The organism is Paeniglutamicibacter terrestris (assembly GCF_012271785.1).
Classification (GTDB): Bacteria; Actinomycetota; Actinomycetes; order Actinomycetales; family Micrococcaceae; genus Paeniglutamicibacter; species Paeniglutamicibacter terrestris.
In genome coordinates, this window is the sequence record NZ_JAAWVT010000007.1 from 56,564 (window position 1) to 114,234 (window position 57,671).

The 57,671-nt window shown below is 58.0% G+C and carries 49 protein-coding genes and 2 pseudogenes (1 of these 51 cut by a window edge); 23 read left to right on the top strand and 28 right to left on the bottom strand.

Annotation, left to right across the window (positions count from 1 at the left end; all coding sequences use genetic code 11):
- From HED64_RS13995 to HED64_RS14015, 5 genes are all read left to right on the top strand, one after another.
- A protein-coding gene (locus tag HED64_RS13995; RefSeq protein ID WP_007273061.1) for a rhodanese-like domain-containing protein crosses the window boundary here: on the top strand, positions 1-324 show its 3' portion. The gene continues 276 nt to the left of window position 1, outside the view; 324 of the gene's 600 nt are visible here — the last part of the coding sequence; the start codon falls outside the window, past its left edge; it ends in the stop codon at positions 322-324.
- A 114-nt stretch (positions 325-438) separates the two neighbouring features.
- Positions 439-735, top strand: a complete 297-nt coding sequence (locus tag HED64_RS14000; RefSeq protein WP_007273060.1) for a rhodanese-like domain-containing protein — start codon at positions 439-441, stop codon at positions 733-735.
- Positions 736-803: 68 nt separating this feature from the next.
- Positions 804-1,757: a sulfite exporter TauE/SafE family protein gene (locus HED64_RS14005; protein WP_168152647.1), complete on the top strand. Its 954-nt coding sequence runs from the start codon at positions 804-806 to the stop codon at positions 1,755-1,757.
- Positions 1,754-3,079 (top strand): MFS transporter, encoded by a 1,326-nt coding sequence (locus HED64_RS14010; protein ID WP_149619625.1) that lies wholly within the window; start codon positions 1,754-1,756, stop codon positions 3,077-3,079. The genes HED64_RS14005 and HED64_RS14010 overlap by 4 nt, the downstream gene beginning before the upstream one ends.
- 88 nt (positions 3,080-3,167) lie before the next feature.
- Complete coding sequence (locus HED64_RS14015) at positions 3,168-3,587, top strand: DUF302 domain-containing protein (protein ID WP_149619626.1); 420 nt, start codon at positions 3,168-3,170, stop codon at positions 3,585-3,587.
- A gap of 86 nt (positions 3,588-3,673) precedes the next feature.
- Here the strand turns inward: HED64_RS14015 and HED64_RS14020 are convergent, their stop codons facing one another.
- From HED64_RS14020 to HED64_RS14030, 3 genes are all read right to left on the bottom strand, one after another.
- Positions 3,674-3,871: a hypothetical protein gene (locus tag HED64_RS14020; protein ID WP_149619627.1), complete on the bottom strand. Its 198-nt coding sequence runs from the start codon at positions 3,869-3,871 to the stop codon at positions 3,674-3,676.
- A gap of 297 nt (positions 3,872-4,168) precedes the next feature.
- Positions 4,169-5,632 carry a multicopper oxidase family protein gene (locus tag HED64_RS14025; RefSeq protein WP_149619628.1) on the bottom strand — a complete coding sequence of 488 codons (1,464 nt, stop codon included), beginning with the start codon at positions 5,630-5,632 and terminating at the stop codon, positions 4,169-4,171.
- Positions 5,632-5,859: an SHOCT domain-containing protein gene (locus HED64_RS14030; protein ID WP_149619686.1), complete on the bottom strand. Its 228-nt coding sequence runs from the start codon at positions 5,857-5,859 to the stop codon at positions 5,632-5,634. The genes HED64_RS14025 and HED64_RS14030 overlap by 1 nt, the downstream gene beginning before the upstream one ends.
- A gap of 1,292 nt (positions 5,860-7,151) precedes the next feature.
- Between HED64_RS14030 and HED64_RS14035 the strand changes: the two genes are divergently transcribed.
- The gene (locus tag HED64_RS14035; RefSeq protein ID WP_149619629.1) at positions 7,152-7,775 is read left to right on the top strand and encodes a recombinase family protein; all 624 of its coding nucleotides are present in this window, start codon (positions 7,152-7,154) and stop codon (positions 7,773-7,775) included.
- An 83-nt stretch (positions 7,776-7,858) separates the two neighbouring features.
- Here the strand turns inward: HED64_RS14035 and HED64_RS14040 are convergent, their stop codons facing one another.
- Positions 7,859-8,164, bottom strand: coding sequence for a hypothetical protein (locus HED64_RS14040; protein ID WP_245326009.1), 306 nt, complete (start codon positions 8,162-8,164; stop codon positions 7,859-7,861).
- Positions 8,165-8,193: 29 nt separating this feature from the next.
- Positions 8,194-9,618, bottom strand: a complete 1,425-nt coding sequence (gene merA / locus HED64_RS14045; RefSeq protein ID WP_168152648.1) for a mercury(II) reductase — start codon at positions 9,616-9,618, stop codon at positions 8,194-8,196.
- A gap of 107 nt (positions 9,619-9,725) precedes the next feature.
- Between merA and HED64_RS14050 the strand changes: the two genes are divergently transcribed.
- Entirely contained in the window at positions 9,726-10,115 is a 390-nt protein-coding gene (locus tag HED64_RS14050) for a heavy metal-responsive transcriptional regulator (RefSeq protein WP_096224027.1), read from the top strand.
- Between the two features lie 341 nt (positions 10,116-10,456).
- Here the strand turns inward: HED64_RS14050 and HED64_RS14055 are convergent, their stop codons facing one another.
- From HED64_RS14055 to HED64_RS14100, 9 genes and pseudogenes are all read right to left on the bottom strand, one after another.
- Positions 10,457-10,876, bottom strand: coding sequence for a hypothetical protein (locus HED64_RS14055; protein WP_168152649.1), 420 nt, complete (start codon positions 10,874-10,876; stop codon positions 10,457-10,459).
- 937 nt (positions 10,877-11,813) lie between these two features.
- Positions 11,814-12,623, bottom strand: coding sequence for a ParA family protein (locus HED64_RS14065; protein WP_168152651.1), 810 nt, complete (start codon positions 12,621-12,623; stop codon positions 11,814-11,816).
- A 1,624-nt stretch (positions 12,624-14,247) separates the two neighbouring features.
- Positions 14,248-15,522, bottom strand: coding sequence for a helix-turn-helix domain-containing protein (locus tag HED64_RS14070; RefSeq protein ID WP_342590731.1), 1,275 nt, complete (start codon positions 15,520-15,522; stop codon positions 14,248-14,250).
- A 764-nt stretch (positions 15,523-16,286) separates the two neighbouring features.
- Positions 16,287-16,514: a hypothetical protein gene (locus tag HED64_RS14075; protein ID WP_168152652.1), complete on the bottom strand. Its 228-nt coding sequence runs from the start codon at positions 16,512-16,514 to the stop codon at positions 16,287-16,289.
- Positions 16,515-17,956: 1,442 nt separating this feature from the next.
- Positions 17,957-18,159, bottom strand: a pseudogene (locus HED64_RS19920) (recombinase family protein); the annotation flags it as partial.
- Positions 18,160-18,376: 217 nt separating this feature from the next.
- Complete coding sequence (locus HED64_RS14085) at positions 18,377-20,812, bottom strand: ATP-binding protein (RefSeq protein WP_168152653.1); 2,436 nt, start codon at positions 20,810-20,812, stop codon at positions 18,377-18,379.
- On the bottom strand, positions 20,809-21,021 hold the full coding sequence (locus HED64_RS14090; RefSeq protein WP_168152654.1) for a hypothetical protein: 213 nt from the start codon (positions 21,019-21,021) through the stop codon (positions 20,809-20,811). Before HED64_RS14090 ends, HED64_RS14085 begins: the two co-directional genes overlap by 4 nt.
- 349 nt (positions 21,022-21,370) lie before the next feature.
- Complete coding sequence (locus tag HED64_RS14095) at positions 21,371-22,102, bottom strand: GIY-YIG nuclease family protein (RefSeq protein WP_168152655.1); 732 nt, start codon at positions 22,100-22,102, stop codon at positions 21,371-21,373.
- Between the two features lie 2,986 nt (positions 22,103-25,088).
- A pseudogene (locus HED64_RS14100) lies at positions 25,089-25,373 on the bottom strand (Tn3 family transposase); the annotation flags it as partial.
- A gap of 214 nt (positions 25,374-25,587) precedes the next feature.
- Here HED64_RS14100 and HED64_RS14105 point away from each other — a divergent pair.
- Both HED64_RS14105 and HED64_RS14110 read left to right on the top strand, forming a co-directional pair.
- On the top strand, positions 25,588-26,007 hold the full coding sequence (locus HED64_RS14105; RefSeq protein ID WP_168152656.1) for a hypothetical protein: 420 nt from the start codon (positions 25,588-25,590) through the stop codon (positions 26,005-26,007).
- A gap of 55 nt (positions 26,008-26,062) precedes the next feature.
- Positions 26,063-27,169, top strand: coding sequence for a hypothetical protein (locus HED64_RS14110; RefSeq protein WP_168152657.1), 1,107 nt, complete (start codon positions 26,063-26,065; stop codon positions 27,167-27,169).
- Between the two features lie 1,057 nt (positions 27,170-28,226).
- Here the strand turns inward: HED64_RS14110 and HED64_RS14115 are convergent.
- Positions 28,227-29,114, bottom strand: a complete 888-nt coding sequence (locus HED64_RS14115; protein WP_342590732.1) for a DNA/RNA non-specific endonuclease — start codon at positions 29,112-29,114, stop codon at positions 28,227-28,229.
- A 300-nt stretch (positions 29,115-29,414) separates the two neighbouring features.
- On the opposite strand from HED64_RS14115, the gene HED64_RS14120 reads away from it, so the two are divergent.
- Both HED64_RS14120 and HED64_RS14125 read left to right on the top strand, forming a co-directional pair.
- Complete coding sequence (locus tag HED64_RS14120) at positions 29,415-30,110, top strand: hypothetical protein (protein WP_168152658.1); 696 nt, start codon at positions 29,415-29,417, stop codon at positions 30,108-30,110.
- A 5-nt stretch (positions 30,111-30,115) separates the two neighbouring features.
- Positions 30,116-30,856, top strand: coding sequence for a hypothetical protein (locus HED64_RS14125; RefSeq protein WP_168152659.1), 741 nt, complete (start codon positions 30,116-30,118; stop codon positions 30,854-30,856).
- On the opposite strand, the gene HED64_RS14130 is transcribed toward HED64_RS14125, so the two are convergent.
- From HED64_RS14130 to HED64_RS14140, 3 genes are all read right to left on the bottom strand, one after another.
- Entirely contained in the window at positions 30,821-31,402 is a 582-nt protein-coding gene (locus tag HED64_RS14130) for a phosphatase PAP2 family protein (protein ID WP_168152660.1), read from the bottom strand. The genes HED64_RS14125 and HED64_RS14130 overlap by 36 nt on opposite strands.
- A gap of 121 nt (positions 31,403-31,523) precedes the next feature.
- Entirely contained in the window at positions 31,524-31,880 is a 357-nt protein-coding gene (locus HED64_RS14135; RefSeq protein WP_168152661.1) for a hypothetical protein, read from the bottom strand.
- Positions 31,881-32,086: 206 nt separating this feature from the next.
- Complete coding sequence (locus HED64_RS14140; RefSeq protein ID WP_168152662.1) at positions 32,087-33,172, bottom strand: transglycosylase SLT domain-containing protein; 1,086 nt, start codon at positions 33,170-33,172, stop codon at positions 32,087-32,089.
- A gap of 314 nt (positions 33,173-33,486) precedes the next feature.
- Here HED64_RS14140 and HED64_RS14145 point away from each other — a divergent pair, with 314 nt between their 5' ends.
- The 8 genes from HED64_RS14145 (at position 33,487) to HED64_RS14180 (ending at position 43,085) form a co-directional block, all read left to right on the top strand.
- On the top strand, positions 33,487-34,470 hold the full coding sequence (locus HED64_RS14145) for a MinD/ParA family ATP-binding protein (RefSeq protein WP_342590733.1): 984 nt from the start codon (positions 33,487-33,489) through the stop codon (positions 34,468-34,470).
- Complete coding sequence (locus HED64_RS14150; RefSeq protein ID WP_168152663.1) at positions 34,470-34,808, top strand: hypothetical protein; 339 nt, start codon at positions 34,470-34,472, stop codon at positions 34,806-34,808. Before HED64_RS14145 ends, HED64_RS14150 begins: the two co-directional genes overlap by 1 nt.
- Before the next feature lie 2 nt (positions 34,809-34,810).
- A complete protein-coding gene (locus HED64_RS14155) occupies positions 34,811-35,536 on the top strand; it encodes a hypothetical protein (RefSeq protein ID WP_168152664.1) in 726 nt (241 codons plus the stop codon).
- Complete coding sequence (locus HED64_RS14160) at positions 35,523-37,604, top strand: hypothetical protein (RefSeq protein WP_168152665.1); 2,082 nt, start codon at positions 35,523-35,525, stop codon at positions 37,602-37,604. The genes HED64_RS14155 and HED64_RS14160 overlap by 14 nt, the downstream gene beginning before the upstream one ends.
- A gap of 2 nt (positions 37,605-37,606) precedes the next feature.
- Positions 37,607-39,133, top strand: a complete 1,527-nt coding sequence (locus HED64_RS14165) for a hypothetical protein (protein WP_168152666.1) — start codon at positions 37,607-37,609, stop codon at positions 39,131-39,133.
- Positions 39,134-39,387: 254 nt separating this feature from the next.
- The gene (locus HED64_RS14170) at positions 39,388-40,731 is read left to right on the top strand and encodes an ATP/GTP-binding protein (protein WP_245326010.1); all 1,344 of its coding nucleotides are present in this window, start codon (positions 39,388-39,390) and stop codon (positions 40,729-40,731) included.
- Positions 40,718-42,508 carry a type IV secretory system conjugative DNA transfer family protein gene (locus tag HED64_RS14175; RefSeq protein WP_168152668.1) on the top strand — a complete coding sequence of 597 codons (1,791 nt, stop codon included), beginning with the start codon at positions 40,718-40,720 and terminating at the stop codon, positions 42,506-42,508. The genes HED64_RS14170 and HED64_RS14175 overlap by 14 nt, the downstream gene beginning before the upstream one ends.
- A complete protein-coding gene (locus HED64_RS14180) occupies positions 42,438-43,085 on the top strand; it encodes a hypothetical protein (RefSeq protein ID WP_168152669.1) in 648 nt (215 codons plus the stop codon). Before HED64_RS14175 ends, HED64_RS14180 begins: the two co-directional genes overlap by 71 nt.
- Before the next feature lie 517 nt (positions 43,086-43,602).
- On the opposite strand, the gene HED64_RS14185 is transcribed toward HED64_RS14180, so the two are convergent.
- The 8 genes from HED64_RS14185 to HED64_RS14220 form a co-directional block, all read right to left on the bottom strand.
- Positions 43,603-44,433: a hypothetical protein gene (locus HED64_RS14185; protein ID WP_168152670.1), complete on the bottom strand. Its 831-nt coding sequence runs from the start codon at positions 44,431-44,433 to the stop codon at positions 43,603-43,605.
- 2 nt (positions 44,434-44,435) lie between these two features.
- A complete protein-coding gene (locus HED64_RS14190; RefSeq protein WP_168152671.1) occupies positions 44,436-45,137 on the bottom strand; it encodes an ABC transporter ATP-binding protein in 702 nt (233 codons plus the stop codon).
- Between the two features lie 4 nt (positions 45,138-45,141).
- A complete protein-coding gene (locus tag HED64_RS14195; RefSeq protein ID WP_168152672.1) occupies positions 45,142-47,352 on the bottom strand; it encodes a peptidase domain-containing ABC transporter in 2,211 nt (736 codons plus the stop codon).
- Positions 47,353-47,731: 379 nt separating this feature from the next.
- On the bottom strand, positions 47,732-50,983 hold the full coding sequence (locus HED64_RS14200) for a type 2 lanthipeptide synthetase LanM family protein (protein ID WP_168152673.1): 3,252 nt from the start codon (positions 50,981-50,983) through the stop codon (positions 47,732-47,734).
- 112 nt (positions 50,984-51,095) lie between these two features.
- Positions 51,096-51,299 carry a hypothetical protein gene (locus tag HED64_RS14205; RefSeq protein ID WP_168152608.1) on the bottom strand — a complete coding sequence of 68 codons (204 nt, stop codon included), beginning with the start codon at positions 51,297-51,299 and terminating at the stop codon, positions 51,096-51,098.
- Between the two features lie 410 nt (positions 51,300-51,709).
- A complete protein-coding gene (locus HED64_RS14210) occupies positions 51,710-52,255 on the bottom strand; it encodes a hypothetical protein (RefSeq protein WP_168152674.1) in 546 nt (181 codons plus the stop codon).
- 2 nt (positions 52,256-52,257) lie between these two features.
- The gene (locus HED64_RS14215) at positions 52,258-52,527 is read right to left on the bottom strand and encodes a hypothetical protein (RefSeq protein WP_168152675.1); all 270 of its coding nucleotides are present in this window, start codon (positions 52,525-52,527) and stop codon (positions 52,258-52,260) included.
- A gap of 32 nt (positions 52,528-52,559) precedes the next feature.
- Positions 52,560-53,090, bottom strand: a complete 531-nt coding sequence (locus tag HED64_RS14220; protein ID WP_168152609.1) for a hypothetical protein — start codon at positions 53,088-53,090, stop codon at positions 52,560-52,562.
- Positions 53,091-53,397: 307 nt separating this feature from the next.
- On the opposite strand from HED64_RS14220, the gene HED64_RS14225 reads away from it, so the two are divergent.
- The 3 genes from HED64_RS14225 (at position 53,398) to HED64_RS14235 (ending at position 55,535) form a co-directional block, all read left to right on the top strand.
- Positions 53,398-53,571: a hypothetical protein gene (locus tag HED64_RS14225; protein WP_168152676.1), complete on the top strand. Its 174-nt coding sequence runs from the start codon at positions 53,398-53,400 to the stop codon at positions 53,569-53,571.
- 513 nt (positions 53,572-54,084) lie between these two features.
- Complete coding sequence (locus HED64_RS14230; RefSeq protein ID WP_168152677.1) at positions 54,085-54,963, top strand: arginase family protein; 879 nt, start codon at positions 54,085-54,087, stop codon at positions 54,961-54,963.
- Positions 54,964-54,965: 2 nt separating this feature from the next.
- Positions 54,966-55,535 (top strand): DUF459 domain-containing protein, encoded by a 570-nt coding sequence (locus HED64_RS14235; protein ID WP_168152678.1) that lies wholly within the window; start codon positions 54,966-54,968, stop codon positions 55,533-55,535.
- A gap of 365 nt (positions 55,536-55,900) precedes the next feature.
- Here the strand turns inward: HED64_RS14235 and HED64_RS19695 are convergent, their stop codons facing one another.
- Both HED64_RS19695 and HED64_RS14245 read right to left on the bottom strand, forming a co-directional pair.
- On the bottom strand, positions 55,901-56,260 hold the full coding sequence (locus HED64_RS19695) for a 4-fold beta flower protein (protein WP_210149734.1): 360 nt from the start codon (positions 56,258-56,260) through the stop codon (positions 55,901-55,903).
- A gap of 474 nt (positions 56,261-56,734) precedes the next feature.
- The gene (locus tag HED64_RS14245) at positions 56,735-57,154 is read right to left on the bottom strand and encodes a LexA family protein (RefSeq protein WP_168152679.1); all 420 of its coding nucleotides are present in this window, start codon (positions 57,152-57,154) and stop codon (positions 56,735-56,737) included.
- Positions 57,155-57,284: 130 nt separating this feature from the next.
- On the opposite strand from HED64_RS14245, the gene HED64_RS14250 reads away from it, so the two are divergent.
- Positions 57,285-57,491, top strand: coding sequence for a hypothetical protein (locus HED64_RS14250; protein WP_168152680.1), 207 nt, complete (start codon positions 57,285-57,287; stop codon positions 57,489-57,491).
- The last annotated feature ends 180 nt before the right edge of the window (positions 57,492-57,671 follow it).

The following is a 57,671-nucleotide window of genomic DNA, read 5'->3' on the forward strand; positions in this document are numbered from 1 at the left end:
GGCAACGCCCATGTCCTGTCCGGCGGGGTTCCCGCCTACCAGCAGGCCGGCGGCCAGACCGTCGAAGGGTCCAAGCGCTGGGCCCTGGAACGCCAGGTGCGCATGGTGGCCGGTTCCCTCGTGGTGGCCGGCCTGGCCGGGGGCAAGTTCCTCTCCCCGCAGTTGCGCACCGTCGCAGGGGCCATCGGTGCCGGCCTGACCTTCTCCGCGGCCACCAACACCTGCGCCATGGGCAAGGCCCTAGCCGTGATGCCCTGGAACAAGACCGGGAACGAGCCGACCCGTGAATCGGTCATGGCCCAGCTTCCGGCCAAGAAGTCCTAACCCCCGGTTGGCCCGCGGCCAATCGCTTTCCTCCGGTTTCCGGGCCCGGGGCGAGTGGATCCGGTGCCCGGGAACCACCACGTACCGTTTGAACACGCCCCCGAAGGAGCAATCATGCCAGAAATCACCATCACCGACACCGACGGCCGACGTGCTACGGACCAGATCCTCGATGTCCGTGAAGACTTCGAAGTCGCCGAGGGCATGATTCCCGGCGCCATCCACATCCCCATGGGCGAGTTGAACACGCGTCTGGGCGAACTCGACCGGTCCCGCCCGGTCATCGTCATCTGCCGCAGCGGCAACCGCAGTGCCCGCGTCGCCGACGCCCTCACCGGGGCTGGCTACACCGCAGACACCATGGCCGGCGGCATGATCGCCTGGCAACGCGCCGGGCTGCCCGTCAGCTAACAAGAACGCCCCGACCGCATCGCCCCCACACACCGACCCGCACCCCTGACCCGGCAAGGACTGCCTCCATGACCCTCACCCTCGCACTCACCCTCCTGCTCTCGGTGCTGATCGGGATCTCCCTCGGCCTGCTCGGCGGCGGCGGGTCCATCCTCACCGTCCCGATCCTCACCTACGTCGCAGGCATGAACCCCAAGGAAGCCATCGCCGCCTCGCTCTTCGTCGTTGGAGCGACCAGCGCGGTCAGCGCCGTGACCCACGCCCGCAAGAAACGCGTGCAATGGCGCACCGGCCTGGTCTTCGGCGCAGCCGGCATGGCAGGGGCCTTCGGCGGCGGGCTGCTGGGGGGCCACATCCCCGGAACCATCCTCATGATCGCCTTCGCCCTCATGATGGTCGCCACCTCCCTGGCCATGATCCGCGGCCGCAAGAACCACACCGGCGCCACCCACGACGCCGAGCTGCCCGTATTCAAGGTCATCATCGAGGGCCTGGTCGTGGGCCTGGTCACCGGGCTGGTGGGCGCCGGCGGTGGCTTCCTCGTCGTCCCGGCACTCGCCCTGCTTGGCGGCCTGTCGATGCCCGTCGCGGTCGGCACCTCGCTGGTGGTTATCGCCATGAAGTCCTTTGCCGGACTCGGCGGCTACCTCACCACGGTCTCCCTGGACTGGGTGCTGGTCGGCGGGGTCACGGCCGCAGCGATCCTCGGTTCCTTCCTCGGCGCACGCCTGGCCGGACGCATCCCCGAAGCGGCCCTGCGCAAGGGCTTTGGCTTCTTCGTCCTGGCCATGGGCGTCTTCGTCCTCGTCCAGGAACTACCCTCCCCGGCCAACCTCATCATGGGCCTCACGGCCACCGCAATCGCCACGGCCGCGGCCCTGTGCTGGTTTGCCATCCCCGCATGCCCCCTGCGACGCACGTCCCTGGGGTCCCCGCCACCACCACGGCAACCGAAGCCCACTAACCGCCGGCTCATCGCCGTCCGGCCCTTCAGCCCCGGCACACCAGGAGACCGAGCATGAAGCAGTCCACCAGGGCACTCCCCAGCTTGGGTTTGCGCGCCAACGCGGCGCAGTTCACCCTGCTCGTCGCGGTCAACGCGCTGGTCGGGGGCATGGTTGGACAGCAACAAACCGTCCTGCCACTGCTCGCCCACACTGAGTTCGGTTTGAATGGATACACGTTCCTGTTTGCCTACGTGGCGGCCTTCGGGATCGCCAAGGCGACCTCCAACTGGTTCGCCGGGACCCTCTCGGACCGCTACGGACGCAAACCCGTGCTGCTGGCCGGGTGGCTTTTCGCCATCCCGGTGCCGCTGATGCTCATCCTTGCGCCGGACTGGGGCTGGGTCGTCGCCGCGAACGTGCTGCTGGGCATCAACCAGGGCCTGACCTGGTCGACCACCGTCATCATGAAAATCGACCTGGTGGGCCCGGCACAGCGCGGCCTGGCCATGGGCCTGAACGAGGCCGCCGGCTACGGGGCCGTGGCCGCCACCTCCCTGCTGGCCGGATACCTCGCCGAGCAGTACGGGCTGCGTCCGGCACCCTTCCTCTTGGGAATCGCCTACACCGCCTTGGCACTGCTGCTGTCGGGCCTTTTCGTCCGGGAGACCCACCCACATGCCCTCCTGGATGCCGGAAACATGGCTGCCCGGGGCGCCTCCGCCCGGCATGGCCTGGACGCCAACCTAGCCAACGGCCAGGTCTTTGCCCTGACCAGCTTCCGCGAACCTGCCTTGTCCTCGGCGAGCCTGGCCGGCCTGGTGAACAACCTGAACTTCGGACTCTCCTGGGGCCTGTTCCCCCTCCTGTTCGCCACTTCGGATCTCAGCATGGGCCAGATCGGCCTGCTTTTCGCCCTGTATCCCGGGGTCTGGGGCATCGGCCAAATGGCGACCGGTGCTCTCTCGGACCGGATCGGGCGCAAACACCTCATCACCACCGGCATGCTGGTCCAGGCCACAGCCCTGGCGATCATCGCGCTCGGGGACGGCTTTGGTGCCTGGGCCTCGGGAACCGTATTGCTCGGCGCGGGAACCGCCATGGTCTACCCCACGCTACTGGCCTCCGTGGGCGACGTCGCCCATCCCTCTTGGAGGGGACGCGCGGTGGGCGTCTACCGGGTCTGGCGCGACCTCGGATATGCCGTCGGTGCCATCATTGGCGGGATCGTAGCCGACCTCATGGGGCTGCATGCGGCACTCTGGATGGCCGCAACCCTCAGCGCCGCGGCGGCCCTTGCCGTCGCGGTCCGCATGTATGAAACGCACCCGCCACACCCCCAGCCGGACCACGCGGTTGATACCGCCCCAATGCTTCCGCACGATCACACCAACACGTAGCATGAGCGAAGAACTGAGGACCCCTGCCATGACGGAGCATGCAACTCCCCACGGCACTCTTCCACACCACAACCCCAGGAGCACCGCAATGACCTACACCCACGCCATCACCGTCCCGCTGTCATGGCAAGACGCCGTCGAACGGACACGCGGCGCCTTGGCAGAACAGGGATTCGGTGTCCTGACGGAGATCGACGTGAAGGAGACCTTCACCCAAAAGCTGGGCCAGGAGGCCGGAGCCTCCGTGGGGGACTACATCATCCTTGGTGCCTGCAACCCGCAACTGGCCCAGCGCGGCATCACCGCAGAACCGCAGCTGGGCGCGCTGCTCCCATGCAATGTCGTGGTGCGTCGCGCTCCCGATGCCACGGAAACCACCATCGAGGCCATTGACCCGCAAACCATGGTGAAGCTCAGCCAGAGCGGTGCCACGCGCGAGGTCGCCGACGAAGCCGACGCCAGGCTCCAGGCGGCATTGAAGGAAATTTCCGGAAACGTAGGTATCTAGGTTCTCACCGAAGGTCCCTGGCGCGGTTCCCGCATCGCTATCTGGCGCCGGTTTCTGCGCGGAGCTAGGTGTCCTCGGACGGTCCCTCAGACCATGAACCAGCCGGCGCCGAAGAGCCAGACGGTGGTGAGGACATCACCGGCGTCGACCACTGATCGCAAGGCGAGTAAACGATGGGGAGCGTTGGCGCCCACGCGCCGTCCGGTTGGGCGGCTAAGCCCAAAACGGATCATCTCGAAAACCCACTTGTTTTTCGGACACCAGAACGGAACCAGCTCATTCATATTCTTCCGCACTACTCTTGCCGGCTTTACTGAGTCCGCACTGGATCACGGTTAAAGCGCCAGTTAGGATTCATGGACACGCACTGCCAAGCCTCCACCGTGTGGGCCATCGATGTTGGACCTGCCCACAAGTTTGGGCCACCTGTCTGCTCGGCCGCGAGGCTGTCAACGGTTCTTCATCAGATGGAAACACGACAACATGTTGTGTTTCCATCTGATGAAGCTGTTTTACCAGCCGCGCCAACTACCCACGGCGAGGGCGCGGCGCGTCGGTTGCGGAATCTGGAAGGTATCTGTTCATCGCGCTTCCATCAGTCCCATCATCCCGGCGTCCTCGTGATCCAGAATGTGACAGTGGTAAACGGTTTTTCCGGTGAAGTCATCGAAAGCGATCCGCACCCTGACGCTGCTGCGGGCCGGAACATTGACCACGTCCTGCCACCTGGGGGTGTCCACGGGAAGGCCTGCCTGTTCGATGATCTGCATGGGCCACACATGCAGATGCACCGGGTGGTCCATAAGACTGGTGTTCCTCAGCGTCCATTCCTCGACACTGCCAGCCGAAACAGTGGTATCGACCCTGGCCGGGTCAAAGGACTGGCCGTTGATGGTGAAATCCATCATTCCGGCACCCGGCCCCATGCCCATACCCATGGCGAAGACCAGTTCGCGCCGGGCCGCGACCGGCGCAGCCCGGAGGTCCCGCGGCACCTGCTGCTCGGGGACAGGAGCGAGGGCGGCGACGGGCGCACCGGCGACGGCGAAGGTCGCCAGGACCGCCCCGGACGGGCCAAACGGTGAGCGCGGAGGCCCGTTGCCGCCCATCATCGACCCCAGGCTTCCCCTATTCACGGGCAGGGCACGCAGCACGGCAGTGCCTGCCTGGGCGGTAACCAACAGATCGACCCTGTTCCCCGGGGCCAGCAGCACCTCCTCGACATCGGCTGGGACCCTGAAGCGGCCGGAATCCAGACCCAGAACCTGCAGCGACTGACCATCCAGGCGAAGCTTCAGGTACCGACCGGTACAGGCATTGATGATCCTCCACCGTTCACGCTCGCCCGGCCGGGCCGCCAGACGCGGGTTCAACTGCCCGTTGACGAGAACCAGGGCACCTTCCCGTCCCATCATCTTCTCCATCACCGACACGGCGGCGATTCTTCCGCCCGAAGTCAGGGAAATATCGGAGATCACCAAAACCCGTTCCCTGCTCGACGGTATGGCCCGGTCATCCTGGACGACAATGGCCCCATACAGTCCGCCGAAAATCTGGTCGGCGACCAGGCCATGGTGATGCGGGTGGTACCAGTACACTCCCGGCGGGTGGTCCGCCGGCAGCTGGTACTCATAGTCAAAAGACGTGCCGGGACCAACGGCAAGCAACGCATTGTCGCTGTTGCCCTGCGGGGAAACATGCAGCCCGTGCACGTGCAGATTGGTCGGGTCCCGCAGCCTGTTCTCCAATGTCACGGTCAGCCGGTCTCCGGCCCGGAGGAACAGGGTGGGACCGGGAAGGGACCCGTTGTAGGACAGGGCGGTGGCATCCTTGCCGGCGATCCTTACCTTTCCCGAGGCAGCTGAAAGGGTCAGTTGAAGCCGGCCACCGGCGCTGTGCAGGTTCTGCGGTTCCTCCAGCTCCTGCCCGCGGGCGGCCTGAAACTCGCTGCCCCTGCTCCACAGCAATCCTGCCGCACCCGTCGCTGCGGCCGTTGCCCCGAGACTTCCCAGGATCAGCGCGCCGCGACGGCTCAGAGGCTGCATCAGGTTCCGTCCCTGAGGGTCTTGAGGCGTTCGCGGTATTCTTCGGTGGTCATTTCACCCCTGGCATAGCGCTCATCCAGAATCCGGCGGGCGCTCCTGCCGTCGCTGGCCCCGCCTGAAAAAGACCGCACCGCAAGGATGCCCAGCAAGACGAGACCGATGACCAGAAGCACCCAGAAGAGCCACACCCAGCCCATCATCGAACCATATCCATATCCATCCATCATTTTCCTTCTCCTTTCCTGCGGCAACGGCCGGTATCGTGATTCAGCCGGTGTACCGGTTGACGGTTCTCGGTGGCACCCGGCTGGGAACCTTGTCCGAGCGGCAACGTGTGCTATGTTCCGCCGTGTGGAAAACCGGCTCGGAAAATTCAGCGGTCTCACCAGCCGCCCGCTGGTTGTCCGGTGAGACCAGGGATGGATCTGGCCGGGTCCTGGCGTCACCGATGAAGGCAGACTAGTGCGGCACACCGCGGCAATGGGGACCAGAGCTGCGCGGAGCCGGGTGCCGGCGTCGTTGGCGATGTCCTGCACTGCCGGGGTGCACGCACCGCAGATCAGGTAGTCTCCAACGGTTTTTGCGGCTTTGGTACCAAACTTCGCTGCAAACGTGGCGCGGACGTCAATTTCGGACAGGGCCCTGAACCACTGGGAAGCAATCGCCTCGCGTATTCGCCGGACGGCTTTATCCCATCCCACCGGGGCGGTGGCTGTGTGGGTGTGGGCCACTGTGATTCTCCTTAGGTTTGGCTTCTCACCGGTTGCCCGTAGGCAAATGTCTGAAAGTATCTTTGCCGGTCCTTCTTGTTCATCCTTACCGCTTCCGGGGCGATGATTCTGCCCTGCTTGCGCAGCTCCTCCGGCATCCCTGCGTCCGTGCGCTGGCAGCGAACCCGCCGGAATACCGCTTGAGCACAGATTGATCACGTGGCCCAGGCGCCCTGAGCCCTGGGAACTTCTGCAATCCACCGTAGACCCCCAGCGGTGTTAGAACCACCCTTTCAGGTCCTTCTCGCTGCCCCTCCGCTCAGCCGGAATCGCGTGTTCAACGATTCATCGAGGAGAGCGTCGAGCACTGGTTCAAGCCGTCGTGGAAGTAGTAGGGGGTTTGTGAGTTTGCCGAAAATTCAACACTAATCAGCGACATGTCCGGTCGAGAACGTTCGCGAAGCACCTCAAACCGGTTCTTAGTAAGCGCGGAAGACAGCAGTCGTATTGGGTGTGATTGTTTGTTCAGGATGGCGTCTTTTCAGGGATTAGTTGGCAGTTGACTGCACTCCAACCGCTACAGGTGTGACTGTTCGATTCGCCCATTTGTTGGGGAACTGGTCATCCGAGCGCTGACTGGCAAAAGAACGGCAAAGTTCATTCGGGGACCATACTGCTAAAACGTTCACGGTCCTCTGCGTCTCGAAAACCTAGAGTTTTTCGAGACAGGGGCACGGGTCCCCATCCTCAAATCGGCTGGCCCGAGATGACGTGGCACAAAATGTCTCGGAAAGTCGTCGCGCCGTAAAATGTCTCAATCGAGTGTCGCGAAGAGGTTTCTGAGTCAAAATGAGGGCGTGAGACATTTGGGATACACGCGGGTGAGCACTTCGAGCCAGGATGCGCAGCTTCAGCTCGACGCGCTGGTCAATGCCGGGGTGCAGAAGCGGGATGTTTTCGCCGATGTCACCTCCGGAAGCAGGACGGCGATCGAGCGGCCCGGGATGAAGAAGCTGCTGGAATACGCCGAGGCCGGGGACACCGTGGTGGTCTGGCGGGTCGACCGGCTGGGCCGGTCCCTGATCGATGTCCTGAACACCGTGAACCTGCTGCGCGAACGCGGCGTAAACGTCCGGTCCATTTCGGACGGGATCGACCCCGCGACGTCGACCGGGCGGATGATGCTGAACTTCTTGGCCTCCTTGGCCGAGTACGAGCGCGAGCTGATCATTGAACGCGTCAACGCCGGGATCGCCGCGGCCCGGGCCTCCGGCACCCGTTTCGGCCGGCCGCTCTCCGATCCGGCCGTGATCGCGGATAAGCTTGCGATCGCGAAGGACGCCCGCGCGAAGGGACGCACCGCCGAAGACGCGGCACGTTTGGTTGGGTGGAGTCGCGCGACGCTCTACCGCCACCTCGGCCAAAAGGCCTGATCCGTCGAAAGACAGTGATCACTGATGCCCCAGCGGAGTACAGGCGACTCTGGCACCAGGTGAACCGCAGTCCGGGGCCATGATCACACGCTTAGCGCCAACCGCTGTACCGCTGGTCCCCAAGGCCGGGTAAAGCGGTGCGGGGTGGGTCGCATCGTCAGGGCGAGGCCGATGACGCGGCCCTCGTCGTCGTACTCGGTGTCCGGGACGGCGGCCAGTCCCTGCCGGACCGTGTCTTCGCTCCGGCCGCTGGCGGTGGCCAGTTCGGCGATCGTTACGGGCTCGCCCTCGGCCAGGAGCCGCAGCAGCGGCACGAACAATTTCGGGTCGATTCCGGAGCGCGCGGGGGACAACAGGTAGGTGAGGGCCTGGTGGTCGATGGTGGTCATGGAATTCCTTTGCTTCAGATGGGTTGCACTCAGGCGCAGCAGGAGAGCTTGGCGACGTCGGTGGTGAAGGCCTTGCAGGCGATCCTGATGCCCTCGGCCATCGTCAGGTAGGGGCTCCAGGCGGCGGCGACCTGCGCGGTGGTCATTCCCGCTTCGAGGATGTAGACGCCGGCGGCGGCGATTTCCCCGGCGTCCTTGGCCACCGCGGAAATGCCCAGGATCCGTCCGGTGCCGAGCTCGGCGACAACCTTGATGAAGCCGCGGGTGTCGCGGTTGACCACGGCTCGCGGCACGTACTCCAGGGGCAGGACCCGGCACTCGCAACGGATCCCGGCAGCGACGGCTTCCTTTTCCGTCATGCCGACCGACCCGATGGCGGGACTGGTGAAGGTGACCCGCGGCAGGTGCCGGTAGTCGACCTCGGCCAGGGCGTCGGTGAACGCATTGTCCACGGCCATCGCGCCGTGGGCCGCGGCAACGTAAACGAACTCCCGATGTCCGGTCACGTCCCCGGCGGCCCAGATGCGCGGGTTGGACGTGGCCAGACGGGAATCGACCAGAATCTCGCCTGTGGCGCCGATCTTCACGCCGACGGCATCAAGGTCCAGCCCCTCGGTCACTGGGCGGCGGCCAAGTGCCACGAGGATGTGGGAAGCGCGGAACACTTCTTCGCCCCCGGCCACGCTTGCCGTCACCGAGATCCCGTCCGGGCCGGAGGCCACGGAGTCGGCCATGGCCCGCCGGACCACCCGGATGCCCTCGTCGGCAAACACCCCCGCAAGGGCCTTGGATGCCTCCGGTTCCTCCTGCGAGGCCAGCCGGGAACGGACCAGCATGGTCACCCGGGAGCCCAGCCGGGAGAAAAGCTGCGCCATTTCCAGGGCAACATAGCCCCCGCCCAGGACCAGCAATGATTCGGGAACCTCGTCCAGTTCCATCGCCGTGGTCGAGGTCAGGTACCCGGCCTCGGCCAGTCCGGGGACGGACGGCACCCAGGGTGCGGCGCCGGTGGCCACGAGGTAGTGCCCGGCCTCGATCGTTCTCACCGTACCGTCCGGGGAGGCGACCCGGAGCAGTGGTGCGTTCTGGGTCCCGGTGAACGATGCGTCCCCCGAGATCATCGTCCAGCCGTAGTCCGCGGCCAGATCGACGTACTTCTCCGACCGCATGCTTTCAACCAGCGCGGCTTTGCCCTGGATCAGGGCCGGCATGTCCACCGGGCCCGCCGAGGTCGCCACCCCGGGGAAGCGGGCCGAGTCCAACGCCACGTGGCGGGCCTCCGCGGCGGCCAGAAGCGCCTTTGAGGGCACGCATCCGGTGTTCACGCATGTCCCGCCCACGGTGCCGCGCTCCACCATCACGACCCGCTTGCCCAATCCGGTGGCTCGGATCGCGGCCGCAAACGCGCCGCCCCCGGAACCAATGATCGCCAAGTCGAACTGTTCGTTTGTCATTCCAGCTACCTCTTCCCTGTGGTGCAAAACTTCCTATGAACCATCATGAACCTTCCAGTACAATGGAAGGTCAAGTTGGGTGGCCACCGAAGGAGGAATCGGGGAACATGAGGATCGGACAGCTCGCGGAAGCAACTGGCACGACGACCAAGACCCTGCGGTTCTACGAGGAGTCGGGGCTACTCCCTCCCGCCGAGCGCCTGGCATCCGGCTATCGGGACTACGCCGAGGATGCCGTGGGGAAGGTCGCATTCATCCACCGCGGCCAGGCCGCCGGGCTCACCCTCGCCCAGATCCGCCAGATCCTGAAGATCCGCGAGCACGGCCAGACACCGTGCTCGCACGTCCAGGGCCTGCTCGGGCAGCGCCTCGGGGAACTCGATGCCCAGATCGCCGAACTCCTGGCCCTCCGGGAAACCATTTTCCAGCTCCACGAAAAGGCAAGCAAGCCGGAGCCGGATTCCTGCTCCTCCGACCAGGTCTGCCGCTACATCTGATCGATGTCCCATCCCGCTGATTGCGTGCCGCGCGGACGGGAATACCTGCCAGGCGGTAAGGGTGGGCGCCCATGGACCGCGCATCCCCACGAGGGCTTGGGCGGCTTCATGGTCGCCCGTTGGACTGGCACCGTGGCGGGCCGAAGCACCTTCCGAGGCTTGTGGCTACGACATTTAGCGTTGAAAACCACACGCTTCATCAGGCTTACGTCTGTTTGGGGTTTACCCTAACAAGTCATTTGAGGCCTAGCGCGCAATTTCACGTCGTTACTACCGAAACCCCACTTCGTCCCGCCCGTTGAGCAGTTCCTGGTATTCGTCGGGGTCCATGGCATCCACGGCTATGCGCTCTCCGGGCGACGGATCGGGGTCACTATGGTGTGGGGGCACCATGCGCCGAGGATCTCCCCTTCATCATCAATCCACACCACGTGCACCAGATGCGGGGTTCGGGCCGTGACATCGACAGGAAGGATCAGGATGCCGCTGGTCGTGGGAATTTCTGCAGTCGCCCTGTGGTGAGGCACCACCTCGGCAGGCTCATCCCCCGGATAGAAGCGCAGGATCTCATGGATCTGACCCAGGTGGGTGAAACGGTCGGAGTTTCCCTGCGCAGGGATATCCGATGCCCATATCGATCCGGCGCTGCCGTCTGCAGAGCTTGCGATGAAGGCCGCCTCCGCAGTCCGGGGCCGCCGCTCCCCTGGCGTTCCGACGCGGACCTGTGTGCCGTGGAATGGAAAAACAAGGTCGACGCTCATGTATGGACTCCCTTTTGGATATGAGTGTATCCACGGTGGACAACATATTGGGAGCATCATCCCATTACCGGGTGGTGCGTGCGGTGTGGCGCCGACAGACTGTGGAAAACACCGCTGGGAACGAACGCAACGGGAAGTCGGTGGTCGGGGCAGGCCACCAGCGCGGGGCCGCGGGAGTGAAATATTTGCGAGGCATGGCGGGGTGAACCGCAAGCCTTAAACGACTCATTCAGAAACTCTATGAGCCGCCCTCTGTGTCGTCTGATGGCTGCAGGTAGGCATATTTGCTGGGCACCGTAGAGCCGATCTCCCCCAGTCCTGGAACGGTGTGTCATAAAACCACACCGACCCAGTCGTTCATGACTATTTAATTGGATCCCTTGTCATGACGCCAAAGGCCCTAGAATCGTCGGCCCCAACGACACCTAATGTTTTCAAACGGCACCCCGAGGTTCGAACCTCAGCGGACGACCCTTCGGAATTTCGGCTTCCGTCCACTCGAACGCAGCCCCGTCATTGTGCTCGTCCTCCAGCCGGGTGCATTCTTCCAATACCACTGCGCGAAGGAAGTCATTGAGCGTCGCATACCGGGTGAGATGACGGGTCGACATGAATGCACTTCGGATACGGTCGTGTTCGTCGAGTGTAGGAGCGAAAGACATTTTGCGCCGTGGCACCGCACGTCTCTCCGCTGCCTCGGCTGGAGCTGGTTGCTGAGATGGTGCAGCGACAAAGGCGGGGTCGGGAATTTCCGTCATAGCCGCAGTGGGGCGCACTTGGACCGGTTGTACCAATGGTTCGTCGAGGGAAACAACCGGATCCGGGGCCGACATCTCCTCCACCACACTTCTTTCGGCGGCTTTGGCAAGTTTGGGACGTTTCAGTCTACTCAGCGCCTCCCCTGCACTGCCACCTCTGCCTGCGGCCGGGCTTGTAGTCATGCTGATGTACCTTTCCAAACTGCTGTGGCAACGCGACGTAGCGCATCCAACAGGAGATCGGCAGAACGGCCGTAGTCTGCCAACGGACGGGCTGCCGCCTGGGCCTTCGCAAAAATCTCTCGATCTGGCAACCCTGGATCGAGTACCAAATCTCCATAGTCGGTCCGCATCTTGCGTACCCAGTGTTCCTGGTCGGTGCGTCCCTTACGGAGCTTGTTAACGATGATGCCGGCTACATCCAGATTTTCATTCAAGTTTTCTTGCACCTCAGCGACAGTGGTGACAATCTCAGTCAAACCTTCCACTGAGGAAACTCTGGCTTCGCTGACAAACAGCGCGTGGGTGGCCGCCGTCAATGCGTTGACGGTCAGCAGCCCCAGAGATGGTGGGCAATCGATAAGAACCACGTCGTAGTCATCGGTAACACCCTTAAGTGCATTGTGTAAACGTCGTTCCCTGGCCATCATCGAATCTCGTTCACGGGATGCCAAATTGCGCTCTGAAGCAATCACTCGTAGTTCAGGAAAGTCACCCTGCCAGGCCTTCCCTGCCGGGATAATCGCATCGCCGGCTACGCCAGGCGTGATCTTATGATTCTGTTCTTCGTCTCCATAGAGAACGTCATTAAGCGTGAACTCGGGTTCATGAATGCCCAACGCAGATGTGGTGTTCTTTTGCGGATCTGCGTCGATGACTAAAACCCGCTTGCCATGGTCGCGGGAGTAAACCTCGGCTAGCCCAGTGACAAGCGTGGTTTTACCCACGCCGCCTTTTTGGTTGCATAACGCGATGATCCTCGGTGACATGAAGCTTTCTCCCGACCAGTTTTGGTGACAGGCTACCGAACCACCCAGAGGGCATAACTCTGTTAAAAGGGCCGGCAAACCACAGTTGTTACTGCACACGCTAGACGTGAAACATCTCCTCCCGCCACACGCCACGCCCTAACAATCAGAAAAAGTTACAGATTGATGAAAGGTACCTTTCATACCGTTGACACCTAAGCCGCACGTAAATAAAGGTACCTTTTACACCGAATGAGAAATTGCCCCCATTCAACCCCCAGGTACCAAGTCACCGTTCGGACTTATTGCATGAAAGGTACCTTTCCCACCGAACACGCATAAAGAATCTCGATCTCAACCTCGTCCAAGGGGGGAGACCGATCACCTAGTTGCCCATGAAGTTCAGGCTGCTCAATCATCGATAACTTCAAGGATGATGCCACTGGGCCCTCCTCAACAGGCTGCATTATCGACCACTAGACCTGACATATATCATGTACCATCGCTCACCAAAGGTACCTTTAGTGGAATAAGGTCCATTTTATCTAAAGGCAGCCCGTGGAACTTGCGTATCCTCGAATAAGGTACCTTTTGATCAAACGGGGTAGCTTCCTCTCGAGATATTTTAAAAGTCGCCAAGCAAGTACCAAAAAGCACAATTGGGCCATCAGGACTAAAGGTACCTTTAGCTCCAATACCAACTGCCTGGCCGCACGTTCGTGCGGCCGTCCTGCCCTTGGCTTGCTACTCATCGCCCGAACTCTCCCCTGACCCTGGACGCGGAGAGTTCGGATGATTCCCGCTGGCGGAATGTCCGCTCCATCAACGATTACCAAATCCTGATTTCTGATCAAGGCTGCACAAGTACGTTCGCAGTTTTGGACGCGATTTCGCGGCCAGAGGTTCCGACGATATTTGAGGTTCTTTAGTAGCAAAAGGTACCTTTGTTGCCGCGTGTGGCAGTTAGATTCTTCGTGTGACAGGGCTGGGGCGAGAACATCATTTGAGTAATAACCTGAGAACTGAGCCAGAAAAGCTCAGTTGGACTAAAAGGTACCTTTACCACCAAGCATTCAAACGGTGAGTGGGAAGGGCGATGGCTGAAGGGGCGTCAGAGTGATGGTTGCACTTGCCGAATGCCGATAGCTAAAGGTGGCAAAGGTACCTTTAGCCAATTCTAGTTAACCAAACTAGCATCGCTAAACGTGCTAAGCCGGGATGTAGCTGAAGCACGAAGAAGCAACTGTGCTAATAGTGCTAAAGGTACCTTTAATTCCACATCGTGCCGTTTGGAATTGATGGTTCCTCGTGAACCGTCACCAATCGATTGCAGTCACACCGTAAGATCCAGCGACAACCTCAAACAGATCAGTCGTCTTCCGGACACGGGGGAGCCGTCAGATTAAAGAAGCCCTGAGACCAGTAGTACTTCTGGTGCCAAACAAACTCGCAGAAATAGCGTCGTCTTCCAACCCTCGCGAATAGCCCTTTGGTGGTTGCTTGTTCCTGGCATGCCAGGAACAAGCAACCACCAAAGGGCTTCCGAGTCAATGACTAGGGTGGGGGAGTGGCAGCCTGCCGGCCGCTGGGTGGCCACGCTCTTCTTTCCGGGGTCTACTCGGTGAGACCAATCCCCGCGGGGGCGTCAGCTGGCAGCACGCAAGGCCAAATCGGATAGTGTCCAGTCATCTGGGGGCCCGCAGAACTGTTCCCACGGGTAGTCGTCGTCAGGAGCGGGGAACGAGGAGAAAAGAGTAAGCCGTTGGGCCAGCCATTCTCTCCACAAAACGCGTTGCTGTTTGTATCGCAGTACCTGCTCGATCACCATTTCCAAAACTCCAAGTACCTCAGCAACGGCATTGAGGCTTGTTTCCTTCCTGATCGTCCACCCAGTCGCCGTTCGTTCGGCCAAAGACCACGCTGCGAGCACTTCGAGCGCATCGTGGACGGCACTTCGGCTCAGACCGGTCTCACGTACGACATCGCTAACGGAAGCAGTATTTGCGTTGGATTCCAATGCCTCATAGACAAACGCTGCAGCAGCACCAAGCTCCCTAAATGCCGGCCTTAGCGAGTGGAGTTTTCCAGCTGGCCAGGAGCGCTTGGTGGCAGACTCCTGGAGGTGAGCTGGGATGACGAGTTCGTACTGGTCACCGTGGACGCCACGAGCTTCCCCAACATGACGAATCAACGGATCGCTCTCAGACCTCAAAGCGCGCAGGTGGGCAGCTACAGTGGTCGGTTCGATTCCGGAGGAGACTGCCAATGAACGTACACCGAATTCAATGACTCGGCTTCCTGTCATGTGCGCTGCGGCACCTAGAGCCCGAAGAACCAACCGACGCCCGAGGCCGCTCCTGCTTGATTGATAACGTTTTTCCGACAGTGCCAGTGCGCTGCGCCAGGAACGAAGAAACTGATGTTCTTGAGAAGAACCAAGTTCGAAACCATTACCCCACCCCCCCTGTGAAGATGGCCCGCTTGTGTTGGTTTTACGGACAGGAGCCTCCGCCGTATTGTTGGCCACAAATTTGGAGGCCTTGAGCCAATCGCGTCGCAAACTTGCTGCTCGTTGCCCGGGGGAGTATCGCGAATAGAACTGGGCCAGGCCTGGCCAGGAACCTTGCTGGGTTCGACGCTGGACATCGGTGAGCTGCATCCCCGCGGCAACAGCTGCTACGAGCACCGCCTGCCGGGCCTCTGATGGGCTCTCATAGCGTGAGGTGTCATAGGTTCCGTGCGTCGCGATCGTCATGATGCGGCGGGAAATAGTTTCAGGCGGGACACTGGGGTCGACTGTGACTGTTTTCTCGGTCGTAGCTCGCTGCGCTGCGACTGCTGCAAGGTCAACCGTCAAAGTTTCGATCAGCTTTGAAACGGTCGCTTGGGTGTTCCGTTTCGTAACCACATCCAAGGCCATGGACAGACTCATGGCCAGCTGCTGCCGGCCTCCCGACTTATGTGTGGCGCCAGGGGTGCGGATGCAGCCGTGGCGAAGGTTCTGATGGGGGGTGGGGTCCAGGGAACTGTAGCGGCTGGCGAGGGCCTCAACAATATCCCGCGCCTGGAGGAACGGCATCGGTTCGGACAGCGGAACGTAGATATGGCGACCTCCGTTGGGGGAGTGGTCTTCGACCCAACGTGCACCATGTTCGTAGAGCCAGATGGTCGTTTCTCTGACATCGGCAGCAACCCGGGCTTCCCCTCCGGAAGCCGACGAGTCGAAGTCCAAGCACAGCGTCCGGCACAGTCCGTCGCGTCCGTAGATAAGTACAGCTGCCGGCTGAGTGGGGCGCTGTCCCGTGAGATCTCTCTCATATCGTTGGGGGTAGTTCTTGCCGCCGTCACGCGAGATCCGAACACGCGGTTGCCCGGCAATCTGGGGTGCGAGTGCCGACCACAAGGTCTCGTCCTCAGGGTCCCAGGCTGCGACTCGCCCGGAAGGATTTGGGGACAATGGTGGCAGCACCCCATGGCGCTGTTGTACGATGGCCGTATTCCTTCCTAAGGATGGCAGGCAAAAGCCCGCTATCGGGATTGTTGAAAGCTGGCAGGCTTTCAACAATGGATAACAACACTTCTAAGTGTTGATAAAACTGAATCGGTTCTTCGTCTAAAGGCCGGCAAGCACTCAGACGGGGAACACATACTTCCAAGGGCCCGCTTCAGGCGGGCCCTTTATGTTTACGCGGATAAGCTCAGACGTTCGGTTCCTTTCCGTCCGGCACCGGTGTGCACCGGGCTGTCGACAGCAGAGACTATGAGGTTCTCCACGAACTCGCTGATGGAGAGGTTGTCCCGTTTGGCAGCCTCTTTCAACTTTTCCTGGTGCGCGACCGGGACACGAGTACCCACAAAGAAGCGCTCGCCCTTACTCCGACGACCGCCTCCGCGGTTTCCTGATGCAGCCATGTCTGAATTCCTTCGCTCTCCTGCTTTGGCCATGGTGGTTGGCTTGTAACTGTTTCCAGCTACCAATGAAATTACCACCTTGTAGTTCTGGATTTAGGGATGCTGATTTCCCGCGCGGGTCCGGTGTTGTGAGAATCTAGGGGCCATTGGCCACCATCTGGGTGAAAGGTACCTTTCACCCAGCATTTTCTGTCCTTGTTCGAAGCCGTTTGAGACGTTTCTTGAGCTCTTTCGCCCAAAATCGGGTTCGTTTAAATGGAGTTAAAGGTTTGAAAGGTACCTTTAGATCCGTTGGTTCACTACATGTACGTTCGTGAAATCTCTTAAAAGTATTCTTGTGAGCATGGGCGTGTCGACTGGGAGTCGGCTAACTGGGCGCAGCCGGTGAGCGAATGACAACCGCAAGAGTACGAGAAAGCAACGGTAAACGTTGACCCTGCTTTTTTACGGGACCGAAGCAACGCCTTTGCCATGTCGGCTTTGACGCCAGGGGATCCCATGCCAATGGGGCGGTCGTGAACACTGTTCATAATCTTACCGACGAGATGAAAATGTATGGAGTGTGTGGCTCGGGGGTTCAAAGGTAGATTATTCGATACTGTCGGGCACCTTCTCGGCGGTCAGCATCTTTGATCATTTCTCCCTGCTTGCTCGGGTGGCTGTGAGTCTTGACAAGAGCGTTCCTCAACGGGAGGGTTGATCCCGCCTACCGTGGGGGAGTGGAAGCATGCTCCCGTCGACAATCATCAGCCCATCACTCCAAGTACCTAGGGCGCTGGGACTTGGCAAATGCGCCCGGGGCTTCGCAGAATCTGCCGAGCTAACGACCAACGAAGTGCGGGTCAGTACCCGTTGGCCTAGAGATCCTCGCACTCGGGGCAGATTAGGGGTGAAAACGTCGAATATCCGACGTTTGCGCGATTTTTCGCCCGAAGAGTGCAGGCGTTGATTTGCAGGCGTTGATCAGCACTCTGTCCGGTTGGTAGCCCTGCGCCCGATCTGCGCAGGCATCGTGTATCGCAAAGCCCGGAGGTCATTACATTGGCACGTACACGGCAAGCGTTACAAAATGGGCCGCGGGAATACGCGGGCCACGAAACCGGAGGAGGAGTGTCGCGCGAACGATCGAATACGAACGCTTACAGACGCAGAAGACGGCGAATAAAGAGACGTCCACAATCGTTTATTTTTTGCTTGTCGATTCCCGGGACCAGATAGAAGCTTGCGGTTAATTGTGTGGATTCGTGCCCCAAGGGCTCTTTCCCGACTGCCTATGGGGCTCGGCATCGAAGAGCCTTTGTGGCTGGAGCATCGGTGCTGGTTGGTGTCTGTGTTGTGCGCATGCCATGCCATGCCATGCCATGGAGGACTTGGCCATGGCATGCGCGGAAATACCAAGGCAAAAGACCGTTCCCGATACACGGCGATTGGATGACTGTCCTGACAGTGGTTATCACGAGAGTATCGCCCTCCTGTAAGGCTTCCAGTGCCTTGTCGGACCCGGGACGACTGGCCCTAGAACCACTAACTCCCCGGTCCATGTACAGATCATCGCGTCGGCCCCAGCGCCTAGCAAGTCGGTGATTTGCCGGTCAGCATCCTGAGCACGTGTTGATACGCGCTCGTACCCGATCAGCTTGCCCATTTGCCGTCTCCAAAGTGTCCGGCAACAGTGGTTGCCTACCGCAAATCCACCTTCTACTTATGGGACATAGTGGCAAGACAGTTTGGTCCCTGAAGTATCAAGGATCCGAAAGTGTCTCGACCTGGTGTCTTGTAGCCCACGGGTTTCGAGACTGTACGACGGGTTACTCAGGGGGGTCATCGTCTGGAACTGCCCCTGCGTAATTCCGCACTGTTAGTCAAGGCTTATGAAGCAGATTTACCGACACGGACGTACAGGCACAACGAAGAGAGTCCTTGTCGCCTGCAATTTTCACTAAGCCCTCACACTCGCTACACGAAAACTCCTTGATCAAGCTCCTCCAAGAAGCCGCTACCAGAGAAAATTCAGCCGGGGTCTGGTTCTCCCATTCGTTGAAGTGAACGACAGCATTGATCGCCCATTCCTCCTGCCTTGCTTCCTGGGCTGCTGTTTGAATACGGCTATCCCAAGCGTCTAGTTCAGCAACAACGTCGGGACGGCCCCAAGAGTTGGCGGAATTCTTCCCTTTCTTAATTGTGTCCTTCAGTGCTTTGATGCCGCTGTTGAAGAGTTCTCCAAGCGTATTCTGCCCATCAAGCCGGTATGGGACCGGTGCTGCGACGTTGCTGGCGCATTCGCGTCCAATGTGCTCAAGGAAAGAGCGCAATGATCCAGCAGCGGCTTTCACCTGACCTGTACCCAATAAGGTCTTGATCTCATCCCACGGTTCATAGTTTGCCCAGTCCACAGGCCCGTTACCGACGCTCCAGGTCCGAAACTGGAGTACGTTACGACCTTGTACAAAGCCCTGCGATTTCATTTGGCGCATCCATTGCTCGTCGTGGGTAGTCACGACAAACTGCGTGTTCGGAAACTCCTTCATCAACAACGAAACGACGAATCGTCTATGACCAGAGTCGATCGACATTAGGACGTCGTCCAAAGCGCACAGGGTAAATCCGGTGCCCAAAGTCAATTGGGCCAAAGCGAGATAGAGGCATAGGCCCATCGCATCCTGATGACCTTCGCTATGGTAGGCCCCAGGGGGGAACTCGCCTCGTCCGTAGAAGTCGACATTCATGTCTAATCCCGGGCCCGACGGAGTTAGAGTCGCCGAAAATTTGCTCTCATCGTCAGCATTGACAGCCGCGTAGAAGAGTGCGAATTTCGTTTGGACATCGAGAAAAATTTGCTGGAGGCTCGCAGAAGTTGACGAGTCAAAGATATCGCAGGCTGCGCTTGACCTTCTAGACTTTTCCAAAAGAACGGAAGCCTGTTGTTGCTGTTGTGTGTACTCATGCAAGGCGTTCGATATTGATCGCAAGCGACCCTTTCGTTCATCCGTTTCGCTGGGTAAGGGGAGTGCCAGAACTTTCATCTCAAGCTCCGAAAGCCAGCTGCTCATCGGCTCCATATTCGGCTTCGTGAGAGCAGCAAGCGCTCCTAGCTCTGCAGGCGAATCGACGGAAAGGAGGGTGTTGACCGCCGCAAGAATCACTTCGAGTTGCTTCTTTGTCGCGGTTGACTCGTGGCCGACTGCTTCCGCTATAGGAAGCACACGAGAGATTTTGTTTCGCAAATCACTGAAATCTGTCACTAAAAGACCCGCCCTGATTTTGAGCGCCGCTAGAGTCTCCTTTGCTGCAGTTGACTCAGCTCTTTTGCGCGTAATTACCGCCTCAAACTCGCCCGGGATCCAAGTGGTGGTGCAAACGGGGCATTCCACACCGTCGAACAGTTCCAGAGCCGTTTCCAGAAGAGCATCGGACTCCACAGCCGTCATGAACGCGGCCGAATCAACCCGACCTGCGGCATCATCAACCAATTGACCTAGCTGCCCATCGAGGTCATTCTGGTGGGAGGCTTCTAGGCTTGCCTCAAGTAATGACAGCCCGTTTATCCATTCGGACCGGTTGTGAGATGACGCGTGATTGCTCGCGGAAGAGTCGACTCCTAATAAAATCTCTTCGGGAGTTGCGTCGCTGATAGGAGTAAGCCCCAGACCTATTCTGTTCGTGTTGACCACAGCTAATAGCGCTTTGGTGTCGAGAGTTTCGATTCCCGACGCAGACAGTAGGATGTTTTCGCGACCGGTGAGACTCATTTTTGCGCTATCAGAATCGCGTTTGTCCGTATTCCGAACCCGGACCAATATTGCTCTCACTTGGCCGATACGTTGAAGACCAAGCAGATCTGCAACACCGTCAGCTCGATTTTTGCCCTCAGCTAGAACGAAGCGAACTATCTCTCTTCGCGTGAGGGCGAACTCAGGATGCTGCACCATCCAATTGAGTGCAGCCTCAGACTCGGGGGTCTTTGGGGTCAAAGTTGCCTTCCGGGGGCTCGCTACAGACCTCTTCAAGACATGAGTTGAGCCGGTCCCGACGACAGTGAAAGTCATCTCGACCCAAGCATCTTTAGGCGTCTCGGCCACGTCAACATGCGAAGCATGCAACTTGACCGAGACCCCACCCGAACCGCTGCCGGTTAAACGTGTAATAGATCCTGTGAGTGCGAACTCGAGTGCATCGATTACACCGCTCTTTCCGGTCCCGTTCCGCCCTGCGACTACGAAAGATTTCTTATCCATCTTGAATTCGAACGAGCGGATACCTCGGAAGTTATTGACACGCAGCGTCTCGATCTTGATCATTTCTTGTCACCTTCGAGAATCGCGCGAATTTCTGCTTCATTGGGTGCCTTCTCCCGACGGAAAAGTGTCGCCAATTCAGCCCCGGTGCTTGAAAATCCTTCGAGTTCTCCGAAAGAATGACCAAAATTGAGCATGATGTGATCTAAAACGGAAAGAACGTTGTCATCTGTTGGCGTCTCAGTGTGCGCCTGTTCGTCAGAGTTGAGCATGTTGTCATTCTGGGCTAAGGAGTCGTCAGCTCCTATTATTAGAGTCTTTCAGAGCGATTCGCTAAGTTTTAGCCATACTCACTGACTCGATAATCTGCCGCTTGAGGGGCCTCCGAACGCAGCAACTTGCCTACACATCGACCGAGGTGGACGAATCGCCTATTGATCGCTTGGGCTCTTAGGTGAATTGCACCCTGTGGCCTGGTTGCTCAATCAATGTTTTTCGCAGCCTAAGTGCCTTGAAGCCAATGGCTTGCAAGACAGTTTCGTTTCGCGTCCATGACTGAGCGCCCAGCACGGCCGGAAAACAGAAGCACAATCAGTTCGCTGGAGAACTTAATTTCCTAGGTCAGTCAGCAAGCAGGATAGGACTCTCACCTAGATGTGTCAGATACAGGAGATACTCATCAAGCGTGATTTCCTCCTGGCAGGCTAGAGTTCTTATCGCTTTGCGATAAGTCCATGTAAAGACCGATCCATCTATGCGTGTGACCTCATAGAAGTGTGGTGGTAATTGCGCCAGGTCTTTCAGCAGACCTTCTTTGTCACCGCGCGTATTGCTGAGCTGGTTTTTCAAAACATCTAGGGCACTCAAGTATTGGTCACGCGTCAAGTCACGCTTCTCGACTGGAGCGGTATGGGCACGCGGATTAGCTAGGTGGTTCAAAGTTGTGCCAAGAGTGACCAGACCACCATCTATGCGGTTCAATATGAATCGACGATCTGCGAGCTCGGCAAGTTCCTGTTCAACTTCGTAATAGTCATCAGTCTTCAGCGCATAAAGCCTGGAATTGTCCAAGGGTCGAAACTCGTCAACCGGGAAAACTGAGCCGAATTCAGAACCGAATATTAGACGGTCAAAAGGCTTTCTACCCGTCCAATGCTTCTTTACGCGCTTGCGAATATCAGTGCTTTGGCCGATATACATCGTCTTGTATTCGTCAAAAACCATCAGATACACGCCAGCCTGTTGGTCGAATTCCTTTAGATCCTCGACCTCCTGCAAACCGTGATTATGGGCAAGCAGGTTGGTTAAGGATTCGTTGAATTCGTTGTGATCCAGCGAGTCGAAATAGGCCATGCTCAAATCAAAGTTCACTAAGGCCATGTCTCGCCAGGCGACACAAAATAGGTCGGAATGTTCCCGGTGTTCATCGTCCCGGTATTGCCAAGCCGATTTTTGCCATCGTTCTTCACCTGAGTATTCCCGGTTAGGTCGCTGGTGTGGTTTGCGGTTTGGTAGTCCGTACATGTCTCGACTGAGCTTGAGTCCGTACTTGCCTCTACGGAGGCTCTCCCCAAAGTGCAGTCCAGTCCGTTCATAATCTAGCGATGCGAGCACCATATTTTTCCCCCATAAATCGTGCTTATTATCCGTGGTATTTCCTGACAGTAAGCATATGGGTCTGCCCAAGGTTTAGTTGACAAGTTGGATTGATATTTCGGAGACCTACTGGTCGGGCCACTGCCAATATGTTGGATTTTTCTACAGTGCTTCGGGAGCGCAGAATCGGTCTGCGGAGACAGCAATAGGAATACAGGAACTCAAAAGGAACGTGGTTAAGTGCTTAGCGCCAACCGGTGTACCACTGGTCGTCAAGGCCGTGGAAGGCGGAAATTATGTTGGATTCACAGGAAGCCGAATAAGGGGACTGAAAAGTCCAAGATTTCATGAAGGCTGTTTCCAAGAATCGTTACCAGTCAGCAGCGTGCGACCCTGCGGACAACCTACAAATAGCGCGAGCCTACTCGAACACGCCTGAACTCAGCCGTGCGGACGAATTCACAGACCCCCAATGCCAACTTTCTCTGTCGTAAAATCACTCTAGCGTCGGTTATTCCACTTTTTCACAATCCACCCCGGCAACATGCTGCTTGCTCTCAGTGGACAGCCCGTCACCATTACGATTCACGGTGTGAAGCACTCAGCGGGGGGTGCAACAGCCCGAATGCTCAACAAGAGAGTCATCACGCGACTTAATGAGTGGAACCAATGCCTGGTGTTCTTTGGCCTGTGTGAAGCCGGGCATTTGACCACCACGTCTCTCATGTTCCTGTTCATAGTTATATCGGGACCATGAGATAGGTTTTCTTTATGACTACTTGGCCCCGTGACAATTCCACATCGACTGGTGGTGGACTCTCCACATCGTCCGGCGGGGGGCTTTCCACGTCCTCGGGTGGAGGGGCTTCTACGAGTTCGGGTGGCGGACTCTCGACGAGCTCTGGTGGTGGCATGTCCACCAGTTCGGGCGGGGGACTCTCGACGAGTTCTGGTGGCGGTATGTCCACCAGTTCGGGCGGCGGCCTTTCAACAAGCCGCGGTGGCGGCCTTTCAACAAGCCGCGGTGGCGGGCTATCAACAAGCTCTGGGGGTGGCCTCTACGCTGGACGCTGTGCCAATCCATACCGAAGTAACTGGCCACCTGCACCGCAACTGTTTGCCTACCTGCGAAACTCAGGAAGGGGTCACATCGCTGACCTGTTGGAGCGGTGCGGCTGGAAGTGATCACTGGTCACCGGTTGAAACTTGTATGCGCTCTTCTTGTCGGTGCGGTCGTAGGTGCATTCTTCGGGCGGTTGCTGCCTCCCTTTGTCCTTGACCATCCTTTCTGGCGGGAGTTTTGGTCGGGCCCTCCTGCGGCTGGGCTATTCGCACTTGGCGGAGCCTTCATAGCCTATGGCGCTGCCCGGCTCGGAGCCAGAACATCGCGTACGGCAGCGAAACGGCAAGAATGGTGGGACCGGGCCGAATGGGCTCTCACGCTCGCTAGGTCCGATCAAGGTGTTGACCGCATCATCGGTTTGGAAGCCCTGACTGCGCTGTCTGACGAAGCCACTAAAACTGAGTATGCACTGATTCTTGCCGTGACCGAAGCAGTCTCCGGTGGAGGTTTGGAGAGCCCAGACTCAGATGGAGATGTGGACACTGAGCGCCAGATGCAGGAGAATGAAGCAATGGGAGGTGGATCATAATGGCTAGAAAATACACTCACGTCAGTGCGCTCGATGGTCGAATAAAACAAGGAAAAGCCGACCCCATCACCCCAGCAGAAAAGCGCCTCGTTGCTGGACTCCGTGAGGGCTACGAGAAGAAGTACGGTGCCGCCGAGTCTGGCCGGTTTGTAACCTCGGTCGGGTCCGGAAGATCGTCTAGAGTATCGACCGGGAAATCTGCGTCTAGAGCAGCAAAATAATTGTAAAGCGAGGGACCTCACCATTCATAGGTGAGGTCCCTCGCTTTTGAGTTTTTTACCTTGTCAGACCGTAACGCGTAAGAGAAACCTCATTCTGGGTAAGAAAGATGTCACAGAGAACGCAGGAAGCGGTAAAGCGCCTTCTTGGGGTGAAATGTCGTATTGTCCTCCCTCGAACCCCGACTCGCCGATTCAATCGTGTTTCAATCACCGGATACGTCAACTGGAATGCCACCTGACGGCCTAATGCGTCAATTTAGCTGAGAATGCTTCAACTTAGATGACCAAGGACAAATATGATGAGACGGGTGTCCTTTTTCATTTCAGGTGAGGCAGATCGCCCCGGTTTTGTGCGGTTGCCTCGGGTGTAGTGAGATGGAATTCGGGGTTTATCTGATTACACCCGAGGTAAATCGTATTTTCCTTGGGCTTTATGGTGCTGTGTTGGTTTTGTTGGGGTCGATTGATACGGGAGTTTCGGAGAGAAGGACTTGGATTCTTTCGACCCAAGTGAGAGGTGAGAATGCCTCATCGACGCCAGGCGGATACACCCAAATGCTTCGTGTGAAGTGAGACAAGACCAGCGGATGCTTCGGGTGCAATGTGACAAAAGCACCTAAGGCCTCTGGTGAAGTGAGATTGCCTCGCCTGTAATGAGATAGGACAACGGGACAGATTATCTGCACATTCTGCGAATAATCTTTTTGCTACTTGACATAATCTCGTTTATCGGCCATCCAAATTCAACGGGGGAGTGGAAGGCAAGCTCTTTCGCGGAGGTAAGGGTGCTAGTACTGGTAGCGGTCGTTATTCAAGTGGTCTGTATCTGCCAGGTTTGATCTTGTTGGTTCGTGGCTAGGTCTAATAGCTGGTGAGGTTGATGTGTTCCCATCTCAGGGGTAAGAGGAAACGCAGCAAGTCAGGGCCCGTGGCGTTGAACCCCCTGATTCAAAGTGGTGATGGTGCGGTCGAGGTAGACCGTGTTCCAAAGAACGATGGCCGCGAGGATAAGATTCAGCTCTGATGCCCTGTAGTTCCGCTGTTCAAAGGATCGACCACGAATCTCCCCCGGACGGTGGAAAAACACTGCCCGGGTATGGTGTTCCGGGCTTCCTTCTTGTTCAGCCGAGCTGTGACCTCGCGCCGATAGACGACCACGTGGCCTGTTCCCCACAGCGCCATCCGAACCTGTCCAAGAACAGATATTAGGATGCCGAACATCAGCAAGAGCGGTATGACTGGCCTGTTTCAGGGCCAGTTGCTTGCGTTGGACGACCTTTAGCGCATCAACCACATAGTGTGTCGTCGCAGAGGGCTTCTTGAATGGCCGAATCCTCTCCTTGATTTCGAGAGTGTAAAGAATTGCCAGTTGACTTTGCGCAAATCGATAGACAATAATTACGTGGGCTGCTCTAGAAATAAAAAAAGCGACCTGACTAGTGGCGGTCTCCGCATGGAGATCGCCGAAAATGGTGTTGAGACTCCCTCTATGGCAAATGTCCTTCACTCGTTTCCTAGGGAAATCATGCAAATCGTCATCAGCATTGCACTCGTCGTCGTCTCCATTTCGGTTGCGCACCTATTGCTGTCATCAAGCAAGCGCCAAGACGCAAATTCTCCACGTGTGAAATGGACCATTGCTGGACTGTTCATTGCTTTCTGCGTGCTTCTGGGAATCAGCGATCAATTTGATTCGCGCCTTCTCAACATCCTGATCTTGGTGGTTATCCCAGCTATCTGCACTGTGCTTTGGCACGTCGTATCGGCAAAGAAGCCACGCAGCTCCTAGCCAAACACTCTTATTCGTTCCATCCAGCCTTTCGTGCGCGGCGGGCTGTTGAGTCATGCTCAAAATCATCACAGGGGGAAAAATGTTTGGATTAAAGTCACGAGCGCTGCGCCTATCATTAGGCGCAGCTATCACCTTCACGCTGCTCGCTGGAGCACTGCCTGCCCAAGCCAGCAGTGAATTCCAACCGACTGCTACAGAGGGGACAAAAAACCAAGAATCGGGAAATTCCGTTTCCGGTTCAGATGCCCTCACTGAAGGACTTGCCGGATTCACAGACGGTTCACCGGAACTGCATGAGCGACTAGGGTCGCTTATTAAGGATTCTGCTCCCGTGGAGTCTGGAATCAGCAGTAATGAAGACGGAATGACGCTCTTTCCGGACGAAGGATCGTCCGAATTTGAGATGATGTCATTCGCTGAAGGTGAAGCTGTCTCGTTTGAGATCGAGGGATCCGAAGCCACTTCTTTGGAGGGAGATGCTGCCGTACTTGAAACGGAGTATGACGATGCCGCATACATGGCACATTCCACCACTGACGGGGGATTGCAGATCGCGAAAATCCTTCACTCTGACGAGGCCGAACCAAGTATCGCAATAAACAGTGAAGTACCCGAAGGATACTCCTGGGTGCTTCAGGATGACGGTTCTCTACACCTTGCGGGGGAACCTGCCGGTGTCAAGGAAACCCTCATGGTGATGGATGCTCCATGGGCTGTGGATGCCAACGGCATCAAGCTACCCACCTCCTTTAACCTCGATGGAACACGCATTGTTCAGACCATCGATACCGCTGGCGCAACCTTCCCCGTTGTTGCCGATCCGAGTGCTTGGTGGTGGGCGCGCTCCACTGCCACATGTATCGCACAGGTCGGGCTGCTCTTTGCTCCGGGTGCTGCAGCAGCTAAGGTCGCCAAAGCGATGACGAAGGCCCAATCGATCATCAACAAGAGCGCCAAGCTGAAAAAGGCAGTAAATGCCCTTGGTGGCCTCAAGCCGGCGTTGAGTAAGGTTGTCCAGTTCGTAAAGAACAAAAACAAGCTCACAGCATCACAACGAGCAAATGTTTTGCGCATGATCAACTTCGGCGTGACTATGCTGGACGATGCTTTGGGAATCGGTTCATGTGTATCAATTATCAAAGAGATAGCCAAAAAATAAGTATCAGGCTCGGAGAGCCAATGGAGTAAAGATGGCTGATACTCACATAACAAGTGGTCACTTGTCGTGTGAGTATCAGCCATCACTTCTTTGCCACTACCTACTAGGCAAAAATCTCAAAGTTTTCTCCCGCATTCAGCCGATTCGTCGATGGGGGATGACCCAGTGATCCAGGCGTTTATAATCGCTGGCGGAACAGGCGTTAGCGCTGAACTAGCTGTTTGGAAAGCACGGCTCAGAAGTTGATGGTGTGCAGGTGGCGGTAGATGGATTTCCGGTACGCGACGAGTGCCTTGGCGACCCGAGTGGGACTATCCGCATTGACTCGGCTGGTTTGGGCGGCTGGAGGATATAGGCAACCACGCCGGTTAGGGGTCCAACGTTTCGGTCTGGGGCGCAAGCCACGTCGCGACCGACCGACCGACCGACCGACAAATTGTCCGTACGAAAAGCTACCTTGATCGAGTGAATATCAACGAATTGAGCATGCGGATCCAAGACAAATATCGTCAAACGCTCACGGACTTCCGGCGCAAGATCCTTGGGGAGGAAGGCCGGTCGACAGCTTTAAACCAAAACGATCCGCACCGGGAAATCCCTAGCATTGGGAGAATTCGTTCTTTGGAGGACAAACACGTCGAACTAACGATTGTTGCTGACGCCGCGGATTTAGACTGGTTTGCCGAAGACCCCGCGTTGGAGGGAACGTGCATTACGGTTTCCATGGCGGGACACCACCGGCTTTTGGGCTCCCGCACATCATTGCCCACTGGGGAATGTGACGCGTGGCTTCGAGCTATTCTTGGGGCCCATTGGGCCGATCATGCTTATCGCGCTGGCACTCTGAGTGGAGTCGATGGGCGCTTGAGCACGGTTTATTACCGGCTTTTCCTGGATGGGGACGATTGCCCGATGCTGCGACCGGATTCTTATAAGGAAAGAGGGCTACGAAAAATGAGTGAGCTGTGATTTTTCCACCTTCGAAATCGTCAGACGATTCACTCTTTCTAGGCTGACAAGGACCTTGGCAGCCGCCCAAATATCTTGTGTCAAACTCTCACCAAACAATGTCGCCAGCGCCATCCAGCGGCGATCTCTCCCCCAAACTCCGCACCGAAGTCAGCGCACCCGTGCGTTGTATGATCGCCGGAAAGTGCAGTGTGGTGCGTTCCTCAAGTTCAGCCACGGTAATTTGGTAGACCCTGAACTCATCCAACATCGGGATCTCCCTCAGATGCTCGAGATTCTGGGTCAGCACGAACGCTCGTGACTTCACGACACCTTGCTCTTGAAAGACCAACAACTTCCAATACTCCGCAGGTAGCGCAACACCCCGATATTCCCGGTCATCGGCATGGAAGATGGGGCCACCGAAGACACTGATCCGTAGGTTCTGGACGTCGACATCTTCGAAGAGAGCATTTTCCAGCCGGCCCCACACTCCTTGTTTGCTGCTTTGGTTGAAGTCGTCCATCTGTGGGGTGATGTTGGTGTACCGGAATGAGTCGGTATTGGCTTGCTGTGCTTCGGACATCGTTCCCCACAGCAGGTCGGAGCGTCTGGCGATATGACCGCGGTCTAGCCGATTATCGTCGTAGAGTTCGTTGCCGATCTGGGTCTTGGCCGGGAGCCTCGGGTCTTTGGTGAAGGTGAGATTGGTGCGGCTGATCAGCTTGATGCTGGCCCCGTCGATGTTCCAAGCCACCCACCGGGCAAAGCGTCTCGTCTGACTCATGGAGAGCGAAAAGTGAGTATATGGGATGGTCTCTTTCCCGTTCCAGAGGAGCGCATCGTCCTGAATACTGGGGTCTAAGGACGGCAAACCCACGGGTGTGCCCAGAAAGTCGGGGTCGTAGCCACTTCGGGGTAGGGAAGGATCAGTTTCGTGTGTACTTCCAGCCATGTCGAACGCCTTCTTCCAGATCGCTGTCGCATCAAGCTGCACGCCGATATCCTCAGGGTAGGGCGGATAGCGTGGCAAGGCGAGAGCGAACCGCGCTGGTCGCACACCCGCTTCGCACACCCGTGCCACCGATGCGGCCCCGATGGCCAATCTAGGATCTGCAGTACTCCAGAATGGGTTCGCACGAACTCGATACTTCTGGTTCTTCGGGCCATGGAGGAAGACCAAACGGTCATGCGCCTAGGCCTTGGAGGCAAGTCGCACAATAGCTTCCAACGCGTATCGCGGCAACGCATGCCATCGGCTAGATTGGTATGAGAAGCTCCTTGAGGGGAAGCAATTGTGATCCTGACTAAGTCCGATGTTGAACAGTGGCTCGACTCGGTCGCGCCCGGTATCGGGTTGACGGTGCTGTCCAAGCAAGCCGGTTTCTCCCGGATCCGTATTATCCAGCAGTTGGCCGGTGATCGGGTCCCAGTGGAAACGATTATCAAAGTCGCCCGCGTTCTGGGCCTCAACCCCTTGGATCAGCTGCGCTCCTTCCCCGATTATGAGTACCTTAAACCGTCATCTCCTGCTCGGCGTGAGGTGAGTGCCTTCATCCAATGGGAGCATCTGCTGCGCGCCAGTGCCGCACTTGAATTCGGTGAAACCATCACCGAGTCTTCACTAGGCCCCATCCATTTTGGAGAGACCAGCCGTCAGTGGATCGACTGCATCGATCCCGATGGCGGGTTGCGCAAGCACCTGCAGGCGGCGGGGCCGATCAGCAACCCTGGGCTCTCAAAAATGCTTAATGGTCCCCTGCGTTTAGACCTCGCGTTGCTCGCTGCGCAGTACGCTGATATTCCGACAGTTTCGGCGTTGGTCGCAGCTCATCTTCTGATTCCTTCGGAGGCGGGGTGGGCTGGGGATGAACGCGTGCAGTGGCTCCACGAGTTGGGGAGAGTCGAACGACTTCAACTCGTGGAGACACGAATCCATGCCGCCCTTGTGCGGGAACAACGGACGCAGGACTTTATCAACCATCTAGGGTGATAAATATGGGCGACTTGATCGCCGGCATATTTGCCACGGTGTTCAGCATATTGGTCATCATCAGGGCGCCTAGCGCATTGCGCGAGGCGGCCCGGGTACGCCTGTGGCTGGCCCACTTAGTCATGGCCATGGTGCTCTGGCTCAGCGTGACCGCCGTATACCTATCCGGCGACGCACTGTTGGGCGGTCGGAACATCACTAACTTGATCTCGCATTTCGGCTTCTATCTGATGTTCTGGCTGGGCGGCGCCGAGGTTGCCTTGAGCATTGGGCGCCAGGACTTGTACCGGGTGGTGCACGGAACTATTGGGGCGTTAGTTCTGGGTGCTGGCGCCGCGGCCATGACGGCCACGTTCATCGCCGCGGCCCCCGCATACTCCGCCATGGGCTTGGACCCCTTCCGCGGTGACCCACTGATCATTCTGTATAAGGTTCTGAGCTATCTCTACCCGGGATTTGTCGCCGCCGTACTGGCCAGACCGATGCTCCGTGCCTCCGTGGAGAGCCCTGGATTGTTGGGATCCGCGAAGCGGTGGATGGCGATTGGCTTTGTGTTGGTGCCGCTGGTCCCGGTGGCGCATCTGGGCGAGTTACTTGATCCAGGCTATGCGGTGGTTGTTGATCTGGTCCTTTACCCAGCGATCATCTTGGTCGCCACAGGCGTCACCCTGGCGTTCATCGCCCGCCAGCAGATCAGCCGGGCCGCTTCATCAGAGCACCGGAAGCAGACCGAGCGTAGCGACTAGTGCGCCAATGATGGCTCCGGCAAAGACTTGGCTGCTGGTGTGGTGGCTCAGTTGGACCCGGGCCCAGCTGGTGATCGCGATCATGATGACTGCTAGGTAGGGACCGTAGGGTTGGCTAGCGAAGGCGTGGAGAAAGACGAAGGTGGCCACGGCGACGTGGATGGATATTTTCCATACCAGCGTGATGGCGCCGGTGACCAGCAGCCCGGCCAGGATCAGTAAGACCTCTTGGATCATGACTGGTTCGACCCGTGTCACCAACATCAGTCCCAGGCCAGCCAGAATGGAAACCAGCGCGACCAGCAATAGAGGCCAGCGTTGTTCGCGCCGGGTCACATGAACGTCAGTGACTTTTCCTCTAGACCGCGCCCAGATCAGTGCAGCCCAGGGAATCAGGGTGGTGAAAGTGGTGGCAAACAGTGCCTGTCCCCAGGGCACCTCTGGGTACCGCAGCGGGGTCAGGGCCAGTAGGGCTGTGGCGAGGATGGTTGGGGCCAAGGCGTGGGAGATCAGTCGCGGCATCGTGTGCGTCGACAAGGGTGGCATGGTGAGGTTCTTCCTGCTCGGAGGCTGCCGGCTGTTGTGAGGTGCGGGAGTTGAATCTATGCGTGGGTTCTCCCATTCTCACCGATTCGGTTCGCTGACGCGCCCTGAGGCATCGTGGATTTCAGCTGTGTCGGGAGTATTCCTCGTAGGTGTAGTCGCTGATCTTCCACCCCTCAGCGGTGTTGGTCATGGCGAGGGTGTAGAGGCGGACCGAAGTGCCGGGTGTGGTGTTCCCTGACGTGTCCATCCATTCCCAGGTGACTTCGTAGGCCAGAAGTCCCGGCTGGAGGGAATCGGTTTCCTCCACGGCAATAACCTGCGGAACGGAAACGCTGTGGGGGTGGGCGAACCATTCGCCGCTGGCTCCATTACGTTCCGGGGCCGTGATCATGGTAGCCAGTTCCTGGGTGAAATAGATGCGGGCCCGTAGGTCCGCGGCGGTCTGCGTGGAATCTGATTCGGTGTGCCAGGTCGTCATGATTCTCAGGGCCTTGATGGCAACTGCTTGCTGCGCTAACCCCCGTGGCCCGGGTGAAGGACTGCTGGACGCTAGTGCTTCGGTCCCCGGTCGATCGCTGGGCGGAGACTGCGAGGGGACAGAGGGTGGTGTTGGGTCGGCTTTGGGTGCACAGCCGACCAGCAAAGTAAGGGCTGCGCTAGTGAGTAGTGTGCGGCGTGTGATGGTCATAAGATGCCCTTTTGGATGAGTATCGGGGAGGGATCAATGGTGTCGGCGTGGATCATGTGTTGGTCGTTTGATTCGGGTTTGATCACCTGAAAGTGCAGGTGTGCCGCCGTCGAGTTCCCGGTGTTTCCTTCGATCCCGAGTGCCGTTCCGGTTTCGATTTCTTGTTGTGGGCGCACAAGCATGGAACCAACTGCGAAGTGGTGAAAGTCGAAGATGTAGCCGGGCTCCAGTAGACATCGGGCCATGATGCGGGATCCGTAGCCTCCGGCGAGTTCTTGGACGAGGGTGATGCGCAGCGGTGTGGGCGCGATGACAGTGGCTCCCCTGCCGGTGGTTCTCCCCTGGCCGGTGGAGAAATCCATTCCGTAGTGGAAGGTGGTCCAGGGGTTGCAGGATGCGCCGGCTGGGCAGGGGCGGGGGCCGAAGCCGCTGGTGAGCCGGCTGTGTGGCAACGGGTGGACCCATTTTCCCTCCCCCGGCCGCAATTCTAGGGGTCCGCTGCCGGCGCAGTCTGCGCTATAGACGCGCTGGGCGAGGTCGAAGATCTGGGAGACGTAGCTTTGCGTTTCTCGGAACGGTGGGATGCCCGAATATTTGAGCACGTTGCCCGGGCCGGCGTTGTAGGCCGCGAAGACTAATCTCAGCGGGTCCTTCCCCTTGATCCCGGCGATCGCCGCGCGCAAGTCATGCAGATAGCGTCCTTGGGCTCCAATACTTGCGATGGGGTCGAATGGATCGGCCCCATTGCCATACTGATCCCAGGTTTTGGGCATGAACTGGGCTAGCCCGCGGGCGCCGGCAATACTGACTGCCTCGGGGTTCCATCCGGACTCGGCGTCGATCTGCGCGGCTAGGTACTGTGCCGGGATCCCCGCCACTAGGGCCGCTGCTGCTAATGCTGGTACCCATTCGCGGTGTTTCACGGCTTCGATACGCAGTCCTTTGCCCGTGGGCGTGCATCTGGGACCGATCGTTCCGGGAGGTGGATCGTTGTTTGGTCCAGGGCCGAGGAACATGGGGATGGCCACGGCTCCGAGGGCGAGTCCTGCTCCCCCGCCGATGAGTGTTCTGCGACTGATCATTTGCGTTCACGTGCCTTCGCAAAAAAGTTTCATCTCGTTGACCTAGAGACTATCTCTAAGTTGGATGTTACTCTAGGGCCACGAGGCATAAGGAGGTCATCATGACCGTGGAACCTGACTGGCCGGGAACGGCTCGACGACGCACTGCGGCCGTGTCCGCACTCAAACCCCTCGCCGAACCACCTGAAAAACCACCCGACAACGAAACCCCCTTCTCAGACCAGCAATCCCCTGCCTCTGGCCCACCTTCGAATCCGCCGTCAGCCGGCTTGGTACGCGGACGCAGGAGCGCCGCGGTCCTCAAGGAAGAGAACGTGGATCAGCAGCTGCCAGCTGGGGATGGATGGCAACGCTGGGCAAGGACTTTCACCGCGGGGCTCTGGAAACCCGCCGCTGGCCGAAACGAAATAGAACGCCGTAATGACATCTCCACGATTCAGCGAGTGTTCCCGCGTCCCATGACCGTATTCGTCACCCAGCCCTTAGGCGGGGCAGGTAAAACGATGGTCAGCGTGGGGATCGGCTCCACTTTCGGGATCCACAGCACATTGGACACTTTGGTGTGGGATAACAACGAAACCATGGGTTCATTAGGGATCAGGACCAACTCCAACGGATCGCGCACCACCGTCTGCGACTTGCTCGAAGAACTACCTAGTCTCCAGGCCGAACACACCCGCAAGGGCGACTTGTCCTTCTACACCCGGCATCAAGGCAACAACCGCTTTGCGGCATTGATCTCCGATGAGGATCCCGAGCGGATGAAAATGATCGGGAACATCGAATTTAATGCCATCCGCACCGTGGTCGAACGCTTCTACAACGTCGTCGTCGTCGATTCCGGGAATAATACCCGCGCCGCCAACTGGCTCGCCGCCCTGGATGAAACCGACCAATTGGTCATTCCTGTGACGCTGAAGCAGAACTCGGTGGCTTCCATGCTGCGGATGATCGAGCAACTCGAATCCATGAGCGATCTAGACGGCACTCCCCGCTATGAGGAACTCTGCCGACGTGCTGTCATCGTGATCACCCCGGGGTCCCAGCGCACCCAAGCGGACCCAAAGGAACGCCGCCGGTTGCGTGAACTCGTCGCCGAGGCTGTCGGAAACCGTGGACATCTTTTGGATATTCCCTTTGACCCTGCCCTAGATACCGGTGCCATCATCGATTGGCAATTGGTCAGCGACGACACCCGCAGGGCCTTTGAACGCGTGTGCGCGCGCATCGCCGAGGGCCTCTACCTCTGGGCGCTGGATGAGAAGAAAAACCCGGCTTTGAAAGGAACACAAGGCTGATGAACACCCACCCAAGATTCACGGAACTTCTTCAAGGGCCCTTGGCTGCGGGTTCGAACCCCTTAGACGGGGTCACCCCCAACTTGGAGCTCTTGGGAGTTCGGTTCTCCAACATGGTCACCCTCGTCTTGGGCGCCATCTGGGCCGTAGCACTGGCGGTCATCGCCGCTGCCTTCCTTTGGAACCTTGCCAAGTGGGGCTTGGCCGGGCAACGCGGCAACGTCGATGACGTCGAGGACGGCTCTGCCGGCGCGAAACGTTCGGCAATCGCGTTCTTTGGAACGGCAATCGCCGGGATCATCCTCGGGGCTCTGCTGGCTGTGGCGGGGATGCTGTAACGATGAGCCGCAAGCGTGTCCTCGTCATCACCATCCTGGTGCTGCTGGTCGTCTCCGTTGTGACGGCAAGTTTCTTGTTATCAGGAAAACGCGCCAGCGATCCGAACGAAGGCGCTTCCTTGGGAACGAACTCTGAAGGATTCGAGATCTCTCCGGTGAGAGCTGGCGAGGGCGGCACCGCGATGGGTCCCGACGGAGTGACTCCCATCGGGTATCCACCGACGTGTGAGGGCGCCTACGCAGCAGCCATCAACTACCGCAAGACGGAACAAACCGCAGACAAGAACTGGAAGAAAACGCAAGAAACACTTGATTTTATCTATACGGAGCCTGCTGCAGACTCCTTATCGCAACTCATGCAAGCGAATGGTGAGAACGACTATCTGTCGTCTGATGTGAAAGCACTCGGAATCTTCAAGCCGTTGAGTTGTGAGGCAGGAAAGAACGCCCATGTTGTGGTTTCGGACGTGACGGTGTTCAAGAACTTTCCTGAAACAGAGCCATATGTCCTGCTCCAGGCCGGACCAACTGAACTCGTATGGAAGGACAACGACTGGAAACGTATCCCCGTTTACAACGGTGATGTGACAGAAACACTCAGCCTTAACCTGCAGATGAATGCTGCTCCGAAGATCACCCAAGAGATTATCGATGCGCTGTTTACCGCAGATGATGGTCACGCGATCAGTCGCGATGGGTGGCTGGTGATCAACAATGCGACACGCTAAATTCCTCAAAGGACTATGCCTGCTGTTATTCGCCGTCTTTACTGTCCACCTGGCGATCGCACCCATGGCCTCGGCAGCCGACGGTATCCCGTCCACTATGACCCCGGATCAATGGAAGAGATTTCAAAAACTGGAACCGTCGCAGAAACTCGAAATCCGTGATTCCATCATCAACGAAAACGCGAAGGAACGGTGTGGAGACGCACTCTTCTACACGTTGCTCCTCAAAGGCAGCGGATGCGAAGACATGGTGAAGGACGCCTTCGCCCTTGTGTGGCCCACAGCGGAACACGCTCTTGGAGTTGAGAAGATTCCCATTGGCGTCTGCCCTGCTTTACGACGAGTCGGCATGAATATCGCTGCCTACACCCAATGTCTGGCCAACACCTATATCACTGCGCTTAAGATCGCTGGAGGCCCACTAGTAAAGATCGCTCTTCAGCAGACACCGACCGGCCGGTTGGTCCTCGGACTTACCGAGGGCGGAATCACCATGGTGAAGTTCATTGCCGATCCGAAGTCGGAGCTTGAAAGCATGGCCAACACGGCCAAAGCAGAAAGCGTGAATTCCACCCAAAAGGTCCTTGAACAGATCACAACAACATCTTCCTTCGATGCCGGGGACGAGGGTTTCCGGAGTATGTGGGCGACTTTTGCAGGTGTCGGACTAGTACTCATGGGCCTAATGATTTTTGCCCTGCACCATTCATACAGCCGCGGGGAAATGTCCGACGACACCTACCAAAACGCCCTCATGTACTACGCGCCGGGCGGAGCAATCCTAGCGATTTGGGGGCCTCCGTTGATCCACCAACTCGGTGTTTGGTCCTCAGGCCTCGCTGCAGGCACGGGGGCGTTCGCTGGTTCCCAAGTCACCGACTTCATTGCTGTCATCGCACGTTTCGGCGCTCTGGAATCCACCGATTGGTTCGGGCCCCTGATCGCGTTGCTCTTCTTTGGCCTGTTGTTGCTGGGTTCCTGGGGTGTGTTGATCTACCTGGCCATGGTTCCCTTCCTGCAGGCCTCGGCTGCGCTTGCCCTAGCGTTGTTGGTCGGCATGTTCATCCACCCCCGGACCAAGCCCTATGCGCTCAAGATCGGCGCCACCGTTCTGGGGCTGATGTTCCTCAAACCGGTCCTCTACTTGCTCTTGGGCGGCATCTTTTGGATCCTCGCCAATCAAGAAGTTCTCACCACCGGTGCAGACAACGTCCTGTCCACTGCGGTCAGTCTCGCTGTTACAGCCATGGTTCTGATCGCCGTGTTGTTTGCTCCTGCTGCGATCTTCAGGCTGATGCCCGCGATGCCGTCCAGTAATTTCCAGTTCGGAGGAGGTCCCAATGTTGCTGGAGCTGCGCTGGTTGCAGGGGCCGGGGCAGCGGTGTCGCGCGCCATCTCCACTAAGCGCGGAGGAGCCGCGTCCTCCGGCCGCCCGGGAAGCAGTGGCTCGTGGGGTCCTCGAACCGGCCCGACAAGTTCCGGTGATGCCGGAGGTGGGCCGGGTCCCGGAGCCGGTCCCCCGGCCTCACCGCCCACGCCCGGCCCCATGCCTACACCTCAGCAAGGACGACTCGCCATGGCCGGAGGCGGAAGCCACACCAGCGATAACAGCGCTGGGAGGACCAGTAGCACTCCGGATCCCACGGGATCTCAGCATCAGGGGACCGGCGGGGCACCCGGTGACAAGACGACGACGCCGCGGCAGCAGCAGCAGCAGCCGAACCTGCCCGCAGGCGGGAATCCTTCCGGTGGGAAGACTCCCGTGTCCTCGGCTGGCCCGGTGCCCGGTCTCGGGACCACCCCTGTGAGGGGCGCAACCCCTGGAAATGCGTCGGCAGGACCTCAGAGTGGAGCAGCAACCGGACCGGCCAACCACGTTACCGGCACCCCGGGCAGCAAGATACGTTCGGTCGGCAGCACCTTGGGTGCCGCGGTGGGCTCTGTGGCCCGTGCCTCGGTGACCCCGATTCAGGCCGGTGCCGTAGGTGCTTTGCATGCTGGGCGGGAAGGTGCTCGACGCGCGCGCGAAGCCTCTGATGCCATGATCCCCAAGAGCTGGGGTGAGTGATCATGTCGCGAAGTGTCATCCTCGGCGGGGAAATTCGCGCACGCGACGCCGGAGGACGCAACGTCTACGAATGGGCCCTCACCCTAGCCAGTCTGCTGCTAGCACTGATCATTGGGCTCGCCGGAGGAGACAACTTCGGATTCTTCTTCCTCGCCGTTCTGATAGGTGTCACCGGAGTAGCGATGAACTCACCGGCTTCCATCTGGGGCGGGCGCAGCCCCGCCGGGCTGCTGGTCGAACGCGCCTATTGCGTCTACCGTCGGCACACAGGACGAAACGTCTTCGACCCCGAACTCCCAGGCTCCGGATCGCAGCCGGCTACGAAACCCACCAGGACCAAGAAAGAAATCCCAGATAACGCCCCACTGATGGTTGGGGACGTGCGAATCACCGAAGTTCCCTTTTCGCTCCGCGATCAAGCCACGATTTTTCGTCAGCAAGCCGGAGGCCCCTCCTTCTACACGATCATTTTGGAGGTCCAAGGCGCGGCCAGTGGCGTCCAGGAAGAAGACTTCGAAGACGCATCCCATATCGGGTGGGGCCAAGTGCTGGCGCGCTGTGCCCGGCGTACCTCCCCGGTCAGCCATGTCCAGTCTTTCGCCCGCTCTGTACCCTCGGATATTACCGATCACACCCAATGGCTATCGGCCTACATCTCCCCCGATGCCAACGACGAAGTACTGCGCTCCTACCAAGACCTCTGTCTGGAAGCCGATTCAAGGGCCGAACAACACCGCTCCTACGTGGTGCTGAGATTCAATTCCTCCGTAGTGCTGGGACGGATGGGCACGGCCCACGGCGGCGGACTGGAAGGGATCTATCGGGCCATCGTCAATGAATCACGGGCCGTGATGGAACTGGCAGTCTCGCTCAACGCCATCACCGCCTTCCGACCACTCGATAACTCCTTGGTGGCTTCTCTCTTCGCCCACTGCCAAGACCCCTACACGTACGCCATCGATGACTATGAGGGCGCCTCCATCGAGACCGTCTGGCAGTACCTTGACGCCAACGCCTCCACACACGGGATACAGGTCAACGGGAAAGGCTTCACCCGGGTCGGATATATCCCTCGAGACGGGTTCGAAGTCGGGGACCTTCCGGTCCAAACACTGAAGCATTTGGTCTCGGGGATCTATCCTCCGGTGATTCACTCGGTGTCCTGGATCAATGCGCTCGAAGACAGCCAACAAGCGCGCGTGAAGGCTCGGAGGCACCGGACCAGGGACTACGCAAAGAAACGTGAACGCGCCAAAAAGCACACGATCTCCGATGGCACGGACGAGGTGATGCTCGGTGCCTCCGAGCAGCGGGCCTCGGACTTAATGCCCGGCCAAGGCCATCACGGGGCGATGTGGGCCGCGTATCTGGGCTATACGGTGGAGCGGGAGGACCAGCTCGAATCGGTCGCCACGCATTTGGAAGCGGCAGCCTCGAATGCCGGGGTGCGACACATCGAATGGTTGGATCTCAAGCAGGACTTGGCCTTGGCCGTTGTCCTTCCTCTGGGACGGGGAATACGTTCATGAGCCTGACCCAGAACAAACGACGAGGCGCCAAACACCAAGACCAAGACCAAGGACTTGCCAAAGTCAGTAGACCACGGCGCGGTGCTCGCCGAAATGACCAGCCACGCGGCGCCACCGACCAGATGCCCACGCCTCAACAGGGCAGCGTGCCCTCGAAGACGACGGCGGTCGGCGCGACGGCTGCAGGCCGGTTCCGACGCAGCAAAAGATCCGGAATCGCAGAAAATCAGAGCATTGCCAGTGGGGAGAATAGTTTGCGGTGGCACGCCCACCGTCGGCTATCCACCGGCTCCAAGCTTGGGCTCTATGACCCGGCCCCGCCCGGTGCGCTGTCCTCGACCCGGCAGATGGAGGCCAGCCTGCTGGCCGTTGCGGCTCCCCCGACCAACCACAAGGGACTGATCTTCGGCCTAGACACTAGTACCGGCTGGATCATTAGCCACGACCCGTTCTTCGCCTACGGACATACTGTCCAGAACCCCAACGTTTGCTATATCGGGGACCTTGGATCCGGGAAAAGCTCCGCCATGAAAACCTGGGGACTGCTCCGTCCCTTGATCTTGGGCCGCGACGTCGTCGTCCTGGACAAAAAACTTCAGAAGAACACGGGGGAAGGAGAATACGCTCCCCTATCCAGGCATCTGGGCCGAGAACCGATCATCTTCAGGATTGGCGGCGGCGGATCCTGCATCAACATCCTTGATCCTCGGATCGGGACGGGGGATCACGACGAGCAAAACACTGGCTCTCCGGCCGGGCAATCCATGTTGCTGCGGGCCGTCACCGAAGAAGCCCTCGGCCGGGCTTTGTCCCCGTTTGAAGGCAAGGCGTTACGGACCGCACACCGCCGAGCCCTCCACACCGCCACCGAGCAGGGATATGTGGCAACGATCAGCCATGTACTGGAGGCCTTGCTGCACCCGGACGAACAGGACGCGACCGAGGTAGAGGTCCCTCGCGCCGAGCTACGCGGTTGGGGCTTAGAGATCGCTTTTGAACTTGAACGGCTGATCAGTGACGATTTGGCCGGGCTCATCGACGGAGAGACCTCCCCCGATGTGCAGCTCGGTGAAGGCCTAACGGTGTTCGATGTGTCCAACCTTCCCGAATCGGGTCCAGCCCTGGCGATCGTGATGACGCTGGTGAACACGTGGCTGGCGAACATGCTGCACCGTCGTACCCAAACCCGTCCCACGCACTTGTTGGTTGAGGAAGCGTGGCATCTGGTGCACGGCACGGTCGCCGAAGTGATCGCCCGGAACCTCAAGCTCTCGCGCGCTCTGGGCTTATCCAGCCATTTCGCGTTCCACCACATCAGCGATGTCCCCGAAGGATCCACCGCCCGGGCCATCATCAAGGAATGCGACACCATCTTCATTTACCAGCAGAAGAAACCGGCCGATGCCCGGGCGGTGTTGGAAATGTATGACCTGCCGGCCTCCAGTTACCTAGACATTCTGAAAATGCCCACGGGTAGCTGTCTGCTGAAGATCGGCAGTGAGGTGCCGATCAGGGCCAGGCACCTGCGCAGCCCCAGTGAGGTCACGCTCACCGACACCGATGCAGCAATGAAGCAGGTGCAACATGCCCGCAACTAATCCGCGCGGCACTGCACTGGGCCCGCTGCTGATGCTGGTCCTGCTTCTTACCGTCCCCTACCTAGCGTTGAACCTCGGCGAGGCGCTAACCCCCACGGGCTCGGCCATCACCTGGAACATCCCGAACCTTGGCGCGGCCATCGTGCAGGGCCAGGTTTCCTGGCCGTTCGCCTCCACATTCATCGCAGTCGGATTGTTCATCGCCATGGTCTTTGCGGCGGCGGTCCTCGTTGAAGGCAGCAAGAACTTGCGGACCAAGAACAGCGGCCAGGGTCCTTCAGCCGGAACCTTGCGAGTCCTGTCCCTTCGCCATGCTGCCAAATATGCACGCAAGGGCCTGCGGGTCCCACCCGGGACCAAAGACAAGGACCTCGTGGTGTCCATGGCGACAACAAGCCAGCGCAGGAAACCGCTCTACATGCAGTTCGAGGATTCCTGCTGGGTCTACGCCCCCACCCGTGCTGGCAAGACCCTCACCATTGTCGCCCCAGGAATTCTCAGCGCTCCGGGTCCGGTCTTGGCGACTTCCACCAAGGTCGATGTCCTCACCCACACCGCAGTCCCCCGTCTGGAAACAGGCCAGGTATTTGCCTTTGATCTGGAACAAATCAGCGGCTGGCCCCACCAGGTCTTCTGGAATCCGGTGCACGGATGCCAGAAAGACACCGAGGCACTGGCCCGCGGCAAGGCCTGGGCACGGGCCACCTCCAAGGGAAACGTGAAAAACGGTGACTGGTTCGCCGACCAGGCCGCTGCCGTCCTCGGCCGGCTTCTGCACGCCGCCGCGTTGGAGAGCAAAGACCTGCGTGATGTCATGCGCTGGGCATCGGACTTCAGCGACGCGGAACCGGTGGAAATTTTGCGCCGCAACGGAGCCCCAGAATCTTTCATCGCCCGATTAGTGGACCTGCGCACCTCGCGTGCCGGGGAGGCAGTGGATGGCATCAAGATGACCCTCCAAGGACTCTTCGAACCTCTAGCATCCGAGCGTGTCCTTGCCCAATTAATTCCCGGAAATCAAAGTACCTTTGATGCCGAAGAATTCCTGAACGGACAAAACACCCTCTATGTCATTGCCGACGGGGAAGCCTCCCCGCTAGCACCACTGGTAACGATGTTTACCGACTTCGTGTTCCGCACCGCCAGACACCTGTCCCAGCAACGCGCCGGGGGCAGGCTTTGGCCAGTGTTCACCATGTTCTTAGATGAGGCACCGAATGTGGCCGCCATTCAGGACATGCCGGCGGTGCTCTCAGATTCCGGGGGACGCGGCATCCGGGTGCTGGGCTTCTCATCATCCTTCGCCCAAAACGAGGCTCGTTGGGGTCTTGAAGCGGCCAAGGCCATCCAGGAGACCGCGAACGTCATCATCCTGATGCCCGGACTCAAGCGCGAAGCGCTGAAAGACTACGCGGCCGAAATGAGTACTAAGCAGAAGCAACGCCGCAGCCATTCCACCGGCCGCAACGGAGGCTCCACGACCACCAGTGTCGAAGATGTACAGGTCATGACGCCTGAGGAGATCAAGCACCTGCGTGTCGGGGAAGCATTGGTGGTGTATCGGAACCTGCCGCCCTTCGTAGGGCGGATGCACCCCTTGTGGGAGCGCAAAGACTGGAAGCACCTCAAGGAACAAAGCCGCCAAGCAGAATTGATGTGCGGGAAGTTCTTCGTCGATGAAGACCTGGGGGCGGAGGTGCAGAGCCATGGATACGGAAGATTCATCGGACGGATCGGGAACCGGATCGGAGAACGTCTCGCCCGCCGCGGAAGCTAAGGGCACCATCGAAGAAGTTGTCCTAGACCATGACAACAAGCTCGAGTATCTGCACACGATGATGCAGGACCAGCAGAAAACGCTGGCAGCACTAGTCAAACATCTAGAACGGCCGAACAGCTCCCCTGATTTTCAGGATCCTTCGCCGTGGAATCTAAAGGACGGGACCGAAATACAGCGGCGCAAGATCCTAGGCCAGCTCAACGATTGGATTAGTTGGTACAACGACAACTACCCCGGAGTCGAGGAACACGTGATCCCTCCGTGCTGGTTCCTTCACCGCGCCGTCGTTCAGGAATTGGTGGCCGTGTTCGTGGCCTGGCAGGCTGCCTACTGTGGGTTGGAGGAGCCCGATGATGCGCCGGCGTATTGGCATGAGCGGATCCTTCATCCCACCATCGCACGGCTCTCGAGGGACAAAGCTGCTGGATGGGGCAACTGCCTGGGCGCCCATCGGGAACCTCATGCCCCAGACTTTGACGGCCCCGAGCAGCCCGCATTTGAAGCGTGGCTCGACGCGTTGTCGGCTCGGGCCAAACCGGTCAGCCAAAGTGTAAAAAACCTTAGCTTTGGCTGACCGGTGACGAAAAATTCAGCGTCCATTATCCCTTGTGCCAGGTTCAGAATGACATCCAGAGACTTGGGTCTTGGCAAGTCGCCCTATTATCAAATTTGACTGCAACCACGGCACCTAGTCTGGAGTATCCCATGTAAAGATTGTGACAATTCAGCAGAACGGTCAGAGACCACAACAGGCACAAACACTGGTATCACTTCAAAAATGCCATCATGATTCTTGAATTCTGCTAAGAATCAAACCTTGGGCCTAGAGCAGCGGGCTACTCCATCCTGCGAGCTCGCCGCCTCGCAACGATGATCCAGACCACTGAAGCGACGAGGACCACCGCCCCGGCCGATGTCATGAACGGGGTGACTCTCGGTACTCCAACGAACAGCCAATTGACTGCACCCAGAACCATTAGAACGGTACCGACCATCAGAAGAAACTGAAACAAGTACCTCATGCATTCACCCCGCTGGACGAAAAATGTCGTATGCGCTTCGATATGACATCGTGTCCTTCACTCCGGACCTCACACGGTAAGCGCACGGCGCCGGACTCCAATGACGTAACCGATGACAATCAACACAACCGCGTAGGCCCCCAAAACCGCCATTGCCGGACCAACCTGGAGTGCTTCCCCACCCAGCCCGCCCATTGCGCTGTCGCTTCCTGTAGCATCCACTGGCCAGACTATGGCCCAATTAGCCGATCCGGGCAAGAATTTGCCGATAGTAGCAAAATCGGTATTTTCGTTGCTGAACGAGGTTAGCATTGGTTCCAGGAACAAGGTGAACAACAGAACGATAACGACGGCGGCCACCTGGTTTCGCACGATGAGTCCGAGACCAAAGCCGATCAGGCCCCATACCGCGAAAGTGACTACTGTCCGGGCTCCGATGGCCCATTGTGCCGCAGTAATAGATTCGGATGTGAATGATGGTTCACTTGACATCAAGGCATAGACAATTGCGAAACTCACTGCAACGCCGACAACAGCGGTGACCAAGGAAATCACCACGACGGTCCCAATCTTTGCCACTGTGACCATCGCCCGCGACTTGAAGAAGATCAGTGTCTTTGCGAACAGACCATTCGACTGGTCGGCCGTAGCAACCAGAACGCCCACCAAGAACGTTCCGAAGTACGCCGATCTCCCCGTTGATGAGTACAGATAGTAACGGACCAGATCCTCGAATTCCTCGGGTGTACGAGAGGGAACACCGTATTCCACCTGTGACATCATTCCTGACCCGGTGCCGAAGGAAATTAGTCCTGCAAACAGAACACATAGAATCATGATGCCGGGGATGACCGGCGTCCCCACCGTTTTTTGAATCTCAAACTTCAATGCAGCAACCATCGTCACTTGCCCTCCCTCGCGAAACGCAGGTATGCCTGCTCCAATGATTGTCCGGAGCGCAGATCGTCCACGTCTCCTCTAAAAGCGACTGCTCCATCCCGGAGCAGGACCACATCCTGTACGAACTGTTCAGCTTCGTTCAGCATGTGGGACGAAACTAATACAGTGGCCCCCCGTTCCGCTACTTCGATCAGGAGGTCACGGAGCCATTGAATTCCCTCCGGGTCAAGTCCATTCATCGGTTCATCCAAGAGAACATAGTTCGGCGAACCAATGAGCATCTCCGCCAAGCCCAGCCTCTGACGCATTCCAAGCGAGTACGTGCGGATTCTCCGCTTCGAAGCCCCCTGCAACCCAACTTTCTCGATGGCCTGATTAATCTCACCTGAATCGGCACCAACGGCATCAGCCACCATACGTAAATGCCCAATTCCTCGACGCCAACCATCTTGACCTTTCTTTTCGAACAGCGCGCATACGCCTCCTTTGCCTCGAGGCAGGGAAGCGAGCGGTTGTCCGCCGAAAGTAATCTCGGCCCCTGAAACCGGGATAAGGCCAAGCATGGAACTGAGAGTGGTTGTCTTCCCAGCACCATTCGGCCCGAGGAACCCAGTGATCCTGCCCGGAGCCGCAGTAAAGGCCACGTCCTTTAGGACATCCCTGCCACCGAGTCGCTGGTTTAAGCCGCTAACCTTGATACCCATTCTTTCAATCTCCCTTGAAGGCAATATGGATTCCGGAAGATTCCCGGAATGCTGAGGTTTCTTTTTCCGGTTCGAGGGCATCGAAGTGGCCATCGGCCAAAACCGATGCAGTGTCCTCTTCAGCCGCTTCGTTACGGAACTCTAGGTATTCCAATACCGACATGGTGGAGAGACCGCCACCTGCCTCATCAAGCCTAAATACAACGTCTGCGTTTTTTATTGTGGACAGCCGGTGCGCAATAACCACCTTGGTCATGTTGAGCTTGCTGAGCTGCTCTGTGACATCCTTTTCCGTTTGCTCGTCCAAGTGGCTCGTTGCCTCATCTAGAACCAGCAGGGAAGGCCGTCCCACAATTGCACGGGCAATGGCTAGTCTCTGGAGCTGGCCCCCCGAAAGGCCCTTCCCCGATTCACCCAACGGCGTGTCAAGCCCCATGGGCAATGTCTTCAGGAGCTCTGTCAGTCCTGCCATCGCGCAGGCCTCCAGCATGTCGTCCCGAGTGATCCATTCGCGTCCGAAGGCGATGTTGTCCCCTAGGCTGCCGCTGATTCCTGAGACGGTCTGCGTGACCAAGCCGACGCGCGATCGAACGCTGTGCAAATCGACTTGAGTACTATCGAACCCTTGGTATCGAATCGTGCCCACCTTTGTTGGCAGCAACCCGAGGATGGTCTTCGCCAGTGTGCTCTTCCCGGCCCCAGACGGGCCGACTATGGCCGCGGTCTGTCCCGCAAGCAAAGAGAAAGAAGCGCCCTCGATAACCGGTTTTTCGCCGTCGTAGGCGATAGTCACGTCCACAAATTCAACTTGTCCCTGGAAATCGATAGCCTCGCCTCCGCCCATGGCCTCGGGAGCTTCGTCGGTAATGTCTTGGAGCCGCGCGGTGTGTACACCGACCGTCTGTAGGCTCTGCAGAGCAATCCCGATATTTTGAACTGGACCGATAGCCGTACCTGCCAGCGTCCCTGCAGCCAAAAGCTGACCAATGGTCATTTCCCCCATGCTAAAAAGGAAAACTCCCATGCACAGAAGTGCTAAGGGCACGAAGAGTGAAAAGGCTTGGAAGACCGCATAGAGAACATTCTCGAGCCGCTCACGCTGTACCGACCACCGAACACTCTCGAGGTAACGAGCCTCGTACCGTTCTTGGGATTCCGTTTCCAGTCCCAACGACTTAATCGTCTCGATACCCTCGATCGATTCCAATAGAATCGACTGGCTCTCAGCCATCTTCTGGAGTTCTTTGTCGGCTAGGCGCTTTGATAAACCCAAGGTAAACAGGACGATGCCACCGAAAATGAAGAGAAGCGCCAAGACTGCCAGTAGATAGAAAACGTGGTAAGAAGCCAGGACCATCCCGTAGAACAACAGCAACATCCCGTCCATGAAGAGCGGAAACAGTCGTCCGCTAACGGCATCTCGGATCGTTGACGCAGACGAGAACCTTACTAACAAATCGCCGCTTGACCGGTTCATGAAGTACGAGAAAGGCAGCTTGAGTAGGTGTCGGAACATCCTCAACATCATGGCAACATCAATTGATTTCTCAAGCCAGAGGATCATTTCCGACCGCGCCAGCACAAGCAGAAAATGAAAGAGAGCAACGCCGACAAATAGCAATGCCAAAGGGAGCACCGCGTTCTCAAGCCCAAAGGGAACTAGATGGTCAACCACGACCTGAGTTGTCAGAGCTGGCAACAGGGCCAGCATTGAAACAAGTCCAGCTAAAACGGGAAGGCCAAACATCCACGATGTATTGTGCGGGAGGTACTTGACTACAAACGGCAGCAGACCGCCCTGCTTGGTCCGCCTTCGCTTAAACTCTTCCCCGGGGCTAACTGTCATGAGAACGCCACTGAAGCTGGCGGCGAACTCCTCAGCATCGACCACAATCTCCCCGACGGCGGGGTCGATAACTTCGACTCTTCCGCGGCGTATCCGGCTTATGACAACGTAGTGAGAGTTTTCCCAGAACGCAATCGCCGGCACTGGGAAGTCTGAGAGTTGAGCAGAGGAGTTCACGCCGAACAGCTTGACGTCGAAGCCCTGACGAGTTGCAATAGAGCGCATCTGGGCGAGATTAAGACCTGAGCGTCCCGGCGCGGCAAACTGCCGCATTTCTTGAATGGTCGTCTCGTAGCCGTAGTGCGACATAAGGGTGGATAACGCGGCAAGGCCGCATTCAGTTTCAGTCGATTGCAATACTGTTCTCATAGACTGCCACCTCCATTGCCTAAGAATGAGTGGACGGTTTTCCACAGCGTGCTTTGTTCATTGACTTCAATTGGCGTGTTGACTTGAAGCCGCGGCCCGGGACACGGAGAGACCGTGACTTGATTCCCGGATCGAATAGTGTCAGCACCGAGAATCTGAATCACCCGCAGAGGAACCTGATTCGTTTCCGTGGGTTGAATGACGCACGATTCGCCCGCATGACTTTTAACGGTTCCAGACCATGTGGCCGAATACGGAACGGATACGGCTGCCCAGAAGATACCCGCAACAAGAACCACTCCAGCCATGCTCGGCCACCACCTCGGACGGATGGTCGGAACCAGTTCGCTCGCCTCGACATCGATATTCGTTGTCATGCTCATGCCGTGTGAACGACCTTGCTACGCGGTACCGCAAGGCCAAAGGACAGAGCTTCCCAAGTGACCGACTGGTTATTTCCCATCAGCCGGCGGAGTCCCCAAGACACCCCACTCAGTCCCATGAAGAGGTCGGGGATGGGGGCTCCTGGGAGTCCACCAAGACGTGGCCCTCGAGAGCAGATGGAGCTGATCGATGCCTCGACGGTCCGATCCAGCCGCTCGTGGGTCCCACGTTGCAAGAATCCGGCCTCCGCTAGCATTTTGAGAATCACGAGGTTACCTAGTCGACCATGGCACAAGCAGTCGCCGAGGAAGTCAGCGCCAGTGGACAGGAGGCTTCCATCGATCTCATCGAGGATCGCTTTTGAGACTGGGTCAAAGATCCTTCCATATTCCTGTTGCCGGGCTTCGTCCAAAGAGTTCCAGGAAAGCGCCCTGGCCAAGAGAGCTCCGGGCGAACCGTGGCACCAAGCGCGCATGGACGCGGCAGGCTCCAGTCCATCACGCAGGTCGGGCCAGTTAAGAGTATTCGCGTCGAAAAGGGAGTCATCAAAGTCAAGAGCGGCCCGCCCAAGAAGGAGCGCTTCGCGGTCCCCGGTCTCACGCGCACCCGCCAATAGGTAAGTAGCAATTCCTGCAGCACCATGTGAGAACCCGCCAAGAAGTTGACCAGTCTCAGGATCGCGCCACCCGATGCCTTGTGCAGCTTCTTCTGCATGTACCTTCAGGTGGCGCGTAGCCTTGGTTATCAGGGCTTGGAGTCGATCGTCGTCAACAATGCCTCTAACTGCAAGAGCAGTAGCGATCGATCCAGCGCTGCCGGACATGACGTCGTACGTCTTATCTTCGTCGATGAGATGGATAAGTAGTTCGACCACATCCCGAGCCGCACCTTCTACATCAATGTCGCGTCGCAGTCCTGGGACTGTGGCTAGGCAGGCCGCCCAACCAGCCAGACTGGATGCTGCACCAACATCCATTGCTCTCAATGCAGCCCCATCGCCAGCAAGGCCGGCGTGTACTATCGCTTCCATGGGGCGCATCGACCGGAGCAGGAGGTCGTGGTGAAGGGATACTTCGCTGGACCCCTCACTCTGAAGTGCTTGATCCGCGAGTAGCATCCCGGCACGACCGTTATAAGTTTCGAAGCCGACGGGGGCCACCGTCCAATGCGCGGCCGAGGCTGCGATTAAGGTCGTGCTAGCTAGGGTCTCTTCAACTTCCCTAAATCCTGCGACAGCCCTCCCCATGATCGATCTTGCCGGGCCATTTGCGGTCTCGGAGGAAGTCAGCCTCCCTAAGGTGTCTATGTTGCGAATAGGTGCACCAATAGATGCAAAGCTCTGCTCAATCACTCGTTTCTGATATTCCACGTGGGCGGCGTCCAAGACATCGACCAGTCTCGTGGCAAGGCGCTCACGGATTGTCGGTGCGCCAGCTACTTCTCCGTCCCATGGGGACGCGTCATCCAGAGAACAGCTGATGTGCGGAATATCCCCTACCAGCAACGAACGGTACTCGGAACGGATGAGTTCAAGTCGGCCTGGGGCATTAACGTAGCCGTTCCAAGCTTTGGCTAAGACAACATCGCGTGCCGTACCAAACTGCAGGAAAAACGGGTGAAATGATTCCGAGAGGAGTTTAGCGTAGACCATGGTCGGTCGAGGAATATATCGCAGTTGCGCCCGGTCGAAATAGTCGACAACATCATCCGGTCCGGACGCTAGCGCCACCTGAGTTCGGCATGCAGATGCGGCGGCAAGAAAGCCTTCGAGGAACTCTTCGCCGTGGATTCGCAATAATGGTTCGCCGGGTCCTCCGTCGTCGTCGATCAAGGCCTCGATGATCCGCGGCAGTCCCGCTTCGTCAGTGCTAAGTGTTGGGACGACCATGGGCGTCCTTTGCCCAGCAGAGTAGCCCACCACGCTGATGTCCGTCGCTTCAATTCCTCCGTCTGGGCTTCTGGATACGATCTTGCCTGGGACAATCCCTGCAACTGCAACCGAATCCATCAGCACACGAAAGGCCGGGTCTGCATTCTCATCGAGTGGTTGGGTCGCCTGTCGCGCGTCAACGCGAACAACTGTTTCCAAATCGACAGGGCAGGCACGCCCGCCCGCAAACCGAACGTTTTCGTGGTGGAAGTCATTTCCCCCGAGAATATTGATGACTGCGGATAGTGCGCCCAATGTCCGGGCTGCTCCGGCGGCATCTTCAGCCTCTAGCGGATCGTCCTTGATATGTTCATGCCACGACCAACTTCCTCGGTCGATGACGTGGGGCACAGCGAAGCTAAGTGGACCGACATCACCAAAGAGCCGGTCACGCAAATTCTGAAGTGCGATTTCGTTCGTCCCACCTCGCGGTTTATACACGAGTACGCCATACCGGGTTGTAACCACAATGACGCTTCGACCTTCCAGATGGGAGTCACCAGCACCTATCGAAATATCGATGACGTCAGGACCCTTCGGGAGCTCTCCTTCCGGATGATCGGAAAAGTCAAGGAACTTTTCTTCTTCTAGTACCGGCAGATCGAGCATTAGATGCTTTACGAACTCCAATAGCCGCGCCTGCCAGAAAAGTAGCCGAGTCACCACCAACCGAGTGAGAACCGGATACTTCCAAGTCAAGTTTTCTTCGAAGCGCTCCTGAGCGATGAGTTCGCCGAATGTCGCCGATGAATCTTCGTTGCCAGCCTGGTTATGCAATTCTTGAACCAAGGTCCGGGTCGTTAGATTCTGCACGTCCTCCAACGGCGGAAGGTCAAGCAGTGCAACTGCCACTGCATGGACGAGGCGATTTTGCCTACTACTTGGGCCCGGCAGGAGTAATTCCATGGACTCACGCAGTTCGTCAACAGCTCCTTGAACGAGCGTCTGATAGGGCATAGTCGACGAGGAATCCCGAATATTTGCTCGGCGCCACCATCGCTGGCGCGTAGCCTCCCATTCGGGTGGGGCGACCACGCCCGAAAGGTCACCATCGATTTCGGCCAGAGTCAGTGCCTTGCTGAGATCCATTGGATCCATCTGCAAAATCTCCGAGACCACTTCGATCCCTTCAGCCCAGACTTTGGTTTGGGACCAAAGGCCTAGCGTTTCAGGGCTCTCGGGCCTGATACCGGTGAAATCACCAGCTACTCCATCGAGATCTACAAGTTCCCGCGTCGTCAAGGCCCTCCACCACGGGAACGCCCTCTGCTCCGTCTCCGGATCAACTACGCTTCCCGTTTGCTCATCTACCAGCATTTCTTTCCGCTCCTCAACAACCCGTATTCACTCAGTTATGGCCGCTTGGGGCCGGACGACGTCCGGCCCGGCCTCGTCTTTCGTAACGATGCCGGGCCGGACTGACTTTGGCTCAGACGCAGCTGGGCGTGTTGCAGACCAATCCGCACTTCGTCCACGATGAGTACCAAGGCAGGCACCAGCAGCAGCCGAGTGTCTTCATCGTTTGACTACCGCGTGCAGCCGAGGCGATACCTTCAACCGATCCGTCGTCAAGGTCACTCAGATCAACGAATCCAGCCGGATCAAACTTTTCCATGGTGGCAGTAATTTTCATTTATTTCCCCTAAAGAAATTTAAAGACTACGAGACGGACAAATTCTGACTCTAGGTGTTAGGCCCATTTGCCGCAGCAACCACGAGTGCCGAGTTGACAGGAGCCGAACAGCAGCGTGTTCCCGTCCCACTCCCACCAGTTGCCACCAGCCAAGGCCTGGGCCTCTGCCGAGTCCGCCGAAATTTCGTACAACGGGTCACCCGACAGATCAACACGACCCGCCGGACTTCCAGTTCTTTTCTTATCCATTTCATTTCCCTTCAAAAAAACTGAACGAATATCATGAATTTCAACGATTATCGCTGCATTCCATGACGTCAACGAGTCCAGTATTGTCGAAAGGCAAGGGTTAATCAATCAATTTTAGTCAACGTTGGTTGCATATGTGCGCAACCTATATTGACGTGCGCCTACAAGCCTCCTTGGTCCTTAACATAAAAAACGTCCGGAAATCGAACCGCAGCAACTTCCCATTCCCGGGAGCTTTTTTGTTCAACTCGCCGCAGCGAAAGCATTGAATCGCGCCGCACCGACCACTTTCGGTCCGTCATTTCGACAGAGTGTTCACCATGCCTAGAAGCTCTCAGTTTCCACCCGAGTAGTCCTGCGGCTTCAAGGATGTTCACTTCGTCACCTCTAGTCGTGGGACCGAGCATTACCCTCGCACTGTCACTTGACAGCTTCAGACCTTCCTTGCCAAACCTCTGCTGCATGGCTTGCCGGGAGATGCCCATTGCATCACCGAGCAGACTCCATGGCACCCCTTGTGCGCGAGCCGCTTGAACCGCGTCCTGCTGCAAGCGGAGTATCTCCGCCCGCATGGAGTCAAGTACCACGACCGATCTAACTAGTTGCGAGGCGTCGAGCCCTTGGGACTCGTCCGGGTTCTCAATTCCCAGGCGCTGCAAGCCAATGCGCGCCAATATCGCCGCCAGCGATTCGTCATTCGTGGCCATGATCAGTTCTCATCCGAAGGCTTCCAGGAAGTGCCATCCGCAGCGTGGAGGCTGGAACTCCGCCTGTCGATTAGGAAGCAAGCGATCCATGCAAGGACTGCAATCAAGAATGCGACACTAGCCGGGGCGAGAATCAGCACCGGTAGCGGCATGCCAACCAACAGGCTTAGAAGTAGAACAACAGCCAGACCAATCGTGATCCATTTGGCGATACGCCTGTAGAGGTCCAACTTACGTTGCTGCGCATTTATGTTTTTCTCGTTTTCAATCATGTGTCAATGATCCCTTGACACAAGTATCGGTGTCAACCATCAATGAGACGACGTACAAGAAAACAATCAGGAAACCGGATGCTGGAGACGCTCCATCCATCACCGTCAGGTGGGGACGGTGAGAATACAAAGCGACGACTCAATTCCCATTGTCCATTCGTCGTCCGCCTCAACAGGTGGTGCCCATGGAACGATTGCGTGGGAATCCAGCCTTCCAGAGCCGAGGCACCAAGCTCCAAAACTTCATCTCGGCGAGTAACGGGCCCCAAACGACGCAGACCTTCGGCGCCCCCGCCCTCACCGCTGGTTGAGTACTTCTTTTGGACGGCCTGGCGAGTAACTCCCATGGCTTCTCCGATTTGAGACCAAGGGCTCCCATGCCACCGAGCAGATTTAACAAGCTGGCGTTCCATCCGCTCACAGTGCATCTTGACGACCGTCAACGCTTCCAACGTCTCCAGGGTCAGGGCTTTATCGCACGATCCTTCATGATCTTCATCGTCGCCATATGCCTTCCAAGCGAGCTTTAGAATCTCCAGATCAAGCTGTTTCTCCGTGTACATGTCTTTCGACGCCTGTCATGGCGTCGGCCTCCGTTCGAAAACCTTCATTGCCAACTTCTAACGATCTCATCTACGATCGCCATACGAGCCGACTCAGGATTAACATATCAAACACAGGAACTAAATAATAACTAGTCAGATGTTTGGAGTGTCATCGACCGGTGTCATATATCGGAGTGTGGATCCACCGGGGTTGCCGCGCAATCGTAATCAGATAAAGTCCGCGACCCCATCCTCAATGCAGTAAGAATCCGGCAGATCGCGCACCGACTCCACGGCGGACTTTGATCATTTTTGGCCATCGGCCTTGCAGGCAGCAATCCGCCTGCTGACCGAGCTGTCCGAGGCACGTGGAGAGCACGTGGCACGGTTGTGGTTTAACAGCTCGTGCCTCTGGCTGGATGAGGACTTCCAGGTGAAGGCCATCATTGAAGACCGGTACAAGGAGACCCGGGCAGCGGCCAACGCCATGCTCCCCTGAGGATTATCGGGTTGAACACGCGCTTCTGCGAAGGGACCTGACTTGCCGTCATCAAAGATCCGGTCGCCTAGTACCGGATTTCCAGCGCCACAAGACCCTGAACCTCGAAACGCCACAACGATGGACTACAGGGTGTCTACTGGATCCGCTGGTGCACAATTGCGCGGAGGCACCAATGGCCACCATCGGTTGAACTACCCGCGCTTTACACCAATTTGATGTCAAAGCGTTTGGCGACCACGTTGAAGTCCGGATCGAAAAAGTGAATTCCCGCCCGGGACGACTCATCACAGGGTCCTGTGCCATTCCCAGATCTGTCCGCACCCCCAAAATGCCCAGTAAAGGTTCCGCTTGCGGACTGCGACCCATGTTCTAGACCATGGGTCATTCATGGACGACATCCTCGGGAAATATCGGCCGTCACTTGCGTACTCACGAATTCAGTCAGCATCGGACACTGCCTTAGCATGAGAATAACCGAACCTGGTAGCAACAGATGAGTTGGGGATCGAAGTGACCGATTGGGACCTTCAGCTGGTGGTGCCGTTATGGCAAGGCAGCGGCGAGCCTGGAATTGCGCAGGGCTCCACTCGTTTGGCCGAGATGCTCTCTCCATCGACCGTGCGACACATCGTCGAACCGGACTTTGGAACACGCGATACGCACGCGAACAACGAGGACAACTCCTTGATCGAAAGCCACGATGCCGTCGAGACCCATCTGATCGCGGCCTCGAATGTCTTGCGGGCTCTTATGCCGAGCAGCCTACTAACCCTGGGCGGGGACTGCACCATGGAAGTGGCCTCAGTGTCGCACATGGCCTTAATCCACCCGGACCTGCACGTGGTGTGGATCGATGCCCACGCCGATTTGAACACGCCGGAATCCAGCCCCAGCGGACAAGCACACGGCATGCCACTGCGCACCCTCTTCGGCGAGGGCCACCCGGATTTGGTCCCGTCCACCACCCTGTCTCCACAACGATGCGCGCTCCTGGGCACCCGCTCCATGGACCCTCCCGAGCAGGCATTCATTGCCGCACACGAGCTGCCAGTAATCAACCCCGAGCAACTGCAAAACGAACCGGACCTCCTGGAAGAACTTCTGGTCCGGTGGCTGCCCGACGGTGCACCGCTCTACGTGCACCTGGATCTGGATGTTCTGGACCCCACAGTGTGGCCAGCGGTGGCTGTTCCCGAGCCCGGTGGGCTGGGCATCGCTACCTTGGTCGCGGTGATCAACAAGCTTCGGACCCGGGGCAACCTTGTGGGTGTAGGTATCACTGAATACGTGCCCGGAGTGGACCACAACCCGTCAACACTCTGGCCAGTGCTGGACGCGTTGGGCATCACCGTCCAAGGCCGCAACAACAATGCAGCCCAGGAGGGATGAGCATGGTTCAGGCGAATGCCGCTGATATCGAGGAGCAGTCGGACCCGGATGTGCGAGTCTGCTTTATCGGTGACTCCTTCGTGGCCGGAGTCGGGGACGCCCGACGCCTGGGCTGGGCCGGACGCTTGGCAGCGCGAAGCCATGCACAAGGACACGCGCTGACCGCCTACAACCTGGGCATTAGACGAGACACCAGCGCCGACATCCTCCGCCGCTTCCGGGCGGAATGCACGCCCAGGCTTCCTGCCGGAAGCCATGCGGGTGTGGTGTTGTCTTTCGGCGTCAACGACACCATGTTTGAATCCGGTGCATCACGGGTCGCAGCCGAAGCGTCGGTATCCCATTTGCGTGAGCTTTTGACGCAGTTCGGCAAGTCGGGGTGGCCTGTCCTGATGGTCGGTCCGCCAGCGGTCGATGACGATGCGCACAGCGAACGGGTCGTTGTCCTGGATGCCTTGTTGGAGGCTGAATGCGCTCGTCAGTCCGTTCCGTACGTGAGTGTCGTGAGTCAGATGCAGGTCCATGATGTTTGGCGGCGCGAGGTGCGCGAGGGCGATGGGGCTCATCCATGAGCAGGGGGCTATGACGCCTTGACCACGCTGCTTCGGCCCGCTTGGGACAGCTGGCTTTCTGCACTGAGGGCCGGCCAGGCCAGCGTCTAGAGACGGCGGGTCTACAACGGCTTCCTTGCGAGGACCGGAGCAAATACCGCCCTGCTGCATCCGAATCGCTGCGGAGAACTGACGTGTAGCATCCGCTGCCCCCAAGCATTCATACCGTCTCAGTGAGCGTTCGTCTGACGGAATTATGAAGGCCGTGCAGACGGGTGCTGAAATTTGTGCAGGCGACTTCTGAAAATGACATTTTGACCGGCGGGGGAATATCCCGGTTCCTTGGAAATGGAACGAAAGGATCTAGGGGCAGATCGACGCGACTGCTACTTGCTTGGCATCCAGTCGTTCCATTCTTGTGTGGACCAGCCGCCGGATCGCCCGGGCTTACCCGGTGTCCCCGGGATGCCAGGCCGTCCAGGACGGCCGCCGATCCCCGGCCTGCCTGGCACACCGCTGAGTCCTGGGCGAGGGATGGAGGCGGAGATGTCGCGCGTCATCCCGATGGCACGGTTCTGGGAGTCCCAGAAGACACCCTGTTCGAACCAACCAAGGTGGTACCCCTTCTGGTAGCTGATCACACTACTGCCGTTAACAAAACCTCGGTGCGCTCCGCCCAGGTCCAAGATGTCTTTGCCGTAAAGCCAAGCAACGACAGCGCCGTTCTTGTTGAATATCGGGTCCATGACTTTTAGCTCCTGCAGTTATTGGGGTCGATGGTGTTGTACTCAAGAGTAGCCACTGCATCTGAAAACCTGCACGCAGTCACACCCCTGGAAGTGGGATGTAGTGAAACGAAATCGTCATTTATGCCGTGCAGTATCGCTGCGGGCCGGACATGGGGAGCTTAAGAATTAGAAGTTGCTCGGGATCTTGAGCAATTATTTGCTTTTGGCCCGCGTGCTAAGGGATCTTGCTGGAGATATTTTCAGAGGTCCGTCTCGGGCTCGGTGACTTGGTGGTGCCAGGCGGTCAGGGAACCTCAGATCATGGGTTACCTGGTTGTGGCCAGGGAGTGAGATGGATCTGCTGATTGTCAGAGGGCCGATATAGAGTCCTAGATCGTATGGAAATGGTCAACCGCCCCCCAGAGGTTCCCCTTCCGGTCATGAAAGGGCTGCTGATGGGCCAGCTCAGCGGAATGGCAGGAATAGCACCATTTAGAGTCTGTGGAGGCATGTTTCTGCCACTGCCCAGATTTCCAGTGAAGCAAGTTCACCGACGCTGATGTCTGGATACTCCGGATTCTCCGCCTGCAGCACGATCCCTGACGGAGTCATCCGGAGGCGTTTGACCGTCATTTCACCATCAAGGACAGCGATCACCACCGAGCCGTCAATGGGTTTGCGAGCACGGTTCACGATCAGTTCATCGCCATCAGCGATCCCTGCCCCCTCCATGGATGATCCGGATACACGAACGACAAAGGTGCTGGTGGTGTCATGAATGAGGTGCTCGCTCAAATTGAGTGTGCCGTCGAAATAGTCCTGCGCCGGACTGGGATATCCTGCCGCCACAGCAGTGAGTGCTACCTGTACGACGGAGTCTGCGCGGTACAGCCGAATAGAAGAAATTTTCACATTAACCACATCCTGAAGATTTAATTAGAACATTAGTCTCAATCCAAGGGTAGGCGTTTCCCAGACAATTTGATCGCGGAGCCCGCATCCCCTTCGTCCGATTCCGGCTATACGCGTCTATCCTTGGGGAATGACCAGCGAATCCATGGCGGCACGTAGGCTTCGCGAGATCCATGAATTGCGACTCACGCTCAAACAGCAGCTTGCCGCAAGCAATCCGGAATCAAGCGATCACGTCGATCTTCAGCGGCAACTTGATGGGCTCGATTCAGACGCCGATGACGCCGAGTCAATCCGTGCCGCTGAGCTGCGCCGGCGGTTCAAAACTGGTCACTGACCGAACCCGGAACGCTTGCAGATAAGGACCCCGCCAAGCCCGGCTGCGATCATTGCCACTATTGACGATGAAAATGGCAGCCAGAAGCTCATTAGTGAAGCTCCAACACATAAGGAAGCCCGATGCCGGTTGGATCCCCGCGCCTCAGGGGTTGCAGATCCTTACGCAGAAATTGAGGGC

Excerpts from the sequence above, each read along its gene's own strand:
- HED64_RS14000 (WP_007273060.1), top strand. The coding sequence starts at position 439 with ATGCCAGAAATCACCATCACCGACACCGACGGCCGACGTGCTACGGAC.
- HED64_RS14005 (WP_168152647.1), top strand. The coding sequence starts at position 804 with ATGACCCTCACCCTCGCACTCACCCTCCTGCTCTCGGTGCTGATCGGG.
- HED64_RS14010 (WP_149619625.1), top strand. The coding sequence starts at position 1,754 with ATGAAGCAGTCCACCAGGGCACTCCCCAGCTTGGGTTTGCGCGCCAAC.
- HED64_RS14015 (WP_149619626.1), top strand. The coding sequence starts at position 3,168 with ATGACCTACACCCACGCCATCACCGTCCCGCTGTCATGGCAAGACGCC.
- HED64_RS14020 (WP_149619627.1), bottom strand. The coding sequence starts at position 3,871 with ATGAATGAGCTGGTTCCGTTCTGGTGTCCGAAAAACAAGTGGGTTTTC.
- HED64_RS14025 (WP_149619628.1), bottom strand. The coding sequence starts at position 5,632 with ATGCAGCCTCTGAGCCGTCGCGGCGCGCTGATCCTGGGAAGTCTCGGG.
- HED64_RS14030 (WP_149619686.1), bottom strand. The coding sequence starts at position 5,859 with ATGATGGATGGATATGGATATGGTTCGATGATGGGCTGGGTGTGGCTC.
- HED64_RS14035 (WP_149619629.1), top strand. The coding sequence starts at position 7,152 with ATGTCTCAATCGAGTGTCGCGAAGAGGTTTCTGAGTCAAAATGAGGGC.
- HED64_RS14040 (WP_245326009.1), bottom strand. The coding sequence starts at position 8,164 with ATGACCACCATCGACCACCAGGCCCTCACCTACCTGTTGTCCCCCGCG.
- merA (WP_168152648.1), bottom strand. The coding sequence starts at position 9,618 with ATGACAAACGAACAGTTCGACTTGGCGATCATTGGTTCCGGGGGCGGC.
- HED64_RS14050 (WP_096224027.1), top strand. The coding sequence starts at position 9,726 with ATGAGGATCGGACAGCTCGCGGAAGCAACTGGCACGACGACCAAGACC.
- HED64_RS14055 (WP_168152649.1), bottom strand. The coding sequence starts at position 10,876 with ATGAGCGTCGACCTTGTTTTTCCATTCCACGGCACACAGGTCCGCGTC.
- HED64_RS14065 (WP_168152651.1), bottom strand. The coding sequence starts at position 12,623 with ATGTCACCGAGGATCATCGCGTTATGCAACCAAAAAGGCGGCGTGGGT.
- HED64_RS14070 (WP_342590731.1), bottom strand. The coding sequence starts at position 15,522 with ATGGCCTTGGATGTGGTTACGAAACGGAACACCCAAGCGACCGTTTCA.
- HED64_RS14075 (WP_168152652.1), bottom strand. The coding sequence starts at position 16,514 with ATGGCTGCATCAGGAAACCGCGGAGGCGGTCGTCGGAGTAAGGGCGAG.
- HED64_RS14085 (WP_168152653.1), bottom strand. The coding sequence starts at position 20,812 with ATGATCAAGATCGAGACGCTGCGTGTCAATAACTTCCGAGGTATCCGC.
- HED64_RS14090 (WP_168152654.1), bottom strand. The coding sequence starts at position 21,021 with ATGCTCAACTCTGACGAACAGGCGCACACTGAGACGCCAACAGATGAC.
- HED64_RS14095 (WP_168152655.1), bottom strand. The coding sequence starts at position 22,102 with ATGGCCTATTTCGACTCGCTGGATCACAACGAATTCAACGAATCCTTA.
- HED64_RS14110 (WP_168152657.1), top strand. The coding sequence starts at position 26,063 with ATGCTCAAAATCATCACAGGGGGAAAAATGTTTGGATTAAAGTCACGA.
- HED64_RS14125 (WP_168152659.1), top strand. The coding sequence starts at position 30,116 with ATGGGCGACTTGATCGCCGGCATATTTGCCACGGTGTTCAGCATATTG.
- HED64_RS14130 (WP_168152660.1), bottom strand. The coding sequence starts at position 31,402 with ATGCCACCCTTGTCGACGCACACGATGCCGCGACTGATCTCCCACGCC.
- HED64_RS14135 (WP_168152661.1), bottom strand. The coding sequence starts at position 31,880 with ATGACGACCTGGCACACCGAATCAGATTCCACGCAGACCGCCGCGGAC.
- HED64_RS14140 (WP_168152662.1), bottom strand. The coding sequence starts at position 33,172 with ATGATCAGTCGCAGAACACTCATCGGCGGGGGAGCAGGACTCGCCCTC.
- HED64_RS14150 (WP_168152663.1), top strand. The coding sequence starts at position 34,470 with ATGAACACCCACCCAAGATTCACGGAACTTCTTCAAGGGCCCTTGGCT.
- HED64_RS14155 (WP_168152664.1), top strand. The coding sequence starts at position 34,811 with ATGAGCCGCAAGCGTGTCCTCGTCATCACCATCCTGGTGCTGCTGGTC.
- HED64_RS14160 (WP_168152665.1), top strand. The coding sequence starts at position 35,523 with ATGCGACACGCTAAATTCCTCAAAGGACTATGCCTGCTGTTATTCGCC.
- HED64_RS14165 (WP_168152666.1), top strand. The coding sequence starts at position 37,607 with ATGTCGCGAAGTGTCATCCTCGGCGGGGAAATTCGCGCACGCGACGCC.
- HED64_RS14175 (WP_168152668.1), top strand. The coding sequence starts at position 40,718 with ATGCCCGCAACTAATCCGCGCGGCACTGCACTGGGCCCGCTGCTGATG.
- HED64_RS14180 (WP_168152669.1), top strand. The coding sequence starts at position 42,438 with ATGGATACGGAAGATTCATCGGACGGATCGGGAACCGGATCGGAGAAC.
- HED64_RS14185 (WP_168152670.1), bottom strand. The coding sequence starts at position 44,433 with ATGGTTGCTGCATTGAAGTTTGAGATTCAAAAAACGGTGGGGACGCCG.
- HED64_RS14190 (WP_168152671.1), bottom strand. The coding sequence starts at position 45,137 with ATGGGTATCAAGGTTAGCGGCTTAAACCAGCGACTCGGTGGCAGGGAT.
- HED64_RS14195 (WP_168152672.1), bottom strand. The coding sequence starts at position 47,352 with ATGAGAACAGTATTGCAATCGACTGAAACTGAATGCGGCCTTGCCGCG.
- HED64_RS14200 (WP_168152673.1), bottom strand. The coding sequence starts at position 50,983 with ATGCTGGTAGATGAGCAAACGGGAAGCGTAGTTGATCCGGAGACGGAG.
- HED64_RS14205 (WP_168152608.1), bottom strand. The coding sequence starts at position 51,299 with ATGAAAATTACTGCCACCATGGAAAAGTTTGATCCGGCTGGATTCGTT.
- HED64_RS14210 (WP_168152674.1), bottom strand. The coding sequence starts at position 52,255 with ATGGCCACGAATGACGAATCGCTGGCGGCGATATTGGCGCGCATTGGC.
- HED64_RS14215 (WP_168152675.1), bottom strand. The coding sequence starts at position 52,527 with ATGATTGAAAACGAGAAAAACATAAATGCGCAGCAACGTAAGTTGGAC.
- HED64_RS14220 (WP_168152609.1), bottom strand. The coding sequence starts at position 53,090 with ATGTACACGGAGAAACAGCTTGATCTGGAGATTCTAAAGCTCGCTTGG.
- HED64_RS14235 (WP_168152678.1), top strand. The coding sequence starts at position 54,966 with ATGGTTCAGGCGAATGCCGCTGATATCGAGGAGCAGTCGGACCCGGAT.
- HED64_RS19695 (WP_210149734.1), bottom strand. The coding sequence starts at position 56,260 with ATGGACCCGATATTCAACAAGAACGGCGCTGTCGTTGCTTGGCTTTAC.
- HED64_RS14250 (WP_168152680.1), top strand. The coding sequence starts at position 57,285 with ATGACCAGCGAATCCATGGCGGCACGTAGGCTTCGCGAGATCCATGAA.